Consider the following 57,671-nt stretch of genomic DNA (forward strand, 5'->3'; position numbering starts at 1 on the left):
ATTTCCAATTCTGTTGATTTCTTCAGTCAACTGGTTAATTTCTTTTTGAATTTCAGAACGATCGTCTGATGTGTTCGTATCGTTTGCAGCTTGAACGGCCAATTCACGCATACGTTGAAGAATAGAATGCGTTTCATTCAACGCACCTTCAGCGGTTTGAATTAAAGAGATACCGTCTTGAGCGTTACGGGACGCTTGGTCTAATCCGCGAATTTGAGCACGCATTTTTTCAGAGATAGCCAGACCAGCTGCGTCGTCTCCAGCACGGTTAATGCGAAGACCGGAAGATAACTTTTCCATGGATTTGCTTTGTGCATTAGAGGCGACATTTAATCGATTTAACGTGTTTAACGCTGCGATATTGTGGTTGATAATCATGTTCTTTTCCTCCTTGAATTTTTGTTTTAGTTCACATCCTTGTGAACGTGAGGATAATAGGTCGGCCGCCCTATTTCCTCGTTCATTTTTTATATCGGTGAGTCCGGAAATTGTTTAATAGTTTTAAAAAAATTTTTTCGTCTTTATGCTAAAATGAGCTAAATTGGCTAAAAGGAGGGTTCTTTATGGATATTGCCGCACTATCGGTTGGATTGCATCAAATCCAGCTGCAGCAAAACATCGAAATTGCGCTAACGAAAAAAGCGATGGATACGGCGCAAATTCAAAGCCAAGAAATGATCAACATGATTCAGCAATCATCGGTTCCCGCTCCCCATCCGACAGCCGGTCATAAGATTGATGTAAGGATTTAACTTAAAAAATCCGACAGCCGAGCTGCCGGATTTTTTAATATCATCTTTTCTGTATCTTCTATGCCCATCAGTTGATATTTCCTTTCCATTTGTGATATTTTTACATAAAATTAAGGACGATTTTTTCATAAAAATGCTTGATTCCGTTTTTCATTCTCAGGTGGAGAGGGTTTTTATATGGAAGAAAACAGACACGGCAGTCCGGCAGCAGGGCAAGCGGCTTCGTCGAAAAGACGCTGGTGGATTTTGGCGACGGTGTCGGTCGGGACGTTTATGGCCACATTGGATGGCAGCATTGCCAATGTGGCGCTGCCATCGATCGCCCGCGACACTCATACGTCCATGGGAGATGTGCAATGGGTGTTAAACGCCTATCTGCTGACGATTTGCGCCCTTTTGCCCGTTGTGGGGAAAATTTCCGACATGGTGGGACGTACGCGGATTTATAATTACGGGTTTTTGATCTTTACGCTGGGGTCGTTATGGTGCGGACTTTCTCATTCGCTATCCGGATTGATACTGGCCCGAATCGTTCAAGCGATAGGTGCGGCCTGTATGATGGCGAACAACCAAGCGATTGTATCGGTGACATTCGCAAGCGGCGGCCGCGGCCGGGCAATGGGGATTACAGGAGCGATGGTGTCGATCGGATCGCTGACAGGCCCGGGGATCGGCGGGATTTTAATCGGCCATTTTGGCTGGCCGGCGATCTTTTTCGTAAACATTCCCATTGGGATCATCGGCTTCATTGCCGGCTGGTTTATTTTGCCTCGTTCGCAAAGAAACAGCCATCAAGAGCCTTTCGATTATACGGGCTCGGTTTTGTTTATGATCGGAATGGTCGCCTTCTTATACACGGCCTCTAAAGGCGAAGAATGGGGCTGGGGGTCCAACAGAACGCTTTCGCTCGGGCTTTTGGCAATCATTTTCTTGATTGCGTTTTTCATTTGGGAACGAAAAACGCGCTTTCCGATGCTGGACTTTTCCTTGTACCGGATTCGCGCGTTCCGTATCGGCAATATCACGGCGTTATTGTCGTTTGTTGCCCTTTTCTGCTCAAACGTGATGATGCCGTTTTACTTGCAAAACATTCTCGGATTCTCTCCGGAAAAAACCGGTTATGCGATGATGGTGTACCCGATGGTGATGGCGGTTGTCGCACCGTTTGCGGGCTGGCTTTCCGATAAAATCGGGTCGTCTTATTTAACTACCGGAGGATTGCTTCTGAATGCGATTGGGTTCGCACTGTTGAATACGTTGTCGATGAAAGAAAGCATGTGGATCGTGGCTTTGCACTTAGCGATTTTCGGACTTGGCCACGGTTTCTTCCAGTCGCCGAACAATTCCAGCGTGATGGGTGCCGTTCCGCGTCCGCAGCTGGGAACGGCGGGAGGGCTGAATGCGCTTGTCCGCAATGTCGGAATGGTTTTAGGCGTTTCGTTCTCCGTCACTTTGCTGACGTTCCGCATGAATCAGCTGAGCGGCCATTCAGGGCAAGTTTCCGCTCACGAAAGCGACCCTGCTTTGATGATGCAAGCACTTCATACCGTCTTCTGGGCGGCGTTTGCGATTTGCTTAGTTGGCGTCATCCTTTCCTCTTTGCGCCTGAAAGCTTCTGATTAAAACCGTCCTACTCCGACATTCACACACGTTTGTCGGAGAAGTTTTTTATAGGCTGGATTTTTGCCGTCGACTGTGAATAAAGAAAGATAGGGGCAACGTCTAAAATGGAAAAATGGCCGACCGGTACATTCTCATTCCCGTTCTAATACCGGAGCGAGACGACCGATTTGCTGACGGTGATATGCTCCAACGGGTACCCCCTGCTCCGCAAATAGTATTCTACGCCGTTTTTGGCAATATCGATATTATTTTTAGGGCCGATGGTGACATGCCTCACCGGCAGCTTTTCTTTCAATTCAATCGAAATATAAGGAATAATGATGCCGTTTGCCGAACGAAATAAAACTTTGCCGTCGCCGGTATTTGCTTTTCTTCTGCGCGTAAAGGCAATGCGGTATTCTTCTTCGTTTTTGAAAGCTTCATGTTTGAAAAAAATCGAACAGGATGTAATGATTTCCGTAAAATAAGCCGGCAGTTTGGCAACCATTTCATCATCGTCGAACTGCCCGCGGTGCTGCAGGAGGAATTCAAACGATCGGATCAATGAATGAAGGAGAGTCTGTTCTTGCTTTTCTTTTTCGTACAGGACATTTCCGTAGACAACGCTGAATTCTTGTCCCATGTTTTCCGAAAGGCGGTTGATTTCCGTCAACAATTTATCGTAAGAAAAGCCGATATTGTAGCCGTCTCCCCCCGAGTAGTTGTACCAAAGGGTTAACGAATCTTGATTGGGGGTCAAAGACAAAACGTACACTTCCAAATGATCCAAATGAATCTCATGCAAAAATTTAGAAAGAGCCCATCTCATTTTTCCCACAAATCGATTCCGGCATTTCAAAAGTTCCACGTCATTTCCGTACTTTTGGTTGATGCGTTGTTCAAATAATTCAAGCACATGGCGGGCAATATGATGAATGTAGACCAACTCGCCCGAATCGTTTAAAAAATTTCCTTTGGACATCCAGATGCTTCTGTTGTCGATCATTCCCATGAAACTATCCAAATTGGTGTAGTGGTAGAGAATATCATGGGGACTTTCCGTTTGCCCTATGGCACTTCCCATGTACTTCCAAAACAGCGATTGCAGCTGCTGCATAAATGAGTCTTGCTCTGCCATCCCATCACTCCCCGATCATATTCACGATGTCCATGCTTCATTTATTTCAACCACTTCTTCTCTTCTTTTTCCCAAAATCCCGAAAGACAAACCTACCCTCGAATGACGCGGTGACTTCAACATATATCCATCCGTTAAAGAGAAAAAGCCGAATTCCCTTTCCGCTTGAAAAAGAATCCGGCCTTACGTTTTTTACTATTCTTATGATGGATTGTCCGTACTTATCCCTTTTTTCTTTCCGTTCATTTTTTAGCCATTACCAAATGATGAAAATCGCCAAAAATCCATTTTTCCAATGGAATATAACGAGTTCCATTAGCCTAAGCGTAACAGAATTTCATGTGGATCTTTCCTCATTCGCCAAAATCCGATACACTTTTCATAAATGCAGTGGACGCAAAGAAAGAAGGAGGAAACAAGTTCATGATTTTCATTTTATATGCAAGCCTTATTCTTTTTATCGGAGTTCTGATCTTTTTGGACCGCGTTGCCGTTAAAACATACCGCTCCGCCCGGCCGAAAGTCGAACATATTCAAGGGACGATCAAACGTATGCAAGAGCAAACCGATCTTATCAAAACGGAAGCCATCAAACTTTCTGAATATCAGCGTCAAATGCTGGAAAAGATCGAAGACACCAGGAATTCATTGGAAACGGCCGCAACAGCGGCGAAGCAAACACCGGAAATGGTGAAAGAATTCTTTAGCGCTCTCTACACTCAAAGAAAAAAGAATTAAGCTGACCAAATTCATCTTATACAATTGATGATCTCTCTGCTTTTCGGATGTCGATCCACGCGGCATCCTTTTTTAAATAAAATAATTTTTTATTAAATTTTTCTTTTTTTATTTTTCAAGCGCTTTCATTAATGCTTCCATCTTGACTTCGACATCGTACGACATTATACTCAAAAAGTAGCAATATTGAGATTTCTGAAAATTCAACTATTTTTTAATAGGAGGACATCATGAGTACACTATTTCGAAAAAAATCGATCGATGAGATGCTTATGCAGAGCCGGAAGAAAGAGTTGAAGCGATCGCTTGGATTGCTGGACTTGATCTTTCTTGGCGTCGGTTGTGTAATTGGGACAGGCATTTTTGTAGTAACGGGAGTTGTGGCAGCTCAAAGCGCAGGTCCCGCTATTATCCTTTCCTTTATCCTTGCCGGAATCGCCTGCGCGTTGGCTGCCTTTTGCTATGCCGAATTTTCATCGGCTGTGCCGATTTCCGGAAGTGTTTATACGTACACATATGCGACACTTGGCGAAATTTTCGCCTTTTTGATCGGCTGGGACTTAATGTTGGAGTACGTGCTGGCCATTTCAGCAGTTGCAACAGGCTGGTCGGCTTATTTTCAATCGCTTATTGAGGGATTTGGTATAAAAATACCCGCCATTCTTTCTTCAGCTCCCGGTTCCGGACATGGCGGAGCAGTAAATTTACCGGCAATTCTGATTATTTTGTTAATTACAGCTTTAGTCAGTAAAGGAGTAAAAGAAAGCACTCGTTTCAACAATATTATGGTGCTTGTGAAGCTTGCCGTGATCCTCGCTTTTATCGTTGCGGGCGCTGGCTATGTAAAGCCGGATAATTGGACACCGTTTATGCCATTCGGTTTTAGCGGAGTCGTCACGAGTGCAGCGACGGTTTTCTTTGCTTATATCGGTTTTGATGTGATTGCCACTGCTTCCGAGGAAGTGAAACGTCCGCAGCGGGATATGCCTATTGGAATTATCGCTTCCTTAGCCATTTGTACGATCTTATATATTGGTGTTTCTCTTGTTCTAACGGGAATGATCCCTTATACAAAACTGAATGTCGCCGACCCGGTCGCCTTTGCTCTTAAATTTGTCGGTCAAGACCGGTTGGCCGGGATTATATCTGTAGGCGCCGTTGCCGGAATCACTACTGTTCTGCTCGCTTTGATTTACGCACAAGTCCGACTTTCTTATGCGATGAGCCGTGACGGTCTGCTTCCAAAAGTGCTTGGCCGTGTTCACCCAACTTACAAAACGCCGTTTGTCAACACTTGGATCACAGGAATTATCGCTGCCTTTATTGCAGGATTCGTGGATTTAACTACTCTTGCCCATCTTGTCAATATGGGAACACTTGCCGCTTTTTCGTTAATTTCGATTTCGATTATCGTATTACGGAAAAAATATCCTGACTTAAAACCTTCATTCAGCGTTCCGTTTGTTCCTGTGCTTCCGGCTATCAGTGCTCTGATCTGTATTTACTTGTCACTTAGCTTGCCAAAAGTCACTTGGATTTCTTTTCTCATTTGGCTGGCGTTCGGAACGCTCGTTTACTTTATCTACGCCAGAAAGCATAGCCATTTATCCAGCCCTCGACAATAATGAAGTTTGTGTTCTGTTGCACAAATGCTTATCCTTGCACGACAGATTCTTCTTATCCAGAAGACTGTGTGGCTCTTTCCTTGTTTCCGTCTTCAAAGCGAGTAAAACTCTCCTTTGAAGACTTGGAACTTTTTCAAAGAAAATAGAAGACATTTTATCGAAACAGCTGAGACTCGCTTCCGGAAAAGAATGGCCCCTTCAAACTTTCATGCAATGTATGGGAAAAACGGTCCGTTTTTTCTATACTGTAAAGTTTGGAGAGGCTATTTTTTTACATTGAACCAGATAGTCCTTAAGAAAAAGCGAATACGAAAGATAACACATATTGTAAGCGCTTTAATAATGATAAATGATTGTTTTTCTTCATTTTTTTCCCTTTACATTCTCACTCTTCCAGGATTAAGATATGAACATTCTAAAAATAATAAAGTTAATCCAAGCATCTTTTATCGCTTAATTCATGATGATGAAGCGGGGGAAACCAATCGCGGCCTTATAGGCTGCATGGGGTGAATCCTAATATTTAGGAGGGGTGACTCTTTCCACCCTAATCCGTCAGCTAACCTCGTAGGCGTTTGAAAAGAGGAGATGTCTCTTTGCCTATGCTCTTTAGTGCCGCAGAGTCATTTTCCCCTCTGCGGTTTTTGTTTGCGCAAAATGAAATCTCCACTTTCACCAATATTTTGAAGCAAGAGGTGCAGAACCATTATGTATACGACATTAAAACGATTGCTGATAGGAAAGCCACTGAAAACCAATGCCCTTAGCGAGCATAAATTAAGCAAAAGGAAAGCGCTGGCCATTTTATCATCCGATGCTTTATCTTCCGTTGCATACGGTCCCGAACAAGTGCTGATCGTCTTAGCTACTGTCGGAGCAGCGGCTTACTGGTACTCCATTCCAATCGCAGTAGGGATTTTGATACTGCTCATAGCGCTCATCCTCTCCTATCGGCAAATTATTTACGCCTACCCTCACGGCGGTGGAGCGTATATCGTATCTCGAAACAACTTGGGCGAAACAACTGGTCTCGTCGCCGGCGGATCGCTCTTGGTCGACTATATTTTAACCGTTGCCGTCAGCATTTCCGCAGGGACGGACGCCATCACTTCGGCATTTCCTTCCCTGCACGCCCACAGCGTTCTGATTTCTATTCTTCTTGTGCTCTTTATTACTATTTTAAATTTGCGTGGGCTGTCTGAGTCGGCAACCGTGTTGTCCTATCCGGTCTATTTGTTCGTATTGGCCTTGCTTGTATTAATTGCGGTCGGAATTCAGAAAGTCGCCACCGGCCAAATCCCGGCTACTGCCCATGAACCGATGGGACATTGGGTGGATGGCGTCAGCATGTTTTTATTGTTAAAAGCTTTTACATCCGGATGTTCTGCGTTGACAGGCGTCGAAGCCGTTTCGAACGCGATTCCGAATTTTAAAGATCCCGCCGAAAAAAATGCGGCCCGCACGCTCATGATGATGGGCGTTTTGCTTGGAATTTTGTTTTCCGGCATTACCTTTTTAGCTTATTGGTACGGAATCAGTCCGAAAGCGGACGAAACCGTCGTCTCTCAAATTGCGGATGAAACATTCGGCCGAACGCCATTATATTATTTCGTACAAGGAACTACCGCCTTAATTCTCGTGTTGGCAGCGAATACCGGTTTTTCTGCTTTTCCTCTTCTCGCGGTCAACTTGGCGACAGATAAATATTTGCCGCGTATGTTTACCATTCGTGGCGACCGACTTGGATATTCAAACGGCATTTTGTTTTTAAGCATTGCTTCCATGATTCTGATTATCGCGTTTAAAGGAAAAACGGAAAACTTAATTCCTTTATATGCGGTTGGCGTTTTCATTCCTTTCACCCTCTCTCAAACCGGGATGATTGTGAAATGGATTCGGGAAAAACCAAAAGGATGGCAATGGAAGCTTGTGACTAACTTTGTCGGAGCGTTTATAACCTTTACGGTCGTTCTGACGTTGTTCATTACAAAATTTACTCATGTTTGGGCTGTTTTCGTCTTTTTGCCTGTAATCATTACCATGTTTTATAAAATTAAGCATCATTATATCAACGTGGGAGAACAATTGCGGATCAACCCTGATGAACAAACTCCGCCTATTGCGGGCAATGTCGTCATCGTTCCGGTCGCCGGAATCACGAAAGTAGTGGAAAACTCATTAAAATATGCCCAATCGATCGGCGATTATGTCATTGCTGTCTATGTGGCGTTCGACCGCGAAAGCGAAGAAGCCATGCAAGAAAAATGGAAAGAATGGCAGCCTGATGTGCGGCTTTTAACCTTTGTGTCTCAATATCGAAGTTTGGTTCATCCGATAGGAAGGCTCGTTGATTTTATCGAAGACAAAGCAGAAGATCACAATTATCAAGTAACCGTTTTGATACCGCAGTTTTTGCCGCGCAAAAGATGGCACCATATTTTGCATAACCAGTCGAGTTTGCTGCTTAGAGCCTATTTGCTTCGTACAAAAAACGTTGTCGTCTCCACTGTTCCTTACCATTTCAAGAAATAGCCAAAAGCCCCTAACCTTCGAAAGGGGCTTTTTCTTTTTGGAATCAAACTACAGCTTCCACCTGACTCCATTCTTCTAGCTATCATTTATGAAGCAAAAAAACCATCTATAGATGGCTACACATTGAAATTGCATGATCATATGATTTTATTTTTCGATTTTTTCAAAAAAAATACTAGATAAAACCAGTTATTTTGATAGAATTAATCTTGATCTGTAGTTTCCAGTAAGCGGCAGTGAGGACTTCCGCTTACACTCTGATCGACTACCAGTAAGAGCAAAGGACGAAGAAAATGTGTGCAGAGTAGCGATTGATGATGAAAGAGATGTGTATATGGCCAGTTCCATCGGAAAAAAAGTGGCGGAAGAATTTGGACTGGACAAAATTCAACAAACCAAGCTGGTCGTTTCGATCATGGAATTGGCACGCAATATTATCTATTACGCGGCAAAAGGGGAAATTTTTATTATTCCCGTTCCCAATTACGGAATTGAAATTTTGGCTATCGACCATGGGCCGGGCATCAAAGAGATCGAAAAAGTTCTGAAAAGTGAGATTCGTTCCAAAAAAGGGCTTGGACTCGGTTTATCAGGAGTTCAGCGGTTAATGGATGAATTTGAGATAACCAGCAAAGAAGACTTTGGAACGAGAATCCGCGCCGTGAAATGGTTAAATGAAAGGCAGGGGAACCATCATTAATAAACAATTGAAACATGGAGAAGTACACTATGGTTTGATTCTGCTTAAGCCGGACGGCCAAATTGAATATATGAACGACAAGGCACAGAAATTAACAGGACATAACAGCCAGTCCGAACCGAAAAATATTTTTCAGTGCTTTTCCCATCCAGAGATCAGCAAAAAGCTGCACGATTGCATAGGCGGGACTTGCGAACAATTTGTCGCTCATGTTCACTCCAGACCTCATCTTTTTTTGTTCCATAAAGGCATTGGTCATCCGCCCTCAAGTCATTATTTGTATATCTTCAGCCTTGATCAGCTGAAGAATGTAGAAAATCACAATAATTGGAATGAGAGCTTATTAACTTCCATCGGTGAGATGTCAGCCGGCATCGCTCATGAAGTAAGAAACCCTTTAACAGCTGTAAAAGGATTTTTGCAATTATTGGATCAATCCTATAAACCAGAGTATATCGAAATTGCTCAAAGCGAGCTGGAACGGGCGATTACCATTTTAAATGAGCTCATGAGCGTTTCCAAACCGGAATTTGATCAAGAAAAACGAACCACGTTTTCCATTGCCGCTGAAATTGAATCGATTTTGCTTCTGTTTCAAAACCAGCTTTATAACATTAAAGTCGTCAAAAAATTGGAACATCCAAGCGCCGTCATTACGGGGAGAAAGGGCCAAATCAAAAAAGCGCTTTTCAACATTGTGAAAAATGCGATCGAAGCGATGCCCAAAGGTGGAATCTTGACGATTGAACAGTATGAAGATCATGAAGGAGTCCATATCAGAATTGCGGATACCGGCGTCGGCATCCCGAAGGATAAATTACGAATGCTCGGCACCCCTTTCTTCAGTTTAAAGGAAGACGGAACGGGAATGGGAATGGCGCAAGTGTTTTCAGCCATGCAAAACAATAATGCATTCGTTCAAGTAGAAAGCGAAGAAGGAAAAGGAACTGCTTTTTGTTTGCACTTTCCAAAAGGCATCCGGCATTTAGATCCATTCTCCAGGAGGGATATTATGGCGAAAACAATTTCTTTAGAAAATGAGTTAACTGAATTTTTAATTCAAAACATCGATCAATATGCGAAACAATGGGTTCAATATTTACAAGAACATAAAAGCTATTATAATCACTTTCACGCAAGCAGCGACGCAGAAGAGGAACAATTCAATCATTGTATGCGTTTTATAAGCCTTGTCGTGAGAAGCATTCCGGAAATTAAAGCGGAAGAAATCATGGACTGGTCGAAAGAGCTTGGTACATCAAGGACCAAAACCGATTTTCCCATTCATCTGGCTTGGGAATTTTTCCAATCTTCCCGGAGCATGATTTGGGAGGCCATTCATTCCTTTTATCAACAAACCGGCACCGGTCTGGTCATCGATGAGTTTTTTTCACTCGAACGGAAAGTCAATAATATTATTGATATGATGATTAACTCCTACACAGCTTATTATGTTCAATATAAAGACGAATTGCTGAAAAGCCAGCGCGAGACCGTTGATGAGTTGTCCGTGCCCGTTATCCCTATCACCGATAAAATATGTATTCTTCCGATTGTAGGCACTGTCGATACATATCGAGCGAAAAAAATTCGCGAGAAGACTCTTTGTGAACTACCCTCCACTTATCAACCTTACGGTTTGATTGAAGTGGGGGCTTCTCGGGTAATCCCGTCTAATGACAGAAAATTGACCGAGCTAACCCTCTCGTTCCGAAAGTTATTATTCTTTATGCTAATAAGCGTAATCCCTCATTTTTGATATTGATTGCTGAATTGTGATCGCGATCTAATACAAAGCCGCAAGAACATTTATATACACGTTCAGATAATGGCATTTCTTTTTCCTTGCCGCAACATGAACACTTCTTAGTGGAGGGAAACCACTTATCAATTTTCACAAGTTGTTTCCCCTGTTCTTTTAGCTTATACGCTAAGAAAGTAGTGAACATCCCCCAGCCGTTATCATGAACGCTTTTTCCAAAGTTGAGGGCTTGAGACATGCCTTTCATGTCTAAGTCCTCAATAATCACAGCGTCATAGTTTGTTGCTAATTCTTTTGACTTATGATGAAGAAAGTTTCTGCGCTGATTCGCTGTCTTTTCATGTAGCTTAGCCACTTTCAGGTGTTGTTTTTCCCATCTTGCAGAACCTTTCTTTCTTCGAGAAAGAATTCGTTGTGCTTTTGCTAATTTATCTAAGGCTTGCCGATAGTAACGTGGGTAATTGGCTTTCTTACCCTGTTCACTCTCGACATATAGACCATCCATAGCAAAATCCAAACCAACAACTTTCTGTATTTTAACTGGACGAATATCTTTCTCATATTCTGTCAAAATTGAAATGTAGTATTTGCCTGTCTTTGTTTTAGAAATAGTGCAAGATTTGATTTTATAATCAGCAGGTATCTCTCTATGCTGTTTCATTTTTATTGGCTTTTTGATTTTTGGCAGTTTGATATGACCATTTTCTAGCTTAATATTTCCGTTGACCATATTAGTTGTATAGGATTGTTTTGCTTTACGATTTTTGAACTTTGGAAAATCCGCATTTCCTTCAAAGAAATTCTTATAAGCAGTCTGTAAGTTCATTTGTGCATTTGCCAAAGCTAAAGAATCCACTTCTTTTAGGAATGGAAATTCACTTTTATATTTTGCAGGGGTCGGAAACTTTTGCTTTTTAAGCAATTCTTTATCATCCTTGAACTTTTCATACGTTTCTTTGCGTTCAGCTAACATCTTATTGTAGACAAAGCGAACACAACCAAATGTCTTAGCTAATAATGCGGATTGTTCTTTGTTTGGTAACAAACGAAACTTGAAAGCTTTGTTTTGCTTGGCCATATCAATTCACCTCACTTTGTGCGGAAAAATTTCGTATATATTGATTATACCGTAAAAAATCCGTACAATCAATATGAGGTGATAATCATGAGAGAAGAGAAAGAACGTGTAGAAATTCGTATGCCTAAGACGATATTAGAAAAATTGGAGCAATATCAAAAAGAAAATGGGATTCCAACTAGAACAGCCGCAATCTTAGAATTGTTGAGAAAGGGATTGGAAAAATAACTTTGGCTAAAGCCAACCGAAATTCATCTCCCACCTACTCATTGGTGCTATTCACACCTTCACATTCCTAGAGGATGGGAGACTTCTTTCGGAAAGACGTTAAAGTGAAAGAGTTTAAAGCGCGCAAATTAATCATTGACGTCTCCGGAGTTCCATTCGTTGACACCGCCGTCGTCAATCATCTTTTTAAAATTGTGAAAGGGATTAAACTGCTGGGATGTTCCACCATCTTAACCGGAATCAGCCCGGAAATCGCCGATACGATGATCGAACTCGGCATCGAAATCGGAGAAGAGCTGGAAACCCGCTCCGACCTTCAGCAGGCACTCCAAGAAATCGGCTTTGACCACGCTTCTAACCATATGAAAACAAAAAGATAAATGAAAATTGGAATCGCACTAAAAAGAATGACCGCCTGTTGACGGTCATTCTTTTCTCCTATACGGCTTTCATGACAATGTTATAACCGGCTTTCTGCTTCTTTGTTGATCGGCTGCGGATTTCTCATAATGAATGGATATAGCAGCAATCCTACCACAAATAGACCGATGCCTAGCAAGAAAGTTCTCATATCAGCCGTTCCCGTTTTAATGACCCAAATGGAGTACACCAATGCGAGAACGGTAATCACGCCGTCTGTCTTCCGTGCTCCTTGCCCTAAGCCATAAGTTTCTCCGGTAATCACCAACTTTAATTGATAGACGGCGGACACAAGATACGGAATCAAATAGGCCAGCGTCGCCACTACAATCACAAAGTTATAGGCTCGGTTCACCGTATGGGATATGGTCGAAAACAAGAAAATCTGCGTCATCAAATTGGTGAGGGTTAAAGAGTTTGTTGGACTTCCCTTTCCATTGGTTTTGGCGAAAAAAGCAGGGAATAGTCCCGTTTTTGCCGCTTGATAAGGCACTTCGGAACTGACGACAATCCAGCCCACAGTCGATCCGAACAAAGAAATTAAGGCTAAAATCGCCATAATATAAGTACCGCCGCTTCCAATCACTTGCCCTAAAGCATCGACAAGCGGTTTTTGCGATTCTCTCAGTTCATCTTGAGAGAGAGCCCCCATCGTTAGCAGTGTAATCGCGATATAAATCAGCATCGAAATCAACAATCCTAAAAGGGTTGCTTTCTTTACATCTCCTTGCGATTTTGCCCGGTTGGAAAGCATTACGGCCGATTCGATGCCGATAAAAGCCCACAATGCGGAAATAGCTGCACCATTGATTTGTCCGCCCAAAGACACTGCCTTTCCGGTCGAATCCACAAAATGTTTGGCATTTCCCAAGTTGCTTTGATCAAAAGCAAAAATAGTCAAAACGACAAATAAGGTAAATCCAAGCACTTTCGCAACAGTCGCCGTTAAATTGATTTTCCCGGCACCGTCAAAGCTGCGAGTCAGAATCCATTGAATTCCCCACAGCATCACCGTACACACTAAAAAGGTGATCAGTTTGCCGACTTCCAATTGAAAAGACCCGGCTGACCATAAAAGCTTTTTGCTTTGCATGATCGGGAAAAAGGTAGTTAAATAACCGGCAAAAGAAATGATGACTGAAGCGGTCGCAGCCCAGTTGGCTGCCCAATAACCCCACGCCATGCTGTAGCCGGCAACCCGTCCGGCATTAGGCGAAGAAAACATCGCTTGCGCGTAGCTTTGCGGCCCCGCTTTCAGCTCCGGTTTTCGAATAGACAAATTTCCAAATACGAGCGCAATCATAAAAACCCCCAGCCCGGTTGCTATCCAGGCGAGAGTGGCCCCCCACGGACTGGACACTTGGGCCAAATTAGTCGGAAGCATAAAAACGCCGCCTCCTACCATATTTCCAACAACAAACATGGTTAAAATCCATAATCCCCATTTTTTATTGTTCATCCTGCTCACCTTTCTGATTCATTATCTCAAAACCAATCCTTCTTCCTTTATTAAGAAAAAACGATCGTTTTCATCGGGATCTTGATTTGACTTTACTATTTTACAACAAGTTCTTTAGTTTAGTAAAGTGGTAGAATGATAAAGAAAGGGGAAATGTATCCCACCGTTCAAAAGTCCTCCATATATTCTTGAAAACAGGCATAAAAAAATGGGGCCGACTGAAAAGCCATAGTTATGGCTCTTTACAGTCAGCCCCTGATATTCGAAAACTTAGGTGCATTGAACTCCTAAGCGTAAATGAAACATCCTCTCTTCATTCCGCAAGTTCCTTCATTTTTCGGATAATCGCATCCGTTACTTCTTTCGTCGTGTTCTTTCCGCCTAAATCCGGTGTTTTGATTCCTGCTTCCAGCACCGCCTCAATGGCTTCCAATAGCAAATCAGCCGATTCCTGCTCGCCAAAATGGTCCAGCATCATTTTCGCCGTCCAAATTTGCCCGATTGGATTGGCGATTCCTTTTCCGGCAATATCCGGCGCGGAGCCATGGACAGGTTCAAACATGGACGGGTATTTTCCGTTTAAATGAATATTTCCTGACGGAGCGATGCCAATGCTGCCCATGATGGCCGCTCCAAGATCGGTCAAAATATCTCCGAACAGGTTGCTCGCGACAATGACATCAAACTCCTGCGGTCGAGTCACAAAAAAGGAAGCCAACGCATCAATGTGATAGGACTTCATTTCGACATCAGGATATTTCGCCGCAACTTCTTGAACGACGCGATCCCAAAAAGGCATCGTATGGACAATGCCATTCGATTTCGTTGCGCTGGCCACTCGCTTTCTTCTTGTTCTTGCGAGTTCAAAGGCGTATGTCGCTGCTCGCTCGATTCCTTTTCTCGTAAACACGGCGTTTTGAATCGCCATCTCGTCTTCCCCGCTGTGGATTTTTCCGCCGATTTCGCTGTACTCTCCTTCGCTGTTTTCGCGAACGACGATAAAATCAAAACCGGCCGGATGAGCCAGAGGCGATTTTATCCCTTTCAATTGTTTAGCCGGCCGGACATTGATCACCTGCTCAAACTCTCTCCTGATTTTAATGAGAACCCGTTACAGAAAACTTATAAAAAGTTATAATTTCCTACAACTTTTATGTTTCATTACTTCTTCATCGTGTCTGCTTTCACGTCTATCTATTAAACAGATCGCTACTTGCATTTGGTGTAACACTCCAAAGTCGTAAATTCCCGACTAACGAATCGGTACATGTCTGCATTAACTTGCATTGTTAAGATGCAGATTCTAAAACATTTTCACCATATTTTTTAAGATTTATAGACGCTTGATAATCTCGATCAACAATATTTCCACATTCGCATTCAAAAGTTCTATCGGATAACTTCAAGTCTTTTTTAACTTTTCCGCAACAAGAACACAACTTAGAACTTGGAAACCATCTATCCGCCAAAATGAAGCGAATATTATTCCAATTTGACTTGTATTCAATTTGTCTTCTAAATTCATGGAAACACTGTTGTTGAACAGATTCAGCTAAATGTTTATTTTTCATCATACCTTTTACATTCAAATCTTCTAAAACAATAAACATTGGTTTTCTGTTTACGATTTCAGAAGTGATTTGATGTATGTAGTTATGACGAATATTCGTTAGTCTTCGTGAAACTTTTAAAAGTTGCTTTTCACTTTTTATAATGTTGTTGGTTTTCCTGTAACGGTTTCCCTCCCTTCCTTTTTCATATTTTCTTGAAATTTTACGTTGCAACCTGCGCTTTTTCTTTTCTAATTGCCTAATTCTTTTTGTTTTATTAATATTTCCATAAACTTTACCATCAGAACAAACAGCTAAATCTTTTATTCCTAAGTCAATACCTATTCCTTCTGTTTTTGAAGGAGAATAACCACTATCTGTTTCTATCCCAACAGATACCCACCAATTCAAACCATCAAATGTAAATCGAGGATTCATATACTTAACATTTTCACCAAATGGAATACGTCCTTTTTCTGCTAATCGAATCCAATTTATCTTTTGTTTATTCGACTTCTTACTTGAAGCAAATCCTTCTACTTTTACATGTGTTTTTGTGAATTTAATTTTCACATTGTCTTGATAAAAACTGGGTGTAGATTTCTTTTTACTCTTAAATTTTGGATATTTTGATAGTCCTTTAAAAAATCGTTTGTAAGCATCACAAGCATCTTTAATAGCTTGTTTCGTTACATTATTACTTACATTATTCAGCCAATTAAATTCATCAAGATTTTTCATTTGAGTAAACTGTTTTCTCAAAGTTGAATCATTGATGAATTTACCACCATTTTGATAATTTTCTTGTTGCTTTGCAATTGTCCAATTATAAGCAAATCTAGCTGTATTCGCATATAGAAATAATTTAGTTTTTTGCTTATTATTTGGTTTCAACATCACTTTTATTGACTTTATCATTTAGCAACTCCTCATTTTCCTCAATTAATTCATCTACTAACTTTCTAGTTTTATTAGCACGTTTTCCTTGTAATCTACAACTAAATACTGTAACAATCTGTATTAAATCTTCTACAAGTTCTTGTTCATCTGTTTTTTCAGTGCTATCTAAAACTTCAATCTCACACCCATTAAGGTTTGCCATATACTCAACCAATTCAAAACCAAATCTAAGAAGCCTATCTTTATGGAATACTACTATTTTATCTACTTCTTTGTTATTTATCATTTTGATTAGTTGACGCAAACCTTTTTTCTTGTAATTAATCCCACTACCAATGTCTTGAATGATTTCATATTCAACATTTAACGATTCTAAATATTTTTTCATATTTTCAACTTGTCTTTGCAAATCATCTTTTTGTTTATTAGAAGAAACTCTGCAATAACCAACCACTTTTTGACTAGTTTCTTTAATACCAAGTACCTCTTTAAGTTGATCGTGAGAATAATATCTATAGCCGTTTGAGCCAGTATGATGTGGTTTTAATTTTCCACTTTTGTCCCAATTTCTTAAAGTTTGTGGCGTTCGATTGATTAATTTGGAAAATTCATGAATGCTATAATATCTCATGCTATATTCCTCCTTAAATTAAATATAGCATGAAAAAATTATAAAGTAAATAAAAATTTTATAACTTTTTATAAGTTATTTAAAACTGTTTAAGCCCTCCTACCCTTGTTTCTGGCCCGATAAGACTTAAACGATCAAACTAAATCATGTCACTCGTCTTTTTCACCTGAGAACCGGGCATGCTTTCCCCCTGATTGATTTCATCTAATCGACAAGTCGAATCCTCCTCGGTAAAAATATTCATCTATTCTGAATTTTACGCCTATTTCAAGATGAGGGCAAATGATGGTTGATACAGAAGAAAAACCATGGTCATAAAAAAAGGAACGCCCCGCTCTATGGCAGTGCCTTCCCTGCTGAATCATTGCTATTGAATTCTTCGCTTAGCGATGGCTCTTACATGGCGTATTTGCGGTTCACCCATTTAAAAAACGATGGCAGGATAGCGACGACAATGATGACACGGATCACTTGAACGGCGACCACAAAAGTAGAATCCGCGTTAAGGATCACGGCTGTCGCGGCCATCTCGGCAATCCCTCCCGGAGCAAATGCCAAAACCGAAGTGGCCAATCCGATATCCGTAAACCGAGAAACAATATAGGCGCAGACAGTTGTAGCCATCACCAGTCCAACCGATCCGGCCAATCCCACAAGAAAAATACGCCGTGCACCTTGAAACATTTCCTTGTTTAAAGAAGAGCCAATGCTTGCTCCCATGAGAATTTGCGCAACGATCATCAGCCAACTCGGCCACCATGCATTCAAATCGTGCCCTTTCAGCACTCCGCCTAACGTTTGCGCGATCGCCACAAAGATCATTCCTCCAACAAGCCAAGGAGAGGGGACTCTGATCCATTTTGCGACAAAAACTCCAGCCGCCGCTACAGCCACCAAAACTGTCGTCCAAGCTAGATGAGGATCGGTCGTTTGAAGAACGGCTATCGTTCGCGTCCCTTTACCGACAAAGTGTGAAGAATGCAGTGCCCACATCGAAACAAAAAAAGGAACCGTCCCCGTTACAAGAAGCACCCGAACCATTTGAGTAAGGCTGACAACCGCTACATTCGCCCCCAACTCGCTCGCAATTCCCGGCATGGCAGAAAGCCCTCCGGGAGCCGTTCCCACAAAACTCGTGATGAAATCGGTCGAGCTGAACCGCCATAAAATGAATCCAGACAATAGCGAAAAACTGATCGATAAAAGCAGCATGGCCAGCACAATCAAGCCGTCCTCATGAAAGACACGCCATACAGTGGAATTCATTTGTTGTCCCAATTGAATTCCTAATATAAATTGGCCGATCCACATCCAATGTTTCATCAGCTTGATTTCCACTTGCTGAAAAGAAACAAACGCCGGTTTCCAAAGGGCCAGCCCGCCGGCTAACATCAATGATCCGATCATCCAACCGATGGAAACTCCCGTCCGCGACAATAAAAATCCGCCGATACTGCTAACCAAAATAAACCATAAGTTTTGCAGAATCTTTTTTGTTGATTGCATAACGACCATCCTCTTTCAGTCCCCGTCTTCTTTGCTTTCCAATCGCTTTTCATTTCTCATGATAGCCAACATATGCCTCCTCTATTATAACAGGGAAGTTCCTTTTAATTGGTACTCGAAGATTGGCTATGCCCGTTCGCTTTTGTGTGTCTGACCCACAAAAAAGCAGTCCAAAAGAAACATTCGCCCATCCCTCTTATAAGGGAGTGGGCGAATGTTTGTCCTGAAAAATACAGTATAATTAGTTTTTCCCTATCCTTGATCTACTTCTTTCAATTGTTGTGCCGTTACCACCATCTGTCCGCTTCCTTTTAATGCCTGGTTTGAATATATAAAAGCTGCGGCCTGCCGGTTTTTCCACAGCAGACCGCTGAATTCAGTTTCATCTAGGATGTTGCAGAAAAAGAGGGGGAAATTTCTAAAAACAGGAACGAGAAAGTTTTCTAAACTATCGAAAACTCCATTCAACGAAAATGATTCTCATTTAGTTCCTTCGTTTTTAATGATAATGATTATCATTATCTTTGTCAAGGATTTCAAGAAACTTTTTTGGCGATTAGAGATTCTTTATTCTGAAACGACACGAAAACTGCTATAATGCAATATAGAAACCCCTGATCTGTCGACAGATGGATAAACGATGATTTCGACATCCGAAGATTACGAATAAAGGAATGATGCAAGTGGCTGACTATCGGCAATTTTACGATAAATTAGCAGAAGTGGTCATGAAAGACAATATCAAAGTAGACGAATGTCTAAAAAAACACACCTATACACGGTTAGGTGGTAAAGCGGACCTTTTTGTCACACCTACTACTTTTGAGGAAGTTCAAGCAGTGGTTCAATTTGCGAAAAAAGAACAAATTCCTTTCACTTTGATCGGCAATGGGTCCAATTTAATCGTGAAAGATGGTGGAATACGAGGCATTGTTCTTTGTTTAAAAAACTTGAACAAAATCGTTGTGGAAGGAAATCAGCTCCGCGCACAAAGCGGCGCTGCGATTATCGATGCTTCTAGATACGCCTTGGAAAACCGGTTAACCGGCCTGGAATTTGCGTGCGGAATACCGGGTACGGTTGGAGGAGCCGTTTTTATGAATGCCGGTGCCTACGGCGGAGAAATAAAAGATGTGCTCGATTATGTGATGGTCGTGGATCGCGACGGAAACTTATTAAAACTGCCGGCTTCTGACCTCGATCTTTCTTACCGTACAAGTAATGTGGCCGAAAAAGGCTATATTGTGCTGGAAGCTGCCTTTGCGTTGCAGCCCGGCGACTACGAAGAAATCAAAGCAGTAATGGATGACTTAACAGAGCGCCGCGAGTCCAAACAGCCTTTGGAATATCCGTCCTGCGGCAGCGTGTTTAAACGGCCGCCCGGTTATTACGCCGGAAAACTGATCCAAGACAGCGGACTTCAAGGCACACGGATCGGCGGCGCAGAAGTCTCCACTAAACATGCCGGCTTTATCGTCAATATCGATAATGCTACTGCAGCCGACTATATCGCCTTGATTCGCCATGTACAAAAAACCGTCAAAGAGAAATTCAACGTCAACCTCGAAAGAGAAGTCAAAATCATCGGGGAAGACTTAACAAACCCTTCGAAACAATGCTAACGCAAAAAGCGAAAGGGATCATTTCCCGTCCATTCAAGCGGGGAATGATCCCTTTTTTCAGTATTTGAAGACATCACATGAAGGATTGGACTCATTATGATCTGGCCGGTTTCACATTTTCGTCTATTCAAATATCTGGATCAACAACGGTCATCCAAGTCCTCTGATTTTTTATGGATCAATGATTAACGCGATGATTTTTAACTTCTTTCATACCCATATGTGATGCATCCTTCCTAATCGATATGCTTAGCCATCTTTATCGTCCGTGCGATATGGCGGGATGTTTGTTGAAGGTAAAACTCAGCGTGTTGAACGGCTTTTTCCCACGGGATGACCCCCGGGACTATGCTATAAAGGGTATCGATTCCGTGCTTTAGCACGATGTCGCTGTCTTCGGATAACGAACCGGCGATGCCGATCACCGGAATACCATATTGTTTTGCGACTTTGGCGACACCGATAGGCGTTTTCCCCGAGATCGTTTGACCGTCTATGCGTCCTTCCCCGGTAATCACAAGAGAAGCATCTTTGACGCGCTCTTGAAATTGAACCGCCTCCAGCACAATCTCGACCCCTCGCTTTAATTCCGCATCCAGAAACGCAAGCAAGCCGGCGCCGAGCCCGCCTGCCGCTCCGGCACCGGGAACATGGCGAATCGGTTTTTCCAATGTTTGTTCCACCACATCAGCAAAGCGGCTTAAATTTTCGTCCAGCTGTCGAACCATTTCCGGTGTGGCGCCTTTTTGCGGGCCAAACACAGCTGAAGCTCCGTTCGGGCCCGTTAAAGGATTATCGACGTCACAAGCAACATCGATTTTCACCTTTTTCAGCCTTGAATCGAGCGATGACAGGTCAATCTCCGCCAATTCCGACAAATGCCCTCCCCCCGGGGCAATTTCTTGTCTCTTTTGATCCAAAAGCCGGCCTCCCAGCGCTTGAATCATTCCGGCACCGCCGTCGTTCGTAGCACTTCCGCCGACTCCAATGATCAAATGTTCTACACCCTTATCCAGAGCAGCTCGAATTAATTCTCCCGTTCCTCTGGTCGTTGTGAGCAGAGGGTTTCGTTTTTCGTTCGGGACAAGATGTAATCCGGAAGCAGCCGCCATTTCGATGACCGCTGTTTTTCCGTCACCAAGCAAACCAAAAAACGCATCTACCGGTTCTCCTAATGGTCCTGTCACTCGTTTTTCGATGACGGTCCCTCCGGTCGCGTCCACTAATGACTGAACAGTCCCTTCTCCCCCATCTGCCATTGGAATTAACACGTACTCCGCTTCCGGAAATACGTCCCGAAATCCTTTTTCGATCGCACGAGCGACTTGAAAAGCAGACAAACTTTCTTTGAACGAATCAGGTGCAATCACAATTTTCATCATTTCATCTCCGTTTCTTTATGATCCGAAAAGGTGAAATACTCCATAAATCAAGGTGGATACGACCGCTAATGTCATTCCAACAAGCGATTCATATGGCATCAGTTTGAGACGTTCTTTCATTTTCATATGAACACTGCCCGCTGTAGCATGGAAAAAGCTCCCGTGAGGCAAGTGGTCTAACACGGTAGCCCCCGCATGAACCATGGCCGCACCCGCTAACGCAGAAACACCCAACCCCACAATCGTGCCTCCAAATACGCTGCTGGCGACAGCTGTCCCTGCCGTTGTAGAAGCGGTAGCAGCTGACATAAAGATTCCGGCAATCGGCGCTAATAAATAGGCCGGCAATCCTGAATGAGTTAAGCCGCTGATGATCCCCTCTTTTAACGACGAGTTCGCAATCACTCCAGCTAACGTTCCTGTCCCTAATAACATAATGGCAACGCCGGACATTTTCGACAAACCGGAAATGGCATAAGCATTGATCTTCTTGGATTGTTTCATCGCCATGGCCCCCACTATTCCACCGGCCGGAAGTGCGATCATAGGATCAATATCCATATGAAAAGTCGGGCGCAGCGCCAGCAACGCAATGGTTACTATGGGAGCCGTAATCGCAGCTAAAAAACTGGGCAATTCTTTCTGTTCATGGCCGGCTGATTCCGTTTGTTCCGCAATCATTGTCCCTTTTCGCATCAATTTCTTCGCCAAAAGATAAGTGACCACCATTCCGAAAAAAGCCGGAAGCACCCCGGCAGCCATTAAAGACGTCAACGGAACATGGAAGGAATCTGAGGCAGCGATCGCATTCGGGTTAGGCGACATAATGTTGCCCGCTTTTCCTCCGCCAATCATCGCCAATAAAATGGCGGGTTTGGATAACTGTGCCCGACTGGCAATCGCCAGCGCAATAGGCGCAACCGTTATCACAGCGACATCCACAAACACACCAACCATTGTTAAAATCATGGTCGCAATAGCCAACGCTAATAACGCCCTTGCTTCTCCGAGCTTTCGTACGATCGTTTCCGCAATCGACGCTGCGGCTCCGGACTCAATCAGCACTCCTGCCAACACCCCTGCAGCTAAAATACGCAGGACAGCAGGGACCATCCCTTCTGCTCCTTCCATCATCACATCCACCGTATTGGTCACATCGGCTCCTCCAGCGATTCCGCCAATGAAAGCCCCTGCCATCATTCCGTAAGCAGGTGAAACTCTGCGCAAAATAAGCACGATCGCCATCGCTAAAGCGACGACCGCACCTAAAGCGCTTACTTGAACCCCCATAATCTCCCCCCTTTGATTGTCCTTTTAATCGTCGCCTCAGTTTCGTTTTGAAGCCGTATGAATATTAGCAGCCTTCTTTTTTCCAAGGAAGTGTTGAGCTTATGAAGATAGGATATCTACCGTTCTATATGCTTTTCACAATGAAACCTCAAACCTTGTAAACTTGCTTTTTCTTTCAACTTGCCGGCAACTTCAATAATATGTACGGGGCTGCAAGGGACAATATTCGTATTACCCTATCAGATTCATTTTCTTGGCAGTGTTATTCGCTTGAATTTTCATGAAAATCAGCAAGCAGACCAGCCTATTTTTATCGAAGTTTTATCTACTTTTTATATTAAAGATTCACTATCCATTTGAAAACCATTCTTTGTTAAAAATCGAGGGTTTTTCGCGTTCTTAAACGAAAGAAACAGCAATCCGATACTTATAAAGCCAAAAAAGCAAACCCGCTTTCCGATTGAAATCGGAAACGGGTTTGCCAATCAGCCATCTATTTTCACATTTTATTCCGGACGATTGTCGGCATTTGGGTCTACCTTAAAAGAAGGCTTAAATCCGTTACAGAAAACTTATAAAAAGTTATAATTTTTTTACAACTTTTATGTTTCCTTACTTCTTCATCGTGTCTGCTTTCACGTCTATCTATTAAACGGAACGCTACTTGCATTTGGTGTAACACTCCAAAGTCGTAAATTCCCGACTAACGAATCGGTACATGTCTGCATTAACTTGCATTGTTAAGATGCAGATTCTAAAACATTTTCACCATATTTTTTAAGATTTATAGACGCTTGATAATCTCGATCAACAATATTTCCACATTCGCATTCAAAAGTTCTATCGGATAACTTCAAGTCTTTTTTAACTTTTCCACAGCAAGAACACAACTTAGAACTTGGAAACCATCTATCAGCCAAAATGAAGCGAATATTATTCCAATTCGACTTGTATTCAATTTGTCTTCTAAATTCATGGAAACATTGTTGTTGAACAGATTCAGCTAAATGTTTATTTTTCATCATACCTTTTACATTCAAATCTTCTAAAACAATAAACATTGGTTTTCTGTTTACGATTTCAGAAGTGATTTGATGTATGTAGTTATGACGAATATTCGTTAGTCTTCGTGAAACTTTTAAAAGTTGCTTTTCACTTTTTATAATGTTGTTGGTTTTCCTGTAACGGTTTCCCTCCCTTCCTTTTTCATATTTTCTTGAAATTTTACGTTGCAACCTGCGCTTTTTCTTTTCTAATTGCCTAATTCTTTTTGTTTTATTAATATTTCCATAAACTTTACCATCAGAACAAACAGCTAAATCTTTTATTCCTAAGTCAATACCTATCCCTTCTGTTTTTGAAGGAGAATAATCACTATCTGTTTCTATTCCAACAGATACCCACCAATTCAAACCATCAAATGTAAATCGAGGATTCATATACTTAACATTTTCACCAAATGGAATACGTCCTTTTTCTGCTAATCGAATCCAATTTATCTTTTGTTTATTCGACTTTTTACTTGAAGCAAATCCTTCTACTTTTACATGTGTTTTTGTGAATTTGATTTTCACATTATCCTGATAAAAACTAGGTATAGATTTCTTTTTCCTTTTAAATTTTGGATATTTTGATAGTCCTTTAAAAAATCGTTTGTAAGCATCACAAGCATCTTTAATAGCTTGTTTCGTTACATTATTACTTACATTATTCAGCCAATTAAATTCATCAAGATTTTTCATTTGAGTAAACTGTTTTCTCAAAGTTGAATCATTGATGAATTTACCACCATTTTGATAATTTTCTTGTTGCTTTGCAATTGTCCAATTATAAGCAAATCTAGCTGTATTCGCATATAGAAATAATTTAGTTTTTTGCTTATTATTTGGTTTCAACATCACTTTTATTGACTTTATCATTTAGCAACTCCTCATTTTCCTCAATTAATTCATCTACTAACTTTCTAGTTTTATTAGCACGTTTTCCTTGTAATCTACAACTAAATACTGTAACAATCTGTATTAAATCTTCTACAAGTTCTTGTTCATCTGTTTTTTCAGTGCTATCTAAAACTTCAATCTCACACCCATTAAGGTTTGCCATATACTCAACCAATTCAAAACCAAATCTAAGAAGCCTATCTTTATGGAATACTACTATTTTATCTACTTCTTTGTTATTTATCATTTTGATTAGTTGACGCAAACCTTTTTTCTTGTAATTAATCCCACTACCAATGTCTTGAATGATTTCATATTCAACATTTAACGATTCTAAATATTTTTTCATATTTTCAACTTGTCTTTGCAAATCATCTTTTTGTTTATTAGAAGAAACTCTGCAATAACCAACCACTTTTTGACTAGTTTCTTTAATACCAAGTACCTCTTTAAGTTGATCGTGAGAATAATATCTATAGCCGTTTGAGCCAGTATGATGTGGTTTTAATTTTCCACTTTTGTCCCAATTTCTTAAAGTTTGTGGCGTTCGATTGATTAATTTGGAAAATTCATGAATGCTATAATACCCGTGGTGCTAGATAAACTTGAGCAAGCATAAAAATAGCCCTTGCTGGCGAATCTCCTGTAGAATGAAAGTGCGACCTACCATTCGAAAGGAGAATCCCCATGCAAGAGCACTTTCATTTTACTACAGATCGGGCCAAGATTCAAAAGCAATATGCCGCCATTTTCGTTTTTGTTTCTGCTCAACTTTCATGCATTCAGGTGCATCTTCATCGTCGAAATCGCCATTTGGTCAAGCAAGAGGACGCTGTCATCATCGCCATTCATCTTTTAGGAAAGCTGCTCGGTTTTACTTCTGAACGGGCGTGGCATCGTTTTGTCACGGGAAATTTGTTCACAAACGGCTCGTTTCTTGAACGCTCCCGATACAACCGCCGTTGCCGGGCGCTTGGTTTCGCCATCAAATGGATCCGTCATGAGCTGGCAAAACGCGGTCAACATCATGCCTATGCCGTCGTTGACAGCTTGCCGCTCCCGTTGTGCCATACGGCAAGAATGCATCGCGTCAAACGGTTTCAAGAGATCGCCGACATCGGGTATTGCGCTTCCAAAAAGCAATGGTACTACGGGTTGAAGCTGCACCTTCAAGTGACCGATCAAGGGCTGCCAATGGGGTATGTGGTGACGGAAGCATCTTGCCACGATCGAATCGCAGCCGAAAGCGTGATGACTCAAATTCCTCATCCCTATAACTTTGGGGACAAAGGATTCATTAGCCGTGACTTGCAAAAAAGGCTGTACGAAGAATACCAAATGGCGCTTTGGACTCCGTCTCGAAAAAACCAGAAACATCGTGCGTCTGAGACATGGGAGCAGTGGATCCAACAAAAACGCAAAGTGATCGAGACGGTGTTCTCGGTTCTGGTTGACCACTATCGCATCACGGGGATCCGAGCCAATTCGATTATCGGATTTGAAGTGGCACTAGACGGTATATTGTTAGCTTATTCCCTGGTTACACTTGGGCTAGTTGAGCGCTAAAGCTCAACTAGCACCACGGGTTATAATATCTCATGCTATATTCCTCCTTAAATTAAATATAGCATGAAAAATTATAAAGTAAATAAAAATTTTATAACTTTTTATAATTTATTTAAAACTGTTTAAATCCCTCGATACTTCACGTCTATCATCATACCGGCAGCAGCGTGATGCAATTCATGGCAATGGTACATCCAATCACCGGGATTGTTCGCTTGAAAAGCGATGACATATACTTCTCCCGGTTTGACATTGAGTGTATCTTTTATCAAAGGCGATCCTGTCAGCGGTTTTCCGTTTTTACTTAATACTTGGAAAGAGTGGCCATGTAAATGCATCGGATGATCAACAGTCGAAATATTTCGTAACGTGATTTTGACTAAATCTCCTTTGTTTACATAAATCGGATCCGTCTTCGGATAGTATTTTCCGTTGATGGTATAATGCGTGGTGCCTTTCTTGTCCACTTTTACGCCTAAATCCATGGTATAGTTTACATCATATTTTTGATTCAAAGTAAATCTGGACGGTCCCTTTTCGCCGTATTTTGTTATATCCAACTGCGGCAATGAAGTCTTATAATCCGGCTTATCTGCATGGCGGTTTGACCCTTCATAAACGATTTTGGCCACCATGTTTTTGTCCGCTTTATTGTGATCATGAGAATCGATATACCATGTTCCGGGATGATCGGCTGTAAATTCAATATCATATCGTTCACCCGGCGCGACAGGGATGAGCTTATTCTTCACTAATTGCGGATTATGAATCGGGTTTCCATCGGTGGCAACCACCTTAAACGCATGGCCATGCAAATGAATATTATGAGTGATATATCCGGCGTTGATCAATCGAATACGTACTTTATCGCCTTTGCGAACCTTTAATGGCGGTATGGAATCTCCGGATTTTCCATTGATCGTGTACAAATCATATATTCCCATGTTATCGCCGTTCATATCCGTATGATTCTTGCCGCTCTTCATTTCATCCATCGTTATGCCGGATGAATTCCATTCATCCAACATAAGAGTATAGTCTTTGTCGACTTTTTCTTCGTTTGCTCCCTCCACGATGATGGCTCCATATAAACCTTTATCGATTTGATTCACACTATCTTGGTGGGAATGATACCAATATGTACCCGGTACAGTGGCAGTAAAATGATAAGTAAAAGAATGGCCGGGTTGCACTGAGTTCATGGTCACCCCCGGAACGCCATCTTGGCTGTTAGGAACCGGAAGCCCATGCCAATGAATGGTCACAGGTTGTGGCAATTCATTTTTAAGCGTGATATTCACGGTTTGACCTTGTTTTAATTTTATAATAGGTCCTGGTACAGAACCGTTGAAAGTCCAAACGGGAAACTTATGTTTAGAATCAAATGAATTCACTGCTTCTTTTGCTGTTATGGTAATGTTATTTCCCGCTAGTTCTTTTGTGGCAGTGGTCATAGGCAAATTCGAATAATCTTTTTGACTACCGGACATTTGGGAATGATCACTGTTTTCCGTACTCTTGCTATCCATATTGGACGTATCATGACTGTTCGCTTTATCATTGGCGTTTGAGCAAGCGGCAGCGATGACAACCAAAATAGATAGAATCATGATGAACCCCAATTTTTTCATTTTTATACCTCCCTACCGTATATCATAATATAAAAAATGGCAGATTGAACGGAGAGAGTGTAAACAATTCATGAATTTCCTTTTTTGAATGAAAGATTTTTCGATAAGCGAACACCAGATGTTGGAGCTTTTATCTTTGATCGACAGATCGATAAACATTTTCTTTTTGAAATGAAGGAATGTCTATTGTCACCCGAAAAAAATCGTACTATAATAATCATGTGTCTTTCGGGATGTAGCTCAGCTTGGTAGAGCACTAGCATGGGGTGCTAGGAGTCGCAGGTTCAAATCCTGTCATCCCGATCGTTCCATACAGATTTTCAATAACCTTCCTTCACTCGACATTTTACTTTTAAAGCATCTGCCATTTTGCAGATGCTTTTTTCTATTTTTCTCCTAAGTTTGAGCATTCGAAAAACGGCTAGAGTGGGGGACACTCAAACCCTCTCCTTCTTCATCTTACAGACCAGCCAGTTGGTGGAAAAGAAGCGGTCAAGTGCTTTCCTTGACGGCTTCTTTTCCACCAACTATGATTATCAAAGTGATGAAGAAGGAGAGGCTAGGACACCTGTTTTTTATAAGTTTTTCCTGTACACTCCAAAAATACACGTGTTCTAAATCGATCAAGATTTCTATACCCGTAAGCTCGTCGTTTGATGTTCTTAATTTTGTGGTTGGTGCCTTCTGTTCGTCCATTCGTGTAAGGTGTTTTAAAGTATTGAAGAATCTGGTCTTTCCAATTCTCGATCGTTTTTGCCACTTCATGGAAGGAAGGAAAAGGACTACTCCAAGCCAGTTGAAGCCATTCTTTTAAGTACTGGTTTGCTGTCTCATAGTTTGGTGATCGATAAAAGTCTCGAAATAGCTCTTTTAGATAATATCCATAGGCTAGGTTTTCATGTTTTTCTAATAGTTCATTTAGTCGTTCTCGTTTCTCTTCTTTCAGATTTTCATAGCCCTTCAGTAGGATAAATCGTGCTTTTTTTAATCCGGGGATTTTCTTACGAACTTGATCGAACGCCTGAGTAACTTTTTGAACAACATGGTATTTATCCACGATCATCCGGGCATGAGGAAACGCTTTGCGAACGGCTTTGTGAAAGGGATCCCACATATCTACGACCACGTTTTTCACCTTTTCAGGATGAAGGACCTTTAAAGATAAAAGTTCCAACGTTGAATCGAAATCACGGTTGTGATGCATCCCCATGACAGCACCGAGGTTCGCATCATATAGTACCGTTTCATAGCTGTGTCCTTTTCGAACAGCGACTTCGTCCATACTCAAAGTCATGTCTTGATCGCTTTGAGTTTCTTGGATGACAGATTCATGTTCCTTCGCTTTATCATGAGCGACGGAATAAAAAATTCGCTCCACCGTGGAATAAGGAATCTGGTATTTTCGACGAATCTCTTGAATGGTGGTGCCGAGAACCTGTTCATAAAGGAAAAGACAAAAACGCTTCGTATAGTGTTGATGAGAACCAATCGATTCAAAGGAAGACGTAAAGACTTCGTTACAGTTTCGGCAACGATAACGTTTTACAAGCACCAGTAAATATAATGGTTTATTTAACACGGATAAATCTCTAACTTTCCTTGTCCTTCTGTCATGAACAAATGATGTGAGAAACCCACAATGAGGACATCGTTCCTCCTCATCTTTTTTCTCAACAAGAACAAGATAATGAGTGGGCAAAATTTCTTGATTAACAACTTCAAATTCTGGCAATTCTAGTGATACGGAAAACACTGACAGAACCTCCTGTTATGTTTAGTGACGCTAACATTATTGCCCAGGAATCTGTTGGTGTTTTCTTATTTTTTGTCTAACATCACAAAATGTGATGATGAATCTTCCTTAATAAAGTTATTCTTTTCAATCATTTTTTTGATCCAAGAGTCGGGACCTACCTTTTTTGTGAATTGATAAATTTCATTTGCTTTTATATAAGGATTTATAATATATTCAGAATATTTAAAACCTATCGAATAAAATCTTTTTGGCTATAAAGAGTTTTGTACTTACAGTGATCGACCTAATAAACGATTTCGCTGACAAAGTTTTAACAAGATCGCCATTTTATTTTTTTAAAAACAGCAAGTAAAATGGTAGTGAATTTGGCAGTTCGATATGTTAATATTGAGAAAAGTAAGAAAGGGATGAGTTGAATTGGATCAGGCTGCGAACGTGTTAAACAACGCTCTTATTGCCGAAAATCAACATGTATACGATATGTTGTCTGACTTGGGCAAATCTTTATATTATCCTAAAGGGATCCTTAGCCAGTCTGCTGAAGCCAAAAAAAAGGCTTATCGATATAATGCAACCATTGGCATCGCAACAGAAGGCAATAGACCGATGTATCTACCGGTAATTCAAGATACTCTTTCCGCATATGAACCTGAAGATTTATATACATACGCTCCACCAGCAGGCAAGCCTGAGCTTCGATCTGCGTGGAAAGACAAAATGATCAGCGAAAATCCTTCTTTACAAGGGAAATCAATAGGCGAACCCATCGTTACAAATGCTCTCACGCATGGATTAAGTATTGTAGCGGATTTATTTGTCGATCAAAATGATCCCCTCATTGTACCGGATAAATACTGGGGCAATTACAAATTCGTATTTGGCATCAGAAGAGGAGCCAGAATACAAACTTACCCGTTATTTAATGAAAACCAACGCTTTCATGCAGAAGCCTTGCGAGAAGCCATTCTGAAAGAAAAAGATCACGGCAAAGCGGTTATTTTGTTGAATTTCCCTAATAATCCAACCGGCTATACTCCTACCGAGCAAGAAGCAGAAAGCATTGTGTCAGTGATCGAGGAATGCGCTAATCTAGGAATGAATCTTGTCGTCATGACGGACGATGCGTATTTTCAATTGTTCTATGAAGACTCGATTAAAGAATCTCTCTTCGCTAAACTGGCCGGCTTACATGATCGTGTTTTGGCAATCAAAATTGACGGAGCGACTAAAGAAGAATTCGTATGGGGATTTCGAGTAGGTTTTATCACCTATGCAAGCTCCAGTCCAAAGGTGTTGGAAGTTCTGGAAGAAAAAACAAAAGGAATCATTCGCGGGACGATCTCCAGTGCATCGCATCCTTCGCAAACCTTTATTTTAAAAGCAATCCAATCCCCTCAATTTGTTGAGCAAAAAAATGCCAAGTTTCAAATTATGAAAAAACGGGCCAATAAAGTAAAAGAAATTTTATTGAATAACAAGAAATACAATGAAGTTTGGTCTTTCTATCCTTTTAATTCCGGTTATTTTATGTGCCTGAAACTCAAAAACGTTGATGCCGAAAAACTTCGCATCCACTTGTTGGAAAACTATGGGGTCGGTACGGTTTCGATCAATTCGACCGATTTAAGAATCGCTTTCTCCTGCGTAGAAGAAGATCAGCTGGAAGATTTGTTTGAACTGATCTATCAAGCAGCGAAAGATCTGAGTTAATACAGATGGAATCCAATAACAGCAAAAGAAGATAATTGCTTTGGATTCTGTACCGGGTTGTCATGTATTCTTTTGAAATTTTAACTCTTGTAGGTCTGATTTTAAAAAAGCTATTGGCGTGTAGCCTATAGCTTTTTTATTCTAAATACCTGTATCGTTGGATTTACAAGGTTCAATGAATACAAAAATCAAATTTGTCCATTTGATTGTTGACATTATTAAAAATGGGGAATTTGGTGCGAGAAAAAGAACAGATCCACGAGCCTCTTCTCTTTTTTAAGTCATTTCATTCATTTTTGGGGTTCCGGCGGAAAATGAAAGACAGAGTGAGGATTCGACTAGCTATATCTATGAGACACAAAAAAACGGAGATTCAATTTACTCCGATCATGGAACTCATTTTTTCTAAAAGTCTTTATTTTTAGCAGTATGCTTCAATGGTGGAAAAACAAAAACGATTGGGATGGAATTGAAGTATTTTGGTTGAGGAACCCGTTAAACCATTGCTTTTAACCATACCATCATAGTGATTACAATATGAACCGTTGCGTGAGCCATCATGGCCGCTTCCAAACTCCTCTTCCAGAAAAGCCAGCCAAACACGATTCCGGCTATCCCGTTTAATAACATCATACGACAGAAAATAAACCATGTCAGTGGTGCAAGAACTGTATTTGCCCCTAAATGTGCTACTCCAAACAAAAGGGAACTTATCAAAATGGAAAGCCACATGATCCACGGTTTCGGCCGATTTTTTCCGTGTTGAAAGAAACGCCAACCCATCCATGCAACGAAAGACATGAGTCCCCATCGCATCATTATTTCTTCGCTAATTCCTCCATAAAAAATACCTCCCAAAGTCACGACCAAGCTGCGGGACTGTGTATTTAGATGAAAACTGCTTGGAAGCCACTGTTGAAAGATCAAATCAAATAAGTAGTAGATGACGGTAACCATCATTCCTAACATGATAGCTTGATTTATGTCTGATCGAAGGGAGGGCCATAATTTCGTTTTTCTCGCCATGTTTTCAACGATATGCGATTTTAAACCTAGCCGAGGCGTGAGGAAAATGCCAATGACAATCGCAACGATTAAAAGAATAATCGGATTGATCAAAGATAATCCGGCTAAAACAGCTAAAGGGAGATCAGGTTTATTGGGAATATCTTTTGATACTTGAGAAAGGGTAATTTCAATGGTCGGAATAATCATGAACACCCCTAAAAGACTAAATGTAAATAAAACCCAAAACTGCTTCCAGAATAGTTTAGCAGACATACGTTTTTCTCCTTTTCCCTTTATAGATAACATACTCTTTACTACTACCATGCAATAAGTCCCGTTACTAATAATGCTGTCCCTACAACGGCTACGAATAATTGTGCAACCAACATATTCCTACGAGATTGCCAAACAACCACTAAATTAAATAAACTATGAACACTCAGAAAAATAAAAGTCAGCAAAGAAAAATTTGCTATAAGTAGAGTGACTCTAATATGAAAGGCACTGGCAAAGATCCGTTCCACCACACCCCACATTCCTCGACTGTTCCACGGACTTGTCGTTGATCGACAATTTGAAGAATTCAACCTTAATATAACTTATGAAGGTGTCGATACAGTGTTGCCTGTGGGACATCTGGTAACAACTCGATTAATTGTTGAGCTGTTAGGTGGCTTCCCACGATGAAAGTTTGAACACATTGAAAAAAGAATATAGGTAAAATGCTTTATTTTGTTACTCAACTTTCGCAGTGAAAAATTTATGAATAATCCTTGATTTGATAGGTTTCTTTGGGTATCTCATATTCACTTGACACTGAAAAAATTCGTCTAAAAAACAAAAAGACACCTCTTTCTTTTGGTAAACTATTGGTGACCAAACCAAAAACCAAAGAAAGAAAGGTGTCACCATTATGATAACGAAAAAAGAGTATTTTGCGCAATTACCAAAAGAAATAAAAGACGGATTTTCTGAATTACAAATTGGTAATCATTTAAGAAAAGCAGGAATTATCAAGGCTTGTGGTTATTCTTGTTTATCGATTTTTCAACTATTATTTCTTCTTGTTTTTCAATACAGAAACTGGTACCACGCCTTACAAAGCAAAAAGGCTGCCGATTTACCAGGAAAAGATACCATTTATCGTTTTTTGAACTCGTCTACGTATAACTGGAGAACCTTTTTACTATCTCTGAGCTCCGAAGTGATTCGTCGTGTGAAACAAACGATTTCGAAGCGCCGTGTTACCGTGTTTATTGTAGACGATTCGATTTATTCTCGTAACCGTAGTAAATCGGTTGAGCTTCTAGCTAAAGTATTCGATCATTCCACTCGTCAGTTTGTCAATGGTTTTCAACTATTAACGCTCGGATGGTCCGATGGCTTTACATTTGTACCTATCGATTTCGCTCTTTTGAGTTCAGCGAACCAAAAGAATCGCTTGAACGAAATCCATTCGTCCATTGATAAACGAACCACAGGCTACAAACGACGGCTCGAGGCATTGGAAGCAAAACCAAACATGGTGTTGAAATTAGTAGAACATGCATTGGATAAAGGAATTTTCGCTGATTATGTGCTCATGGATACATGGTTTACTCATGCCCCGTTGGTGGAGAAGATTCACTCCAAAGGCCTTTTTGTCATTGGTATGGTCAAACAGCTGAAACAACGGTATCTTTTCAACGGAGAACGTTTAACCTTGGAACAACTGTATCGAAAAGCGAAACGAGACATTGGCAAAAAAGAAACACTCGGCTCGATTCACGCAACCCTTCATACGGGTTTACCAGTGAAAATCGTGTTTGTGCGGAATCGAAACAACCAAAGTGAATGGCTAGCCATTTTGAGTACAGATACCACGCTGTCTAATGAAGAAATCGTTCGAATCTATGGGATGCGTTGGGACATTGAAACCTTTTTTAAATTCAGTAAATCGTTTTTACATTTAGCCAAAGAGTTTCAAGGTCGTTCCTATGACATGATGATTAGCCATACTACCATTGTCTTCACTCGGTATATCTTGATTGCTTGGCAACTTCGGAAAGAAGAGGATCCGAAGACCATGGGCAACTTATTCTTGTTTCTATGTGACGAAGTAAAGGAGATGGACTTTAAAACGGCTTTACTACAATTGATTTCTCTTTTCCAAACTTTGGCTGAAGCTAAGGTTTATTTGAGTATGGACATTTTTCAGTGTCAACTGTCCAATTGGATTACTTCTTTACCTCGTTATATCAAGGACTGTCTCCATATTTCTGTGTGCGAAAGTTGAGTTTGTTATAAATTAAATTTTTCGGAATTTATAGCCGTATAATCTTCGTTTCTCGCCGTTTTTGGTTGGAGCTGAGGTGTCTAACATCTTTCCACCTCAAGCTCTTTTCCCTCACGTTGACCCCCAATCCAAAATCAAGACATATAAAAAGTTGATCAAGCACTAATAATCGGGCTTGATCAACTTTCCCGAGATTCTATTTCACGTTCATTTCCTCATTTATGTACCTAAAACATCCTTAATAGGGCCTGGCCAGGGGCCCGGTCCCTTTTAAATATGAAATAATGTCGTAATATACGGAGCGATAATGGAGCCTATTAAAGCACTTAAGGTCATGGCGACTGAGCCTGTGGAAACGGCTAGTTCACCGTATTCCGATGCTTTGGAAATGCCAAATACATGGGACGCGCTTCCGAGTGCAATTCCTTTTCCAAGTACACTTTTCACCCGCATCCATTTTAAGATTGCAGGACCTGCTATGGCACCAGTAAGACCGGCCACCATTACACATACAATCGTCATCGAGGAAATTCCGCCGATATTCGATGTAATTTGAATGGCCACCGGCGTCGTGATGGATTTTGGAAGGATTGATAACATAAGAGTACGATCAAAATGAAAAAATTCGGCAAAGAAAAGGCCGCTCAACATTCCGGTCATCGACCCGACACTAACTCCTACAAGAATAGGAACAACATATTTTTTCAAAACAAAACGCTGCTTATACAAAGGATAGGCCAATGCCACGACGCTCGGTCCAAGCAAAAAATTAATCCACTTACCGCCTTCCATATACGTTTTATACGGTATATGCCAACTCACCAGCAAGGCAACGATCACAACGGTCGTGGTCAAAACAGGCAATAACAGCGGCCAAGAAAAGCGGGAATATATCCGGCTCATCACGACATAAATTCCAATCGTCATAAGGATCATGAAAATAGAGACAAGAACTTGTTGCATCATGCTTGTTGCTCATCCTTTCTTTTACGTTTCCCTTTTTCTAATAATTGACTGGCATGGCCCGCCACAATGACGGTGATAACGGTGCTGATAACAATAATGATAAACAATAATATTCCTTGTTTGGAAAGCAAAGTAGGGTAATTCATAATACCAACCATGGACGGAACGAAAAGAAGAGGCAGAAATGCTATTAAGAAGCCAGCCCCTTGTTCAATCCAATCCAGCTTAAATAGTTTTAAAGATAAACAAAGCAGCAATAATAAAAGTCCCAGCACATTTCCGGGAATCAATAAATGCAAAGCACGGTGAATCATTTCACCAATAAACGAAAAAGCATACAGTATAAAAATCTGGGCAACAATTTTGATCCACTTCATCAGCTAAAATCCTTCTTCCGTTCTTTTTAAAATGAGTTGAAATCATGTATGATAGACATAGAGCATCATCAAATACTTGTATAATACAACTACATTATTAGTATTATAAAATGATATTTTTTCCTTGTCAATGAATATGAAATTTGAAAGCGGCGCCAATTTAAGGAGGAATAGAAGATTGGTAAAAAAGAAACGAGCCATTGAACAAATTGAATATGAAATGACAACCTTTGTTCGTCTTGCCACTTATTTAGATCATACCGATAAAAAAGTGGGCGTTTTTGAACGAGCCACTTATTTACTGCTAAGAGAACTCGATAAATTAGGATCCGCACGGCTGAAGACACTGGCCGATGTGCTGAAACTTGATATTTCAACCGTCAGCAGACAAGCGGCCTCACTTGAATCCAAAGGACTAATCGAACGTTTAGCAGATCCGAGCGATGGACGAGCCACTCTTTTTCACCTTACCGAAACGGGAAAAGAGAAACTTGCTATGGACAAAAAAATACGATTATCCAGATACAATCAATGGTTGGAAGACTGGACAGAAGAAGAATGCGAAATATTCGGAAAACTATTAGCGCGGTTGAATAACGCATTTATCCAATAAAAGAAAAATTCTCATCAAAAACCGAACGGTGTTCATCGTTTGAATAAACAGAACTTCTTACTACATTTCTTGTACACTCATCACATCTTATTTATGAAAGGAGCATTTTCCCTATATAAAAAACAATGCTCCTTTTTCCTATTTCAACAAACTTTTTCAAGATGGAAAAATGTTTGTAGAAAGATCTTGAAAAAATGAATTCTGTTTTCTGATTGTCTGCAATTTTGTGAACTACCCGCCACCTACGCTTCGTTTAGAGATGGGGGCTTCTCGGGTCATCGTATCTAACCACACGAAATAGACCGAGCTATCCCTCTCGTTCCAAGAGTTCTTTTTACTATACTAACCCTAATAAGCGTAATCCTTCATGTTTGATATTGATAGAAGCATTCCAATCACGGTTTGCCACAAAACCACAATCACAGCGAAATGTACGCTCAGAAAGAGATAGAGACTCCTTTACTTGACCACAGCAGGAACAAGTTTTGGATGATGGAAACCATTGATCTATTTTGATCAGTTTTTTCCCTTGCTCCTCTAACTTGTACTGAGAAATGTTGTGAACATCCCCCATGCGTTATCCATAACACTTTTACCAAAATGTAGGGCTTGTGACATTCCCTTCATGTTGAGGTCTTCGATAACCACGCAATCATATAGTTTCGCTAATTTGTGCGATTCCTTATGTAGAAAGTCTTTTCGTTGGTTTGCAACCTTTTCACGTAAGTTCGCTACTTTCAGTCGCTGTTTGTGCCAACGGTTAGAACCTTTCTTCCTGCGTGACAAAATACGTTGTTCCTTCGCTAATTTTTTCAATGCTTGTCGATAGAAACGAGGATAATTGGCTCTCTTACCCTCTTCACTATCGACAAACAGACCATCCATAGCAAAATCTAATCCAACCACATGTTGAATGTTTACAGGAGTCATTTCTTTCTCATATTCTGTCAAAATCGAAATATAGTATTTTCCTGACTTTGTTTTGGAAATCGTACAAGATTTTATTTTGTAATCAGTAGGTATTTCTCTATGCTGTTTCATTTTTATTGGCTTTTTGAATTTAGGTAGTTTAATATGACCATTACTTAGCTTAATATTTCCGTTGACCATATTGGTTGTGTAAGATTGCTTGTGTTTACGGCTTTTGAACTTTGGAAATTCGGCACGCCCTTCAAAAAAGTTCTTATAAGCGTTTTGCAGGTTTATTTGTGCATTTGCCAAAGCCAAAGAATCCACTTCTTTCAAGAATGAAAACTCTTTTTTATACTTTGCAGGAGTCGGAAATTTTTGTTTTTTGAGTATTTCTTTATTATCTTTGAACTTTTCATAAGTTTCCTTGCGTTCTGCTAACATCTTGTTGTAGACGAAACGAACACAACCGAATGTTTTTGCAAGAAGTTGCTCTTGTTCTTGTGTTGGGTATAAACGGAACTTATAGGCTTTGTTTGCCATATCGAATCACTTCACTTTCCCCCTTTGATTTTCTTTAGGCTACGCCTAACCGAAATTCATCTCCCACTTTCACTGGTGCAAATGCGCCTTCTCGTTTAGAAGTGGGAGACTTCTTTCGGAGGGGAGTTAAATAACGAATGAATAAGTTTGAAACTTACGGAATTTGTCATTTTTTATTTCACGTAATTATTCGAATAATCAAATATTTTTATTAACCCGTGGTGCTAGATAAAACTCAGACAAGCATAAAAATAGCCCTTGCTGGCGGATCTCCAGTAGAATGAAAGTGTCACCCAACATTCGAAAGGAGAGATCCCCCATGCAAGAGCACTTTCATTTTACTACAGATCCAGCCAAACTTCAAAAACAATATGCCGCTATTTTCTGTTTTGTTTCTGCCCAACTGTCGTTGATTCAAATGTATCTTCATCGCCGCAACCGTCACTTGGTCAAGCAAGAAGACGAAGTGGTCATGGCGGTTCACCTTTTGGGGAAGCTGCTGGGCTTTTCTTCCGAACGAGCCTGGCATCGTTTTGTCACGGGAAATTTGTTCACAAACGGCTCGTTTCTTGAACGCTCCCGATACAACCGCCGCTGCCGAGCGCTTGGTTTCGCCATCAAATGGATCCGTCATGAGCTGGCGAAACGTGGCCAACACCATGCTTATGCGGTCGTCGACAGCTTGCCTCTTCCGTTGTGCCATCCCGCAAGAATGCAGCGCGTCAAGCGGTTTCGAGGGATCGCGGATATGGGGTATTGTGCTTCCAAAAAGCAATGGTACTACGGTTTCAAGCTGCATCTTCAAGTGACCAATCAAGGGCTGGCCATGGGCTATGTCGTGACGGAAGCGTCCTGCCACGACGTCAAAGCCGCTGAAACGGTGATGACTCAAATCCCTCATCCCTACAACTTTGGGGACAAAGGGTACATCAGCCACGCTCTTCGAGAAAAGCTGTACGAAGAACACCAAGCCGCGTTCTGGACACCGTCTCGACACAATCAAAAGCACGGCCCATCCAAGGCATGGGAAGAATGGATCAGGAAAAAACGCAAAGTCATCGAGACGGTGTTTTCGATTCTCGTAGACCAATACCGGATCACCGACATTCGAGCGAATTCCATTGCCGGGTTTGAAGTGGCACTCGATGGCATCTTGTTGGCTTATTCCTTGGTCACACTAGGGCTGGTTGAGCGCTGACACTCAACTAGCACCACGGGTTTTTATTAATATTATATCACATATTAATAGAATATCTCCGCAAATGGAAATGATCGCCAGAACCGCTGGACAGCTGTGTTTTTCCGGAGGCCATAGAAATCCTGCAACCTGGGCGAATGGATTTCTATTTACTGCATGTGCCGGTGCAAAGGGAAAGTTCACAGTGATGATCGAACAGCCGCAGCTCTTGGCCAAAGAACGGAATGTCCCGAATGGCTGCAAGAAACTCCGCCGGTGTTATACCGAGCCGGTGCAAAGTGCGGCAAGCAACGTTCGAAATACTTTGCTGCAGTGTATTCACGTTTCAAGCAGCCATTCGCATGACAGCGCCAAACGAGACTGTTCGACTGTGAGACAGCGTCTTGTATCATTCGGTAACAAAAAAAGGGGGGTAGAATACATGACCAAAGTAGCCATTCAACAGCTTGTCCATGAAGTGAAAGAGGAAGTAATTGCTTGGCGCCGCCATTTACATGCAAACCCAGAGCTCTCTTTTCAGGAGGAAAAAACATCTCAGTTTGTCTATGATACGCTGCAATCATTTGGCCATTTAGAACTTTCACGCCCCACCAAAACAAGTGTTGTAGCGCGGCTGATTGGACATCAGCCAGGGAGAGTGGTGGCCATTCGAGCTGATATGGATGCGCTTCGTATTCAAGAGGAAAACACGTTTGACTTTGTTTCTAAAAACCCAGGTGTGATGCATGCATGCGGGCATGACGGACATACGGCTATGCTGCTGGGAACGGCGAAAATTTTATCCAAACTGCGCGGCCAAATTAATGGAGAAGTTCGTTTTCTTTTCCAACACGCCGAAGAGCTATTCCCGGGCGGAGCAAAGGAAATGGTTCAGGCTGGCGTGCTGGACGGCGTCGATGTCGTGATCGGCACTCATCTTTGGTCACCGCTTGAGTACGGCAAAATCGGGATTGTGTATGGACCGATGATGGCGTCACCAGACCGCTTTTTCATCCGCATTCATGGAAAAGGCGGACACGCGGCAATGCCTCATCAAACGATTGACGCAATCGCGATCGGTGCCCAAGTGGTGACGAACTTGCAGTACATTGTTTCACGCAATGTCGATCCGCTCGAACCACTGGTCGTTTCAGTCACACAATTTATCGCAGGCACGACACATAACGTCCTTCCGGGAAGCGTCGAAATTCAAGGGACGGTGCGCAGTTTTGATAAAACATTGAGGGAAAAAGTTCCAAAAATGATAGAACGGATTATAAAAGGGATTACGGAAGCGCACTGTGCAACCTATGATTTTGAGTTCGAATTTGGCTATAGCCCGGTTATTAACAATGAGGATGTCACTCGCGTCATTGAGGAAACAGTAAAAGAAGTATTAGGCGAAGAAGTGATTGAACACATAATCCCAACTATGGGGGGCGAAGACTTTTCCGCCTTCCAGCAAAAGGCACCAGGAAGCTTCTTCTATGTCGGCGCGGGAAACAAAGAAAAAGGAATTATCTACCCGCACCACCATCCGCGTTTTACGATTGATGAAGATTCTTTAGAAATCGGTGTACGCCTATTTGTCCATGCGGCATTTAAATTATTGGCGGAAGCGTTCTAAAAGCTTCCGCTTCCTATTATTCCATCGGGGAGGAAATAAAGATGAAAGGAATTCGCTGGCTAATGGCGCTCCCTTTTCTTGGCATACTTGGAGGGATTCCATTTGCCAATAAAGTGACTCCATATATCCTAGGCATGCCGTTTATTCTCTTTTGGCTTGTTGGTTGGGTCATCATGACGTCCGTGATCATAGGGATCGTTTATCATTTTGATCCAAAAGTAAAGGAGGAGAAACAAGCATGAATACAGCGTTGGTGATCATTTTTGTTTTCCTGCTGTTATCCCTTTTCTTAGGAGTACGAGCGCGGAAAGGGAAAGAAATGAATTTGGAACAGTGGACAGTCGGCGGCCGCGGGTTTGGCACCATTTTTGTCTTTCTTCTCATGGCGGGCGAAATTTATACGACATTTACCTTTTTAGGAGGCAGCGGCTGGGCATACAGCAAAGGCGGGCCAGCGTTTTACATTATCGCGTACGGCTGCTTGGCGTATGTTCTGTCGTATTGGATGCTCCCAAAAGTATGGAAATATGCGAAAGAACATCAGCTTATGTCCCAGTCTGATTTTTTCGCCAGCAAATACAACAGCCAAGCGTTAGGAGTGCTGGTTTCTCTGGTTGGGGTGCTGGCACTTATTCCGTATTTGGTACTGCAGCTAAAAGGATTGGGTATCATAGTTTCTGAAGCTTCATATGGTACGATTTCAGAAACGGCGGCTATTTGGATCGGCGTTGTTGCCGTTACAGTATATGTAATTATTTCAGGAATCCACGGTTCGGCTTGGACAGCGCTAGTGAAAGACATCACGATTCTTATTGTCATCGCCTTTTTAGGTCTTTATCTGCCGTTTCATTACTATGGCGGAATTCGGCCGATGTTTGAAGCGATCGAAAAAACCAATCCAGGTTTTCTCTCCTTGCCGAATAAGGGGATGAGCGTATCATGGTTCATTTCGACCGTACTGTTGACGGTTCTTGGTTTTTATATGTGGCCTCATACGTTCAGTTCGATATATTCGGCTAAGAGCGCCAATGTTTTCCGGAAAAATGCCATTATTTTGCCCATTTATCAGTTATTGCTTCTATTCGTCTTTTTCGTCGGCTTTGCGGCGATTTTAAAAATACCGCATTTGGAAGGATCGGATACCGACTTGGCGCTATTGCGTTTGTCCATTCAGACATTTGATCCTTGGGTCGTCGGGCTGATCGGCGCCGCCGGGCTGTTGACGGCCATGGTTCCAGGTTCGATGATATTAATGACGGCTTCCACGCTGCTATCGAAAAATGTCTATAAAGTATTTTCTCCTTCTGCCACTGACCAACAAGTTGCAAAGCTGGCGAAATATCTTGTTCCTGTCATTGCCTTGATTTCGTTATACTTTACGTTCCGTGGAGGAAATACGATCGTTGCTTTGCTTCTCATGGGATATAGTCTGGTGACGCAGCTGTTCCCATCGTTTGTACTCAGCTTGATGAAAAACAATTTTGTAACGAAACAAGGAGCGTTTGTTGGTATTATAGCCGGGGTTGCAACGGCGGCTTATATGACATTATCAGGCAGCGGCATTGGTACTTTGTTCCCGTCCTTGCCCCAGACAATGCAAGATTTAAACGTCGGAATGATTGCGTTGATCGTAAATGCTGTGGCGACAGTGGTTGTAAGCTGGATTTCAGGCAACCCTCGGTCAGTAAACGTTGACTCAAAAGAAAATACCATGTAGGGGAACCGATTTTTTCCCGATCGCTAGTCTATTTTATTGAAAAAGCAGCGATAAGACAGCAAAAACATTTCATTGGCATAAGAAAGTATGGAGAGAACGTGAACTTTGACCAGACATAAAATTCACCTTCGGATTCCAACAATGTATTCTTGCCCTTATAGACACCAAACAAAAACACCCCCATCAACCGAATGGAGTGGCCATTCGATTCAGGAGGTGTTTTTTCCTTGCATTATTTTATTGTGTCGCTTCAAGTCATTTGTTCAATCCCATAAAGGTATTTTTTCGATTCCTAGATTCTATTCAGCCAACTAAGCCATTCCTACTTTTAATTTTGAGCCACTTTTTTTATGCTTTCGTTTTCGTATTCTACTGGCTGATTGAGGCTTTCAGCTTCTTTCAATTGATCCGTGAAGTAAGCGGATCGAATCGCCCACGCATAAAACACTAGTGCACTGACCGCAACGACTACCATATCCCAACCGTACGGAATGATATTATATCCGCCAAATTGTTTACTTCCGAGACAGGAAATGAGCATCATATAGAGAAGATAGCAAACGAGCCACAACCCTGCCTTGAAATTTTTCAAAAACGTTTCCTTTCCTCGCTTCGCTTCATAATAAAAGTAAATCGGAAGGCCTATGAGCATGACGAACAAAACTTGTCCGGTTAATGGCCATCTGGACCAATATAAAATCAACGAAGAAACGATAAAAGCAATCGGAGCGATGACAGCTAGACCTTTTGTTTTCAAAGGACGGTGGTAGTCAGGAACCAGCTTGCGCAAAGACATGACTGTAACCGGACCCGCCATATAGCTGACAACAGTCGCTACCGATATGACTTCCACCAGTTCTCCCCATCCGCGGAATAAAAACATAAACAAATAGGACACAGCCAAGTTTAACCACATGGCAGGCCGCGGAACCTTATATAATGGATGGACGGTTCCGAAAATCTTTGGAAAGTAGCCGTTTTTCTCCATCCCGTAAATCATTCTTGCCGTAGTCGCAGTGTAGACGGTTCCTGTACCTGAAGGCGAGATCACAGCATCAGCAAACATCGCAACCGCCAGCCAACCAATTCCAAGAGCCAACGCCAAATCAGCAAACGGCGACTTCATCTCTAGTCCGACCCACCCGTGCGACAGCATGCTGGAAGGAACACTGCCGATGAACACGAATTCAAGAAGGAAATAAAGTACTCCCGCCGTAAGCAGCGATAAAATGACGGCAAGAGGAACGTTGCGTCCCGGATTCTTCACTTCTCCCGCAAGATTGATGGGTGTCTGAAAGCCATTAAAAGCAAACACGATACCCGATGTGGCAATCGCGGTCAATACGCCTGACCAACCGTTCGGCATAAATCCACCGGATACATGCGTAAAATTAGTTGTCTTAAATCCGACGACATAAATCCCGATAACGGTCAATAGCGGGACGACAAATTTGATCACTGTGACAATGGTGTTGGCTTTCGCAAACAATCCGACCGTCCAATAGTTGAGCAAGAAAAAACCGATGACCAAAAAGAACGCTAAGACTAGTCCTGACGTTGTCAAATGGGTTCCATCATACATATTTTGCGCCCACGCCCATGGCCACGAGCTCATATATTGTACGGAAGCTTCTGCTTCGATTGGAATCACTGATACGATCGCTATCCAGTTTGCCCAACCAGCGATAAACCCTACAAACGAGCCGTGGGAATATTGAGGATAGCGCACCATTCCTCCCGACTCCGGAAACATACCTCCTAACTCAGCATAAGAAACGGCAATACAAATGATGATCAGACATCCGATAATCCATGAAAAGATCGAAGCAGGACCAGCTACTTTTGCCGCTTTCCAAGCACCGAACAACCAACCTGAACCAATAATAGAGCCCAATCCCGTCAACGTTAATGCGAAGAGCCCTATTTCCCGTCTCAAATTCTCCACACTTTTCTGCATCCTTTCACCCTCTTCTATTCTTGTCAGAGATAAAGTAAAGGCTATCATTCCCAAGAGTTTTAGAATAAAATATTTGAAAAAAATATTATTTTTCAGAATATTTTTTATAAAACATTTGTACTATTCGGTTGTTTTTCATTGTCTGCTTTTAATCTACCATTCCTATAAAACATTACTCTCTCCAAAAAGTATGAATAAGTGTCAACAGTTTATTCTTTATGCGTAAATAGTTTTTCAGCAAAATCTGCTTTCTGTAATAAAAAGAATGTATTTTTATCAATGAAACGGCATTACGTTGAACTAATTTGAACCCCCAAAACCCACCACCTTATTCAATATTTAAAATATCCTGAATACTTCGTTTAGTACTTCCTTAAACGCTTCGCATATATGCTTTTATAATATAATATATCATATTTCACATAATCGTCAATAATGCAACATTATTGCGTTATATAATATAACATTTCATTATGCGGAGAACAATTTGGTTTTGCCAATACCATATCAAAGCTTTCTGATTTCCGATAGACTAAAAAATCTGGAAAAAGGCCGCGCCACGGCTAAATAGCTATGTCAAGAAATTCATTTAAAATTGGGCGAATGGTCTAAATGCGACAGGAATACATTTCTCATAGTATACTAGGACTGTCAGGCTTCACTATTTATTGATCATAAGAGCAAAATAGTTGAAATGACTTCTTTAAAGATAAAAAAAAGGAGAGTGTAAAACATGTCCATTGCTGTCATTTACGGGGGAACCCGCCCCAATGGCAACACCGAAATTCTGACGAATCGGGCGATTGAAGGGTTGGAAGCAGAACGAATTTATTTAAATGAGTACGACATTCGGCCGATTGTAGATGGCCGTCATGCAGACGAGGGATTTCCAAAAGTAAACGATGATTACAACAAGGTTCTTGATCGCGTTTTACCACATGACATTCTCATTTTTGCTACCCCCGTTTATTGGTATAGCATGTCGGGAACGATGAAAAATTTTATCGATCGTTGGTCACAAACCTTAAGAGACCCTGAATATTCTGACTTTAAAGCGAAAATGGCTGAAAAAGAAGCGTATGTCATTGCGGTCGGGGGAGATCATCCAACTTTGAAGGCACTCCCGCTCGTTCAGCAGTTTCAGCATATCTTTGATTTTATGGGAATCGCTTTTAAAGGATATATTCTTGGTGAAGGAAACAAACCGGGGGATATTCTTCAAGACCCAAAAGCATTATCAGCGGCTGACCAATTGCGAGAAAGTCTCAAAAAAAACTAATTTCAAAAAGTTCGCACCGGTTCTTTGGCGATTTTATTTCCTGAAGAGGGACTCTTCATCCCTCTTCTCATTTACTTGGCAATAGAACAGCATTCAAAGAAATCCACTTTTCGTTAAACATGAAACAGTAGAAGCATAGCGGCAAAAAAGTAAATGGCGTTCGCAAACTCTGAAAGTCCTATTTTCTTTATAGGCAATGACTTTCCATATAAATAAAAGGCTCGAATGACACTTGGTATGTAAGCAAGTACAAATAACGGGTAGTGCGCATAGATTAATCCAATGATTAATAATAAATGATATCCCCAGGAAAGCCATTTATAGACAGGATTATTTTTTTCACGGATCATCGTTTTTACGTAAAAAGTGCTTCCGATAAAAAATAAAAAGCAAAACATAAACAATTCCAACGCATTCATAGTGAATTGGCCGTTCCCCATATAAAAACTGGCAAGACCGCCGATGCAAAAACTTGTAATGGCCGCAACATCATTCACAAAATCGCGTTCTTTTTTCTTTCGCGCATAATAAATATTGATAATAAAGAACGGAACCATGGCAATACCGAAATAAAGAAGTTTTACTTGATAATAGATGGGGATGACAAACATCAGGACGGCAACAACACTATAACGATAAAACCACGGCAAGTATTCCTTGCGTTTTAATTTTATAGCTGTTAATAACGGGTAGGTGCCTAAATACAGAGCCAGCCAACCGATAAATAACGGAATATGTAACCAAGTAAACCCTCCCGCATAAGCTCCAAGAAAAAAGGGGATGGTCAGCATCGCCCACGCTCCATGTTGTTTTGGAATGAGCCATTTTTTAGTAGAAGACATCACTTCTCACTCCTCTTGTTCGATTCCTGCGAAAGTTCATAGACGTGTCGAAGCGAGAAAAACATACCACCAACCAATCAGACACCGTCTTTTATTCCGCTCTCTTGTTTTATCCCGTCCACTTTACAATGACCACGAATGAAATAAAAGTAGTATTTTATATACTTCTATTATAATCGTCTTCCACTAAAAAGGTTTGTCTATTCTTTAACAATCTTCCAATAGAGGTCCCCTCTTCTATTCATTGAAGTTGCGATAGCACCAGTGACAGCGGGAAATGAATTTCTGGTACGCGTTTCCAAAGTCCAAGTTTATCTTTTGCTACTCCCAGAATAGCTTGTATGATTGTTCTTTAAAAATTAAGGTTGTCTATCCAATAAGGAGACGGCCATTCCACTTAAATTCAGGAGGTATTTTTCTCCTGTTTCATTTTATTAGATCCCTTCTATTCCGTATCAATATTGGTTTCCTCATTAGTCTCAGCCAATTTCATTCAACCTGTAAGAATAATAAACAAAATAACAGTGTGAACCCTATCTCATTTTTTCGATCTCAATTTAATACTATAGCATCTCATAGCTTCTAGACTGCCTTCCATCTCGAAAACCCCTTTTTCTATTAGCCTCCTTAACCGATATTCCAAGAACTCATCCCCTACATACTGTTCTAAATGACCAAGAACCTCACCAATTAATCTCGCCGATTTCATAAAGTCATTTGTCTTTTGTTTGCTATGCAGCTTTTTAGCACTGTTTATCATATATTGGTCGTAATAATCTTCTGGGACGCTCAATATTCTTCCTTTCTGCCATATTCTTAATGCTTCATCGTTTTCCGCAAGGCTGAGCCATTCTTGTTCAAATCGCTCTCTTTCAAGTTGTGACAATGGAGCTTTTTGCTTACTTTGCCCATAAATCACTTGAAGTTTCTCAGGAGGTATTTCCCCTGTATGTAGTACAACATACTCGGTGTCAAGTCGGTTAAAATGTTCAGCATACGTCTTTGTAGTGTTAATCACTTTGATTGCATTATTTTTCTCCTTTAATAAATGAAGAACGTATCGTAATCCTGTCTGCTCGTGGGAGTTTTCCGCAACCCATATCGCAATCGATTTGCCTTCTGGAATGGATTTTATTTGATGAATCGTCCTTTGGAATTTTTGTTTATATTCAAAAAATTCATCATATGTATGGTTGAAATGATTTTTTATCCAATCAAATCTTGTTTTTTTCCCACTCTCTTCGTGCAAATGCCTGATTGGACCAATGGAAAATATATCCTCGAAAGAAATGACATTTTCCTCTTTATGTACACCCAAATCCTTTAAAACTACCTTTAAACTACCTGCAGGAGAATCACCAAAAAAAATATGAACCATCTTAAAAGTTCCTTCTTGGTTACTTTCCGACTGTTCATTTGTTAAATCAGAAATAGTTCTATATATCTTACTTACATCATTAACAAACCCTTCTTCTGAATATTCTGTTTCTTTTAAAAGATTGACTCTAAGCAAAATATGAAATAGTAGTGACTTCGCTTCCCCTTCTGACAACCCTTTAATGACCTTTTTCAATTTTTCTATTTCCATGTTATGTTCCCTCCTAAGCGTCCCTCTTTGTTCAAATAATGTAGGACTATGACGTCATGCGATAAATCCTTTTTTGTTAGAAGAAAAATTTTCCAATTGGATCGACATCTTTATTCTAGATTTTTTTCGTTTTAAATAAAAATCGAGGAAAGAAATCCAGGCATCTCGAAGAAAAATCCATCGGCTTTGAAAGGGCCTTCTACTAATGAAAATTATCTCATCTAGGTTAGCAAAGTAATCTATTTTCTCTTTTGGCGAACAGAGAACGATCATGCAAATGAGATATAATTCATCCTTCGATAATTCCGTACATGGTTTCAAAAAAATGAGCATTATGCTGTGTGTATTCAAGCACTTATAATCGAATTTCTTCAGGACTCATCCACTACTATTCTATGCTATATAAAATTGCTCGTAAAGGGAAAAAGCAGTAACCAAGGAGGAAAATACGTGCCAAATACAAATTGGACCAAACTTAGTACTTTACAATTAGGGAGATATGCAGAGTATTTTGCAAAAATGGAGTTTGCATCATATGGATTAGAAGTTTACACAACCGAGGTGGATGACCATGGTGTAGATTTTATTGTTAAAGATAAAAAGGGGCGCTTTTGTGAGATTCAAGTAAAATCTCTTAGAGGAAAAGGATATGTTTTTGTACCCAAAAGCAAATTTGACATCACCAATAAAAATTTATATCTAACTCTATTAATTTTTGAGGAAGGAAAAATGCCCGATATTTTTCTCATACCTGCGAAAACATGGAAAATGCCTAATGAAATATTTGTAGACAGGAATTACGATAAGCCCGGTCAAAAAAGTACTCCTGAATACGGCATTAACATATCTCAAAAGAATTATCCTATCCTTGAAACATTCAACTTTGAGAATACCATAAAAGAGTTTTTATAAATGGAGGATTTTCCAAGATGGCACCCCCTTTATTTATCAGCGATTCTCTTAAATCCATACTCATTCTTATATATCAGCCGTTTCTGTATGCAAGTAAAGCCGTGCTGACAATCTTCAACACGGCTTTGTTTCCATTATGGCTATGATTGAAAAATACGATCAATGCTTTCAATTTCTTCTTTCGTCAGCTGTACATCTAGTGTCTTCAAATTGTTCACGACTTGTTCCGGTTTCTTTGCACCTGGAATGAGTGCATCGATGGATTCTCTTGTTAAATACCAAGCTAGCACGACATAAGCAATTTCCGTATTTTTCGCTTCAGCAATTGGGCGCAGCTGCTCAACCTTTTCCAGATTTCGGACAAATTCTTCTCCTTGGAACAACGGATTTTTGGCGCGCAGATCATCGAATTTCGTCTCTTTCGTATATTTTCCGGCTAAAAGACCTGAAGCCAGAGGAAAATACGGTACAAATGAAATACCTTGCTCCGCGGTATAAGGCAATAAATCTTTCTCCGCTTGCCGCTTAAACAAATTATATTCCGATTGCAGCACGTCCACATAACCGTCTTGATTCGCTTCTTTTAATTGTTCAATCGAAAAATTGGATACGCCGATGGCTCGAATTTTTCCTTCATCTTTCAGTTTCTTTAATTCACCGACCGCTTCGTACTTTGGCGTGGATTCATCGGGATAATGGATGTAAAACAAATCGATGTAATCCGTTTGCAGCCGTCTCAAGCTGTCCTCCACCGCTTGGCGAAGGAAAGCAGGAGAGTTGTCAATCTCAATCTTATCGCCTACAAATTTATGTGCTCCCTTCGTTGCAATCACTGTATCTTCCCGGCGGAACTCTTTCAACACTTCCCCGATTAATTCTTCAGAACGTTCAGGACCGTAGATAAATGCAGTATCCAAAAAGTTGACGCCGTTTTCCAAAGCAGTGCGAACGACTTGTTTCCCTGTTTCTTCGCTCAAATTCGGATAAAGATTGTGGCCACCAACCGCATTCGTTCCTAACCCTATCGGATTGACATATAAATCCGTTTTTCCTAATTGAACCTTTTCCACCATCAGTCCCTCATCTCCTTTTCATTTAGTGAACTACCCTCCACTTACCACCCTTGTGGGTCGCTTGAAGTGGGGGCTTCTCGGGTAATCCTATCTAACGATAAGAAATTGACCGAGCTTACCCTCTCGTTCCGAAAGTTATTATTCTTTATGCTAATATGCGTAATCCTTCATTTTTGATATTGATTGCTGAATTGTGATCACGATCTAATACAAAACCGCAAGAACATTCATATACACGTTTAGATAATGGCATTTCTTTTTCCTTGCCACAACAAGAACATTTCTTAGTAGAAGGGAACCACTTATCGATTTTTACAAGTTGTTTCCCTTGTTCTTTTAGCTTGTATTCTAAGAAAGTAGTGAACATACCCCAGCCATTATCATGAACACTTTTTCCAAAATTGAGGGCTTGAGACATTCCTTTCATGTCTAAGTCCTCAATGATAACTGCGTCATAGGTTGATGCTAATTCTTTTGATTTATGGTGAAGAAAATTCTTGCGTTGATTGGCAATTTTCTCTTGTAACTTTGCTACTTTCAAACGTTGTTTTTCCCAACGTGCAGAACCTTTTTTTCTGCGAGAAAGAATTCGTTGTGCTTTTGCCAGTTTGTCTAATGCTTGTCGATAGTACCGTGGGTAATTGGCTTTCTCACCCTGTTCACTCTCGACATATAGACCGTCCATAGCAAAATCTAAGCCAACTACTTTTTGAATCTTTACTGACTGAATATCTTTCTCGTATTCTGTCAAAATCGAAATATAATATTTACCTGTCTTTGTTTTAGAAATAGTACAAGATTTGATTTTATAATCAGCAGGTATTTCTCTATGTCGGTTCATTTTCATTGGCTTTTTGATTTTTGGTAGTTTGATATGACCATTTTCTAGCTTAATATTGCCGTTGACCATATTGGTTGTGTAAGATTGTTTATTTTTCTTGCTTTTGAATTTAGGAAACTCCGCACGACCTTCAAAAAAGTTCTTATAAGCATTTTGCAAATTGATCTGTGCGTTTGCTAAAGCTAAAGAATCCACTTCTTTTAGGAATGGAAATTCATCTTTGTATTTCGCTGGTGTCGGGAATGCTTGTTGTTTAAGCGTTTCTTTATCGTTTTTGAATTTCTCATACGTTTCCTTACGTTCTTCCAGCATCTTATTGTAGACAAAGCGAACACAACCAAATGTTTTGGCTAATTGGATTTTCTGTTCTTTATTCGGATACAAACGAAATTTGAAGGCTTTGTTTTGTTTGGCCATATCAAATCACCTCACTTCTGACCTTGATTTTCAATGTATTTTTTTATGACTTCTATTGGTGCACCGCCTGTTGTAAGCAGGCAAAAGCTTCTTGACCAAAACATCTCTTTCCATAGTCTTTTTCGGATATGAGGAAAGTTTTTCTTTATCAGTCGAGAACTTGCACTCTTATACGTATTGATGAACTTCGATAATTCAGAATTAGGATGTGCTTTGAATAGGATGTGGATATGATCCTTATCATGATTCCACTCTGTCAAAGTAATGTTGTATTTTTTTCCGATCTCAATGAACATATCTTTTGCAAAATCAGATATTTTATCGGTGAACACTTCTCTGCGATACTTTACAACTAATACAAGATGATAATGTAATAGGAACACTGAATGATTATTACTATCCAATTTCATTGATATATCAATCCTTTTTTATATATAAGACTGATTATATCAAAACCTTTGGCTAAAGCCAACCGAAATTCATCTCCCACCTACTCATTGGGCTACGCCCTGCACATTCCTTGAGGATGGGAGACTTCTTTCGGAAATCCGTTAAAAAATGAAATGAGCGCGGTCTCCAACCATCCGTTCTGAAAACAGTAAAAATCACGGCATTTGAATTGGAACTCCTACTTGTTCGAGGGAGGCTGTGCATGAATGCAGTGGATTACTAAATAGCAACCATCTTTTTAAGAGCGTAAAGAATTTGCTTGATACAACAAGAGTCATTCCTCTAAATATTTTCCTTTCTCTTTCCTTTTCGTTATTTCTGCATTGGTTTGATCGTATGCCAATACGAAAACATTAGCGGGAATCAAACCGCCATTACAAAAATATTCGTAGCGGATGCCTTTTTCATCTTTGTAGTAAACAACCATGTAATAAACCCCTTGTTTGCTGTCGTAAACCATTTTTTTATTTTCAATCTTGTCGGTATATCCTTTTTCCTCTATGTGATCCATGATTGCTTTTTCTGTCAATGCTTTTTGAAAGTAAAATTTGTATGTAAGAAAGCCGCCTCCGATAAGAATCAACATTCCAATAATGAAAACCCATTTTTTGTTCCTCATTTGTTCTCCCTTTTTTAGTCTACATTGTCATATATTCCTGTTTATTTTCTCAATCATCTTATTAATCAGATTACCTGTACAATACAATAAAGTAAATATTTTCTTGATAGGTGGAATACTTATTAGTTAATATGATATGGGGAGTATATTCAATGACAAAGGCGTGGGAGAAATGATAAAAGGGTTATATGAGGCGCATTTGCCTGTAAAAAATTTAGACATTTCAATCGAATTTTATCAAACATTAGGATTGAAATTAGCTTTGCGCTATGATAAGATTGCTTTCTTTTGGATAGAAGAAGGAAAAAGCTGGTTAGGTCTGTGGGAAGGAAAGGAATACAAGACTCCATACCATCCATCACTAAGGCATATTGCTTTCCGAGTATCTTATGAGGATTTAAAAAATTCTTTAAAATGGCTCAAATCACTGCAAATTGAAGCGGTATCTCACGGCGGCCGAACAACTAACGAGCCTTTTATAAGACCCAATCAAGGGAATGCTTCGGTTTACTTTCATGACCCCGATGGCAATAGCTTAGAATTAATGTGTAATGTAGAGGTCCCAGATGATTTAAAACATATGACCGAAACATTGTCATTTGAAGATTGGGAGAATTTGATTGCCAAACATTCAAGATGAGAAAGAACAACAAAAGTAATATTCCGTTATAAAACCTGGATTTTTACTTAATCCAGGTTAAGGATATAGAATAAAAATTTATAAAACTATAAAATCTAGACATTTTTCTTTTAAGATAAGTTCGTATATTCAAAGGAATATTGTAATTTTATGTTAAAAAGTTATTTGAACTAATAAGTATGAAATATATTTACGTACGTCAGAAGCATAGGGGTGGCTTTGTGAACCAAGATGCCCAAGACAGAAAACAAATAGAAGAACATAAGAAAAATCCAATGGGCAATTTCTCAGACTCTGTTAACCGTTCTATGGTTGGTCATTTAGGAGCAATAGCAAAAGGCGGTTGTCTTACAAAAGTTATTACTTTGGTAATAATTATTGGTGGCATTCTTATGCTCTCACAATGTTCTAATTGAAATTTAAATATATTTAAAAACACTTGGAATAAATCCAAGTCAGAAAATAGATCCCATCCAGGAACCCAGAGTTATATATAATTGATTTATTCAGCTACATCGAATGTGATTTGCGCTGCTCGACTTCTTTCGGATCCGAAAACGTATAAAACCATCATTAAAAACGTTTTGCTGTGGTTAACGAAAATCATCATACTGACCATCTGTTTTCTTTTTAAATGAACAGGGAATTCACCACAGCTTTTCCGCAGCTACAAACCAGAGTTGCAAATCTTCACTGTCTCCATTTGGATCGGACTCTGTTTGAACATGGAGACGTTGATCCAAAATTCGATAATGTGGCTGTAATAATGTTTTTATTTCCTGTTCATCAAAAAAATGTAGCGGCTTTCCTTCATGTTTTATAAATGTATTAGGTTCTATTTCATTGCCAATGCCGTAATTATTGGAATCATATATGGAGATACAAGAAAAAGCGAATACTCCCTTGGGTTTTAAAAGAGATGTGATTCTGTCCATAAGAACTTGTCTTTCTGCTTTGAGAAACAGATGTATGACATTAGAAAGATAAATACCGTCAAATTTCTTTTCTTGAAGAAATCTTTGGTCGAAAATATCTCCAACTTCGTAATGAACCCGTGGTGCTAGTTGAGTGTCAGCGCTCAACCAGCCCTAGTGTGACCAAGGAATAAGCCAACAAGATGCCATCGAGTGCCACTTCAAACCCGGCAATGGAATTCGCTCGAATGTCGGTGATCCGGTATTGGTCTACGAGAATCGAAAACACCGTCTCGATGACTTTGCGTTTTTTCCTGATCCATTCTTCCCATGCCTTGGATGGGCCGTGCTTTTGATTGTGTCGAGACGGTGTCCAGAACGCGGCTTGGTGTTCTTCGTACAGCTTTTCTCGAAGAGCGTGGCTGATGTACCCTTTGTCCCCAAAGTTGTAGGGATGAGGGATTTGAGTCATCACCGTTTCAGCGGCTTTGACGTCGTGGCAGGACGCTTCCGTCACGACATAGCCCATGGCCAGCCCTTGATTGGTCACTTGAAGATGCAGCTTGAAACCGTAGTACCATTGCTTTTTGGAAGCACAATACCCCATATCCGCGATCCCTCGAAACCGCTTGACGCGCTGCATTCTTGCGGGATGGCACAACGGAAGAGGCAAGCTGTCGACGACCGCATAAGCATGGTGTTGGCCACGTTTCGCCAGCTCATGACGGATCCATTTGATGGCGAAACCAAGCGCTCGGCAGCGGCGGTTGTATCGGGAGCGTTCAAGAAACGAGCCGTTTGTGAACAAATTTCCCGTGACAAAACGATGCCAGGCTCGTTCGGAAGAAAAGCCCAGCAGCTTCCCCAAAAGGTGAACCGCCATGACCACTTCGTCTTCTTGCTTGACCAAGTGACGGTTGCGGCGATGAAGATACATTTGAATCAACGACAGTTGGGCAGAAACAAAACAGAAAATAGCGGCATATTGTTTTTGAAGTTTGGCTGGATCTGTAGTAAAATGAAAGTGCTCTTGCATGGGGGATCTCTCCTTTCGAATGTTGGGTGACACTTTCATTCTACTGGAGATCCGCCAGCAAGGGCTATTTTTATGCTTGTCTGAGTTTTATCTAGCACCACGGGTTCGTAATGAATATTTTTTACCGATTGACTATTTGCATATTCAACGGCTTGATTGATGGCCATATCTGAAATATCGAATGCGGTGACATCAAAACCTTGAAGAGCAAAATAAAAACTGTTGCGCCCATAACCGCATCCTGGTACAAGCACATTTCGAACATGATAACGTTTAAAATAATCATTGGCTAACAAAGCCGAAGGACACGGATCATCCCCCCAAATCCGTCCCCTTTGATACCTGCTATTCCAATAATCGGTTCTCGAACTCACAATTAATCTCCTTATTCGTTTTTATAATCGAAATATTACGATTATTTATTACGTTCTTTTCTATCTTTTTCCAAATACCAAATTAAATCTAAGGAGATTGGGAGTATCTCCTCTTTTTCCTATTGATTCTGTCTATTTCGAAGATGGCCTCATGAGTTTCTATTAATCTACCATTATGGAATGAGATTGACAATTATTTTTTAGTTAAAGAACAGATCGATAAAAGATTCTTATTCATGAGTAAATTTTTATTGAAGCTATCAATCTTAAAATAAAAGACGAAACCTCGTGGGCATTTGACGCGCAAATAAATTTAAGAATAATAAAAAAATTATGGTAAAATAAATGGAAATGGAATCCATCTATACACACTGCCAAAAAAGTGCAGCAAGACGTTTAATGACAGGGAGAGTGTTTTTATTGTGAATATTTTCAGCTACATCGTTCTAGGTCTTTCGCTTTCTATACCCGTTGGTCCCATCAGTATAGAAATGATTAAGAGGGGGATTAAAAACGGATTTTGGCATTCTTGGGCAGTTGGTCTAGGCGGAATGTCAGCAGACATCGTATTAATGTTTCTCATCTATTTTGGTATATCTACTTATTTGACTACCCCGGTGGCCCAGTTGATCATGTGGATTTTCGGATTCATCATACTGGTATACTTGGGATACGAAAGCATAAGAGAGGCTTTTAAAGAAGTCCATATATCCGATGAAATACAAAAAGAAAGCATATCGAAGTCTTTTTTATCGGGATTTTTAATCGCTATTTCGAATCCGCTCAATATTATTTTTTGGATAGGCATTTATGGTTCTGTTCTGACAACTACTCTTAATACCGTAAGTCAAGGCCAGTCTTTCCTTTACAGCAGCGCTATTTTTATCGGAATTGCACTTTGGGATATAACCGTTGCCGCATCCGTCCATTTCGGGCGAAAATTTACGAATCAACGTTTCATAAAATGGCTATCGGTCATTGCGGGATTGGTTTTAATAGGCTTTGGCATAAATTTTGGCTACAAAGCAATCAAAAGCTTGCTGCATATTATAAGTTAGCTTTAATATGATCATTTTAATCCGTTTAACAGAGTCTTTACCGTTTCTCACCCTTGCCGGACAACAAAAATTGCTCATGCTCTTACGTAAAAAATGAAAAAATTTTTAACATACACAAAATGAGCCAATGTTTTATTCGATCGCTTTCGGGTTTTCTTTTTTCTCTTAACGGTCTTTTTTGCAGTCTCATACATTTCGGGGGATTCAGACCTCCCCCTTCTGTAAGGGCTGAGGCTTTATTCCGACTAATAAACTATGTATAATATAAATTATAATGAAAGGAGGAATTGCGGTGAGCATTCCGAAACCGCTTGTCCAAATCAATCAGACGTTTATTGTCGTGACGGGTCTTTTAGGGATTTTCTTTCATATGTGGCTGTTGTTGCCATTTTTAATCGGGGTCTATACGCTCGCAACAAAACAAAATCCCATTATTGTATTCAGTAAACGTTTTCTATCGAAGCCTCTCAATCAATATCCTCAGGAAGATAAGGATCAGCAAATTTTTAACCAATGGATTGCAACGATATGCTTAGGTTTATCGCTTTTATTCTATTACTGTAGTTGAGCAATTTTAATTACAATAATTACCATGTAAAAGAGACAAACAGGGTACCCCTTATGCCACGTGGAGCTGTTTTTTCACGGTATCAATGGGAATATTTTGTTTCGCTGCACGGTAAATGAACTCCACGAGGCTATGTCCTTTTCTCTTGCGCAGAAGATCGAGCCCATCAGAAAAATCGCTGTTCGACTCGAACATGCTGTACACGTAAGCAAGCTGCACCAAGATCCAGTAGCGTTTCACCGCCCGACGTCCGCGAACGCGGTATCCATCGAGTTTCAGCTGGTCTTTCGCTTGACGGAAAAAACATTCGATCGACCAACGCTGGGCATAGTAGCGCAAGATCTCTTCATCGCTTAGATCCCGGTCGGTGCTC

General features: G+C 40.7%; 51 protein-coding genes, 1 tRNA gene, 3 pseudogenes and 1 riboswitch (1 of these 56 running past the window's edge). Of the genes and pseudogenes, 25 read left to right on the forward strand and 30 right to left on the reverse strand.

The annotated features are described in order from the left end of the window. Positions 1 to 24: 24 nt before the first annotated feature. Positions 25 to 378, reverse strand: a pseudogene (locus N1I87_RS18115) (flagellin N-terminal helical domain-containing protein); the annotation flags it as partial. Between the two features lie 185 nt (positions 379 to 563). On the opposite strand from N1I87_RS18115, the gene N1I87_RS15080 reads away from it, so the two are divergent. Together N1I87_RS15080 and N1I87_RS15085 are read left to right on the forward strand one after the other, a co-directional pair. After that, positions 564 to 752 (forward strand): YjfB family protein, encoded by a 189-nt coding sequence (locus N1I87_RS15080; RefSeq protein ID WP_341102679.1) that lies wholly within the window; start codon positions 564 to 566, stop codon positions 750 to 752. Between the two features lie 177 nt (positions 753 to 929). Beyond that, a complete protein-coding gene (locus N1I87_RS15085; RefSeq protein WP_341102682.1) occupies positions 930 to 2,375 on the forward strand; it encodes an MFS transporter in 1,446 nt (481 codons plus the stop codon). Positions 2,376 to 2,517: 142 nt separating this feature from the next. Here N1I87_RS15085 and N1I87_RS15090 read toward each other — a convergent pair whose 3' ends face one another. Continuing rightward, positions 2,518 to 3,492 (reverse strand): DUF2971 domain-containing protein, encoded by a 975-nt coding sequence (locus tag N1I87_RS15090; RefSeq protein ID WP_341102684.1) that lies wholly within the window; start codon positions 3,490 to 3,492, stop codon positions 2,518 to 2,520. A gap of 423 nt (positions 3,493 to 3,915) precedes the next feature. On the opposite strand from N1I87_RS15090, the gene N1I87_RS15095 reads away from it, so the two are divergent. From N1I87_RS15095 to N1I87_RS15115, 5 genes are all read left to right on the forward strand, one after another. Beyond that, the gene (locus N1I87_RS15095) at positions 3,916 to 4,230 is read left to right on the forward strand and encodes a DUF948 domain-containing protein (protein WP_341096260.1); all 315 of its coding nucleotides are present in this window, start codon (positions 3,916 to 3,918) and stop codon (positions 4,228 to 4,230) included. A gap of 230 nt (positions 4,231 to 4,460) precedes the next feature. Next, complete coding sequence (locus N1I87_RS15100) at positions 4,461 to 5,855, forward strand: amino acid permease (RefSeq protein WP_270583686.1); 1,395 nt, start codon at positions 4,461 to 4,463, stop codon at positions 5,853 to 5,855. 440 nt (positions 5,856 to 6,295) lie between these two features. After that, positions 6,296 to 6,445: riboswitch (cyclic di-AMP (ydaO/yuaA leader) on the forward strand. A gap of 118 nt (positions 6,446 to 6,563) precedes the next feature. Continuing rightward, positions 6,564 to 8,387 (forward strand): APC family permease, encoded by a 1,824-nt coding sequence (locus tag N1I87_RS15105; protein ID WP_327804827.1) that lies wholly within the window; start codon positions 6,564 to 6,566, stop codon positions 8,385 to 8,387. Positions 8,388 to 8,682: 295 nt separating this feature from the next. Continuing rightward, a complete protein-coding gene (locus tag N1I87_RS15110; protein WP_341102688.1) occupies positions 8,683 to 9,087 on the forward strand; it encodes an anti-sigma regulatory factor in 405 nt (134 codons plus the stop codon). Continuing rightward, entirely contained in the window at positions 9,062 to 10,846 is a 1,785-nt protein-coding gene (locus N1I87_RS15115; RefSeq protein ID WP_341102689.1) for an ATP-binding protein, read from the forward strand. Before N1I87_RS15110 ends, N1I87_RS15115 begins: the two co-directional genes overlap by 26 nt. On the opposite strand, the gene N1I87_RS15120 is transcribed toward N1I87_RS15115, so the two are convergent. After that, positions 10,815 to 11,927, reverse strand: a complete 1,113-nt coding sequence (locus N1I87_RS15120) for an RNA-guided endonuclease TnpB family protein (RefSeq protein ID WP_003353982.1) — start codon at positions 11,925 to 11,927, stop codon at positions 10,815 to 10,817. The genes N1I87_RS15115 and N1I87_RS15120 overlap by 32 nt on opposite strands. An 87-nt stretch (positions 11,928 to 12,014) precedes the next feature. Between N1I87_RS15120 and N1I87_RS15125 the strand changes: the two genes are divergently transcribed. Both N1I87_RS15125 and N1I87_RS15130 read left to right on the forward strand, forming a co-directional pair. Continuing rightward, positions 12,015 to 12,155: a ribbon-helix-helix protein, CopG family gene (locus tag N1I87_RS15125; RefSeq protein WP_003352379.1), complete on the forward strand. Its 141-nt coding sequence runs from the start codon at positions 12,015 to 12,017 to the stop codon at positions 12,153 to 12,155. Positions 12,156 to 12,229: 74 nt separating this feature from the next. Then, positions 12,230 to 12,535, forward strand: a complete 306-nt coding sequence (locus N1I87_RS15130) for an STAS domain-containing protein (protein ID WP_341102691.1) — start codon at positions 12,230 to 12,232, stop codon at positions 12,533 to 12,535. Positions 12,536 to 12,615: 80 nt separating this feature from the next. Here N1I87_RS15130 and N1I87_RS15135 read toward each other — a convergent pair whose 3' ends face one another. From N1I87_RS15135 to N1I87_RS15160, 6 genes and pseudogenes are all read right to left on the reverse strand, one after another. Then, positions 12,616 to 14,034: an amino acid permease gene (locus N1I87_RS15135; RefSeq protein WP_327804822.1), complete on the reverse strand. Its 1,419-nt coding sequence runs from the start codon at positions 14,032 to 14,034 to the stop codon at positions 12,616 to 12,618. A gap of 313 nt (positions 14,035 to 14,347) precedes the next feature. Next, positions 14,348 to 15,142, reverse strand: a pseudogene (locus N1I87_RS15140) (isocitrate/isopropylmalate family dehydrogenase); the annotation flags it as partial. A gap of 181 nt (positions 15,143 to 15,323) precedes the next feature. Continuing rightward, a complete protein-coding gene (locus tag N1I87_RS15145; protein ID WP_341102633.1) occupies positions 15,324 to 16,502 on the reverse strand; it encodes an RNA-guided endonuclease InsQ/TnpB family protein in 1,179 nt (392 codons plus the stop codon). Further along, on the reverse strand, positions 16,465 to 17,115 hold the full coding sequence (locus N1I87_RS15150; RefSeq protein ID WP_270584269.1) for an IS607 family transposase: 651 nt from the start codon (positions 17,113 to 17,115) through the stop codon (positions 16,465 to 16,467). Before N1I87_RS15150 ends, N1I87_RS15145 begins: the two co-directional genes overlap by 38 nt. Before the next feature lie 396 nt (positions 17,116 to 17,511). Then, positions 17,512 to 18,621, reverse strand: coding sequence for an AbrB family transcriptional regulator (locus N1I87_RS15155; RefSeq protein WP_341102694.1), 1,110 nt, complete (start codon positions 18,619 to 18,621; stop codon positions 17,512 to 17,514). A gap of 252 nt (positions 18,622 to 18,873) precedes the next feature. Beyond that, the gene (locus N1I87_RS15160; protein ID WP_341102696.1) at positions 18,874 to 19,089 is read right to left on the reverse strand and encodes a hypothetical protein; all 216 of its coding nucleotides are present in this window, start codon (positions 19,087 to 19,089) and stop codon (positions 18,874 to 18,876) included. Positions 19,090 to 19,298: 209 nt separating this feature from the next. Here N1I87_RS15160 and murB point away from each other — a divergent pair, with 209 nt between their 5' ends. Continuing rightward, the gene (murB, locus tag N1I87_RS15165; protein WP_341103434.1) at positions 19,299 to 20,243 is read left to right on the forward strand and encodes a UDP-N-acetylmuramate dehydrogenase; all 945 of its coding nucleotides are present in this window, start codon (positions 19,299 to 19,301) and stop codon (positions 20,241 to 20,243) included. Positions 20,244 to 20,479: 236 nt separating this feature from the next. Here murB and N1I87_RS15170 read toward each other — a convergent pair whose 3' ends face one another. From N1I87_RS15170 to N1I87_RS15185, 4 genes are all read right to left on the reverse strand, one after another. Continuing rightward, entirely contained in the window at positions 20,480 to 21,622 is a 1,143-nt protein-coding gene (locus N1I87_RS15170) for a glycerate kinase (RefSeq protein ID WP_341102698.1), read from the reverse strand. An 18-nt stretch (positions 21,623 to 21,640) separates the two neighbouring features. Then, positions 21,641 to 22,915 (reverse strand): GntP family permease, encoded by a 1,275-nt coding sequence (locus N1I87_RS15175; RefSeq protein ID WP_341102700.1) that lies wholly within the window; start codon positions 22,913 to 22,915, stop codon positions 21,641 to 21,643. 740 nt (positions 22,916 to 23,655) lie between these two features. Next, complete coding sequence (locus tag N1I87_RS15180; RefSeq protein ID WP_341102659.1) at positions 23,656 to 24,834, reverse strand: RNA-guided endonuclease InsQ/TnpB family protein; 1,179 nt, start codon at positions 24,832 to 24,834, stop codon at positions 23,656 to 23,658. After that, the gene (locus tag N1I87_RS15185; RefSeq protein ID WP_341103437.1) at positions 24,797 to 25,432 is read right to left on the reverse strand and encodes an IS607 family transposase; all 636 of its coding nucleotides are present in this window, start codon (positions 25,430 to 25,432) and stop codon (positions 24,797 to 24,799) included. The genes N1I87_RS15180 and N1I87_RS15185 overlap by 38 nt, the downstream gene beginning before the upstream one ends. A 110-nt stretch (positions 25,433 to 25,542) precedes the next feature. On the opposite strand from N1I87_RS15185, the gene N1I87_RS15190 reads away from it, so the two are divergent. Then, entirely contained in the window at positions 25,543 to 26,421 is an 879-nt protein-coding gene (locus tag N1I87_RS15190) for an IS982 family transposase (protein ID WP_011230510.1), read from the forward strand. Positions 26,422 to 26,543: 122 nt separating this feature from the next. Here N1I87_RS15190 and N1I87_RS15195 read toward each other — a convergent pair whose 3' ends face one another. Further along, complete coding sequence (locus N1I87_RS15195; RefSeq protein WP_341102702.1) at positions 26,544 to 28,052, reverse strand: multicopper oxidase family protein; 1,509 nt, start codon at positions 28,050 to 28,052, stop codon at positions 26,544 to 26,546. Between the two features lie 229 nt (positions 28,053 to 28,281). Between N1I87_RS15195 and N1I87_RS15200 the strand changes: the two genes are divergently transcribed. Then, positions 28,282 to 28,355: transfer RNA gene (locus N1I87_RS15200), tRNA-Pro, on the forward strand. Between the two features lie 256 nt (positions 28,356 to 28,611). On the opposite strand, the gene N1I87_RS15205 is transcribed toward N1I87_RS15200, so the two are convergent. Beyond that, positions 28,612 to 29,805 (reverse strand): ISL3 family transposase, encoded by a 1,194-nt coding sequence (locus N1I87_RS15205; RefSeq protein WP_341102704.1) that lies wholly within the window; start codon positions 29,803 to 29,805, stop codon positions 28,612 to 28,614. Positions 29,806 to 30,225: 420 nt separating this feature from the next. Here N1I87_RS15205 and N1I87_RS15210 point away from each other — a divergent pair, with 420 nt between their 5' ends. Continuing rightward, positions 30,226 to 31,518, forward strand: a complete 1,293-nt coding sequence (locus N1I87_RS15210; RefSeq protein ID WP_341102706.1) for an aminotransferase class I/II-fold pyridoxal phosphate-dependent enzyme — start codon at positions 30,226 to 30,228, stop codon at positions 31,516 to 31,518. Between the two features lie 495 nt (positions 31,519 to 32,013). On the opposite strand, the gene N1I87_RS15215 is transcribed toward N1I87_RS15210, so the two are convergent. Continuing rightward, positions 32,014 to 32,799 carry a CPBP family intramembrane glutamic endopeptidase gene (locus tag N1I87_RS15215; RefSeq protein ID WP_341102708.1) on the reverse strand — a complete coding sequence of 262 codons (786 nt, stop codon included), beginning with the start codon at positions 32,797 to 32,799 and terminating at the stop codon, positions 32,014 to 32,016. 640 nt (positions 32,800 to 33,439) lie between these two features. Here N1I87_RS15215 and N1I87_RS15220 point away from each other — a divergent pair. After that, positions 33,440 to 34,801 carry an IS4 family transposase gene (locus N1I87_RS15220; protein WP_003353499.1) on the forward strand — a complete coding sequence of 454 codons (1,362 nt, stop codon included), beginning with the start codon at positions 33,440 to 33,442 and terminating at the stop codon, positions 34,799 to 34,801. Positions 34,802 to 35,071: 270 nt separating this feature from the next. On the opposite strand, the gene N1I87_RS15225 is transcribed toward N1I87_RS15220, so the two are convergent. After that, on the reverse strand, positions 35,072 to 35,764 hold the full coding sequence (locus N1I87_RS15225; RefSeq protein ID WP_340396883.1) for an LrgB family protein: 693 nt from the start codon (positions 35,762 to 35,764) through the stop codon (positions 35,072 to 35,074). Then, positions 35,764 to 36,144: a CidA/LrgA family holin-like protein gene (locus N1I87_RS15230; RefSeq protein WP_340396866.1), complete on the reverse strand. Its 381-nt coding sequence runs from the start codon at positions 36,142 to 36,144 to the stop codon at positions 35,764 to 35,766. The genes N1I87_RS15225 and N1I87_RS15230 overlap by 1 nt, the downstream gene beginning before the upstream one ends. Before the next feature lie 136 nt (positions 36,145 to 36,280). Here N1I87_RS15230 and N1I87_RS15235 point away from each other — a divergent pair, with 136 nt between their 5' ends. Beyond that, positions 36,281 to 36,757 carry a MarR family winged helix-turn-helix transcriptional regulator gene (locus N1I87_RS15235; protein WP_340396884.1) on the forward strand — a complete coding sequence of 159 codons (477 nt, stop codon included), beginning with the start codon at positions 36,281 to 36,283 and terminating at the stop codon, positions 36,755 to 36,757. A 337-nt stretch (positions 36,758 to 37,094) separates the two neighbouring features. Here N1I87_RS15235 and N1I87_RS15240 read toward each other — a convergent pair. Beyond that, positions 37,095 to 38,209 (reverse strand): annotated as a pseudogene (locus N1I87_RS15240) (RNA-guided endonuclease InsQ/TnpB family protein). Between the two features lie 319 nt (positions 38,210 to 38,528). Here N1I87_RS15240 and N1I87_RS15245 point away from each other — a divergent pair. The 4 genes from N1I87_RS15245 (at position 38,529) to N1I87_RS15260 (ending at position 42,730) form a co-directional block, all read left to right on the forward strand. Continuing rightward, complete coding sequence (locus tag N1I87_RS15245; RefSeq protein WP_011231214.1) at positions 38,529 to 39,407, forward strand: IS982-like element ISGsp1 family transposase; 879 nt, start codon at positions 38,529 to 38,531, stop codon at positions 39,405 to 39,407. Between the two features lie 421 nt (positions 39,408 to 39,828). Next, positions 39,829 to 41,013 (forward strand): M20 family metallopeptidase, encoded by a 1,185-nt coding sequence (locus tag N1I87_RS15250; protein ID WP_340396886.1) that lies wholly within the window; start codon positions 39,829 to 39,831, stop codon positions 41,011 to 41,013. A gap of 41 nt (positions 41,014 to 41,054) precedes the next feature. Then, on the forward strand, positions 41,055 to 41,255 hold the full coding sequence (locus tag N1I87_RS15255) for a DUF3311 domain-containing protein (RefSeq protein ID WP_340396869.1): 201 nt from the start codon (positions 41,055 to 41,057) through the stop codon (positions 41,253 to 41,255). Beyond that, complete coding sequence (locus tag N1I87_RS15260) at positions 41,252 to 42,730, forward strand: sodium:solute symporter family protein (protein ID WP_341102711.1); 1,479 nt, start codon at positions 41,252 to 41,254, stop codon at positions 42,728 to 42,730. The genes N1I87_RS15255 and N1I87_RS15260 overlap by 4 nt, the downstream gene beginning before the upstream one ends. Before the next feature lie 328 nt (positions 42,731 to 43,058). Here N1I87_RS15260 and N1I87_RS15265 read toward each other — a convergent pair whose 3' ends face one another. Beyond that, positions 43,059 to 44,675, reverse strand: a complete 1,617-nt coding sequence (locus tag N1I87_RS15265; RefSeq protein WP_341103441.1) for an APC family permease — start codon at positions 44,673 to 44,675, stop codon at positions 43,059 to 43,061. A gap of 745 nt (positions 44,676 to 45,420) precedes the next feature. Between N1I87_RS15265 and N1I87_RS15270 the strand changes: the two genes are divergently transcribed. Then, the gene (locus N1I87_RS15270; protein ID WP_341102713.1) at positions 45,421 to 45,966 is read left to right on the forward strand and encodes a flavodoxin family protein; all 546 of its coding nucleotides are present in this window, start codon (positions 45,421 to 45,423) and stop codon (positions 45,964 to 45,966) included. 113 nt (positions 45,967 to 46,079) lie between these two features. Here the strand turns inward: N1I87_RS15270 and N1I87_RS15275 are convergent, their stop codons facing one another. Together N1I87_RS15275 and N1I87_RS15280 are read right to left on the reverse strand one after the other, a co-directional pair. Beyond that, on the reverse strand, positions 46,080 to 46,808 hold the full coding sequence (locus N1I87_RS15275) for a YwiC-like family protein (protein ID WP_341102715.1): 729 nt from the start codon (positions 46,806 to 46,808) through the stop codon (positions 46,080 to 46,082). Between the two features lie 538 nt (positions 46,809 to 47,346). Then, entirely contained in the window at positions 47,347 to 48,396 is a 1,050-nt protein-coding gene (locus N1I87_RS15280; RefSeq protein ID WP_341102717.1) for a DUF1835 domain-containing protein, read from the reverse strand. A gap of 450 nt (positions 48,397 to 48,846) precedes the next feature. Here N1I87_RS15280 and N1I87_RS15285 point away from each other — a divergent pair, with 450 nt between their 5' ends. Continuing rightward, on the forward strand, positions 48,847 to 49,308 hold the full coding sequence (locus tag N1I87_RS15285) for a DUF4365 domain-containing protein (RefSeq protein WP_341102719.1): 462 nt from the start codon (positions 48,847 to 48,849) through the stop codon (positions 49,306 to 49,308). A 140-nt stretch (positions 49,309 to 49,448) separates the two neighbouring features. Here N1I87_RS15285 and N1I87_RS15290 read toward each other — a convergent pair whose 3' ends face one another. The 4 genes from N1I87_RS15290 to N1I87_RS15305 form a co-directional block, all read right to left on the reverse strand. Further along, complete coding sequence (locus N1I87_RS15290) at positions 49,449 to 50,381, reverse strand: aldo/keto reductase (protein ID WP_341102721.1); 933 nt, start codon at positions 50,379 to 50,381, stop codon at positions 49,449 to 49,451. A 145-nt stretch (positions 50,382 to 50,526) separates the two neighbouring features. Further along, a complete protein-coding gene (locus tag N1I87_RS15295; protein WP_003353586.1) occupies positions 50,527 to 51,639 on the reverse strand; it encodes an RNA-guided endonuclease InsQ/TnpB family protein in 1,113 nt (370 codons plus the stop codon). 11 nt (positions 51,640 to 51,650) lie between these two features. Then, on the reverse strand, positions 51,651 to 52,049 hold the full coding sequence (tnpA, locus tag N1I87_RS15300; RefSeq protein ID WP_003352529.1) for an IS200/IS605 family transposase: 399 nt from the start codon (positions 52,047 to 52,049) through the stop codon (positions 51,651 to 51,653). Between the two features lie 314 nt (positions 52,050 to 52,363). Then, complete coding sequence (locus N1I87_RS15305) at positions 52,364 to 52,708, reverse strand: DUF3139 domain-containing protein (protein ID WP_341102723.1); 345 nt, start codon at positions 52,706 to 52,708, stop codon at positions 52,364 to 52,366. A 172-nt stretch (positions 52,709 to 52,880) separates the two neighbouring features. Between N1I87_RS15305 and N1I87_RS15310 the strand changes: the two genes are divergently transcribed. Together N1I87_RS15310 and N1I87_RS15315 are read left to right on the forward strand one after the other, a co-directional pair. Further along, complete coding sequence (locus N1I87_RS15310; RefSeq protein ID WP_341102725.1) at positions 52,881 to 53,348, forward strand: VOC family protein; 468 nt, start codon at positions 52,881 to 52,883, stop codon at positions 53,346 to 53,348. Between the two features lie 221 nt (positions 53,349 to 53,569). After that, a complete protein-coding gene (locus tag N1I87_RS15315; protein ID WP_327825102.1) occupies positions 53,570 to 53,764 on the forward strand; it encodes a DUF6366 family protein in 195 nt (64 codons plus the stop codon). 231 nt (positions 53,765 to 53,995) lie between these two features. On the opposite strand, the gene N1I87_RS15320 is transcribed toward N1I87_RS15315, so the two are convergent. Genes N1I87_RS15320 through N1I87_RS15330 form a run of 3 tightly spaced genes read right to left on the reverse strand, consistent with a single transcriptional unit; the run spans position 53,996 to position 55,672 of the window. Beyond that, a complete protein-coding gene (locus N1I87_RS15320; RefSeq protein WP_341102728.1) occupies positions 53,996 to 54,430 on the reverse strand; it encodes a class I SAM-dependent methyltransferase in 435 nt (144 codons plus the stop codon). Next, the gene (locus tag N1I87_RS15325) at positions 54,420 to 55,298 is read right to left on the reverse strand and encodes an IS982-like element ISGsp1 family transposase (protein WP_011231214.1); all 879 of its coding nucleotides are present in this window, start codon (positions 55,296 to 55,298) and stop codon (positions 54,420 to 54,422) included. Before N1I87_RS15325 ends, N1I87_RS15320 begins: the two co-directional genes overlap by 11 nt. Positions 55,299 to 55,333: 35 nt before the next feature. Continuing rightward, the gene (locus N1I87_RS15330) at positions 55,334 to 55,672 is read right to left on the reverse strand and encodes a class I SAM-dependent methyltransferase (RefSeq protein ID WP_341102730.1); all 339 of its coding nucleotides are present in this window, start codon (positions 55,670 to 55,672) and stop codon (positions 55,334 to 55,336) included. Positions 55,673 to 56,094: 422 nt separating this feature from the next. Here N1I87_RS15330 and N1I87_RS15335 point away from each other — a divergent pair, with 422 nt between their 5' ends. Next, positions 56,095 to 56,730 (forward strand): LysE family translocator, encoded by a 636-nt coding sequence (locus N1I87_RS15335; RefSeq protein WP_341102732.1) that lies wholly within the window; start codon positions 56,095 to 56,097, stop codon positions 56,728 to 56,730. Positions 56,731 to 57,022: 292 nt separating this feature from the next. After that, on the forward strand, positions 57,023 to 57,298 hold the full coding sequence (locus N1I87_RS15340; protein ID WP_341102733.1) for a DUF4395 family protein: 276 nt from the start codon (positions 57,023 to 57,025) through the stop codon (positions 57,296 to 57,298). A gap of 51 nt (positions 57,299 to 57,349) precedes the next feature. On the opposite strand, the gene N1I87_RS15345 is transcribed toward N1I87_RS15340, so the two are convergent. Continuing rightward, positions 57,350 to 57,671 carry the 3' portion of an IS701 family transposase gene (locus N1I87_RS15345; protein WP_040037972.1) on the reverse strand. Its footprint extends 860 nt past the window's final position, so the window shows 322 of its 1,182 coding nt (coding positions 861–1,182); its start codon lies beyond the right edge, outside the window; its stop codon occupies positions 57,350 to 57,352.

This window comes from Bacillus sp. FSL W8-0102 (assembly GCF_038007225.1).
Lineage (GTDB): Bacteria > Bacillota > Bacilli > Bacillales > DSM-4216 > Bacillus_O > Bacillus_O smithii.

What these genes read in the sequence shown, in the direction of transcription:
- N1I87_RS15270 (WP_341102713.1), top strand. Translation starts at nt 45,421, where the DNA reads ATGTCCATTGCTGTCATTTACGGGGGAACCCGCCCCAATGGCAACACC.
- N1I87_RS15305 (WP_341102723.1), bottom strand. Translation starts at nt 52,708, where the DNA reads ATGAGGAACAAAAAATGGGTTTTCATTATTGGAATGTTGATTCTTATC.
- N1I87_RS15090 (WP_341102684.1), bottom strand. Translation starts at nt 3,492, where the DNA reads ATGGCAGAGCAAGACTCATTTATGCAGCAGCTGCAATCGCTGTTTTGG.
- N1I87_RS15080 (WP_341102679.1), top strand. Translation starts at nt 564, where the DNA reads ATGGATATTGCCGCACTATCGGTTGGATTGCATCAAATCCAGCTGCAG.
- N1I87_RS15175 (WP_341102700.1), bottom strand. Translation starts at nt 22,915, where the DNA reads ATGGGGGTTCAAGTAAGCGCTTTAGGTGCGGTCGTCGCTTTAGCGATG.
- N1I87_RS15250 (WP_340396886.1), top strand. Translation starts at nt 39,829, where the DNA reads ATGACCAAAGTAGCCATTCAACAGCTTGTCCATGAAGTGAAAGAGGAA.
- N1I87_RS15195 (WP_341102702.1), bottom strand. Translation starts at nt 28,052, where the DNA reads ATGAAAAAATTGGGGTTCATCATGATTCTATCTATTTTGGTTGTCATC.
- N1I87_RS15260 (WP_341102711.1), top strand. Translation starts at nt 41,252, where the DNA reads ATGAATACAGCGTTGGTGATCATTTTTGTTTTCCTGCTGTTATCCCTT.
- N1I87_RS15290 (WP_341102721.1), bottom strand. Translation starts at nt 50,381, where the DNA reads ATGGTGGAAAAGGTTCAATTAGGAAAAACGGATTTATATGTCAATCCG.
- N1I87_RS15215 (WP_341102708.1), bottom strand. Translation starts at nt 32,799, where the DNA reads ATGTCTGCTAAACTATTCTGGAAGCAGTTTTGGGTTTTATTTACATTT.
- N1I87_RS15170 (WP_341102698.1), bottom strand. Translation starts at nt 21,622, where the DNA reads ATGAAAATTGTGATTGCACCTGATTCGTTCAAAGAAAGTTTGTCTGCT.
- N1I87_RS15255 (WP_340396869.1), top strand. Translation starts at nt 41,055, where the DNA reads ATGAAAGGAATTCGCTGGCTAATGGCGCTCCCTTTTCTTGGCATACTT.
- N1I87_RS15125 (WP_003352379.1), top strand. Translation starts at nt 12,015, where the DNA reads ATGAGAGAAGAGAAAGAACGTGTAGAAATTCGTATGCCTAAGACGATA.
- N1I87_RS15105 (WP_327804827.1), top strand. Translation starts at nt 6,564, where the DNA reads ATGTATACGACATTAAAACGATTGCTGATAGGAAAGCCACTGAAAACC.
- N1I87_RS15145 (WP_341102633.1), bottom strand. Translation starts at nt 16,502, where the DNA reads ATGATAAAGTCAATAAAAGTGATGTTGAAACCAAATAATAAGCAAAAA.
- N1I87_RS15095 (WP_341096260.1), top strand. Translation starts at nt 3,916, where the DNA reads ATGATTTTCATTTTATATGCAAGCCTTATTCTTTTTATCGGAGTTCTG.
- N1I87_RS15180 (WP_341102659.1), bottom strand. Translation starts at nt 24,834, where the DNA reads ATGATAAAGTCAATAAAAGTGATGTTGAAACCAAATAATAAGCAAAAA.
- N1I87_RS15220 (WP_003353499.1), top strand. Translation starts at nt 33,440, where the DNA reads ATGATAACGAAAAAAGAGTATTTTGCGCAATTACCAAAAGAAATAAAA.
- N1I87_RS15155 (WP_341102694.1), bottom strand. Translation starts at nt 18,621, where the DNA reads ATGCAATCAACAAAAAAGATTCTGCAAAACTTATGGTTTATTTTGGTT.
- N1I87_RS15225 (WP_340396883.1), bottom strand. Translation starts at nt 35,764, where the DNA reads ATGCAACAAGTTCTTGTCTCTATTTTCATGATCCTTATGACGATTGGA.
- N1I87_RS15280 (WP_341102717.1), bottom strand. Translation starts at nt 48,396, where the DNA reads ATGGAAATAGAAAAATTGAAAAAGGTCATTAAAGGGTTGTCAGAAGGG.
- N1I87_RS15135 (WP_327804822.1), bottom strand. Translation starts at nt 14,034, where the DNA reads ATGAACAATAAAAAATGGGGATTATGGATTTTAACCATGTTTGTTGTT.
- N1I87_RS15150 (WP_270584269.1), bottom strand. Translation starts at nt 17,115, where the DNA reads ATGAGATATTATAGCATTCATGAATTTTCCAAATTAATCAATCGAACG.
- N1I87_RS15130 (WP_341102691.1), top strand. Translation starts at nt 12,230, where the DNA reads ATGGGAGACTTCTTTCGGAAAGACGTTAAAGTGAAAGAGTTTAAAGCG.
- N1I87_RS15325 (WP_011231214.1), bottom strand. Translation starts at nt 55,298, where the DNA reads ATGCAAGAGCACTTTCATTTTACTACAGATCCAGCCAAACTTCAAAAA.
- N1I87_RS15230 (WP_340396866.1), bottom strand. Translation starts at nt 36,144, where the DNA reads ATGAAGTGGATCAAAATTGTTGCCCAGATTTTTATACTGTATGCTTTT.
- murB (WP_341103434.1), top strand. Translation starts at nt 19,299, where the DNA reads ATGCAAGTGGCTGACTATCGGCAATTTTACGATAAATTAGCAGAAGTG.
- N1I87_RS15100 (WP_270583686.1), top strand. Translation starts at nt 4,461, where the DNA reads ATGAGTACACTATTTCGAAAAAAATCGATCGATGAGATGCTTATGCAG.
- tnpA (WP_003352529.1), bottom strand. Translation starts at nt 52,049, where the DNA reads ATGAAATTGGATAGTAATAATCATTCAGTGTTCCTATTACATTATCAT.
- N1I87_RS15120 (WP_003353982.1), bottom strand. Translation starts at nt 11,927, where the DNA reads ATGGCCAAGCAAAACAAAGCTTTCAAGTTTCGTTTGTTACCAAACAAA.
- N1I87_RS15085 (WP_341102682.1), top strand. Translation starts at nt 930, where the DNA reads ATGGAAGAAAACAGACACGGCAGTCCGGCAGCAGGGCAAGCGGCTTCG.
- N1I87_RS15310 (WP_341102725.1), top strand. Translation starts at nt 52,881, where the DNA reads ATGATAAAAGGGTTATATGAGGCGCATTTGCCTGTAAAAAATTTAGAC.
- N1I87_RS15115 (WP_341102689.1), top strand. Translation starts at nt 9,062, where the DNA reads ATGAAAGGCAGGGGAACCATCATTAATAAACAATTGAAACATGGAGAA.
- N1I87_RS15190 (WP_011230510.1), top strand. Translation starts at nt 25,543, where the DNA reads ATGCAAGAGCACTTTCATTTTACTACAGATCGGGCCAAGATTCAAAAG.
- N1I87_RS15275 (WP_341102715.1), bottom strand. Translation starts at nt 46,808, where the DNA reads ATGTCTTCTACTAAAAAATGGCTCATTCCAAAACAACATGGAGCGTGG.
- N1I87_RS15235 (WP_340396884.1), top strand. Translation starts at nt 36,281, where the DNA reads ATGAAATTTGAAAGCGGCGCCAATTTAAGGAGGAATAGAAGATTGGTA.
- N1I87_RS15295 (WP_003353586.1), bottom strand. Translation starts at nt 51,639, where the DNA reads ATGGCCAAACAAAACAAAGCCTTCAAATTTCGTTTGTATCCGAATAAA.
- N1I87_RS15245 (WP_011231214.1), top strand. Translation starts at nt 38,529, where the DNA reads ATGCAAGAGCACTTTCATTTTACTACAGATCCAGCCAAACTTCAAAAA.